We start from the raw sequence: 57,671 nt of genomic DNA on the forward strand, positions 1-57,671 counted from the left end.
CGCGCGGAGCTGTTCCGCTTCCTCGCCGCGCCTCGCGATGTGCCCCCGAAGCTGGAGGACCGGCGCGGCGCCGCGAGGGACCGCTACGGCAGCTTCTACTGGATTGACCGCGACGGTCTCACCGTGAAGGTGATGTCCAGCGGCTCGCGCGCCACCAGCACCTTCTGGCCGGTGGCCCCGTCCGAGGTACCCGCCCCCGCGTTCGGCGGCTTCGGCCCGGCGGTGGCGCCGTCCACTCCGGCGCCCGCGCCGCTCGGCGGGCTGGGCATCACCGGGCACCACTACCTCGTGGTGGGCACGCTGGCGCCATCGCCCGGGCTGCTGGTGTTCGACCTGCACTCGGGCGGCCCGCCGGTGAAGCACGTGTGGCCCGCGGGCGTGCCCTTCGCGCCGTGGGACATCGCGGCCACGCCGGACGGCGGCGCGGTGGTGTTGGACCGGGAGAATCGCCGCCTGTGGCGCCTGGACGCGGAGCTGCGCGTGGTGCGCCTGGACGGTGACTCCGTGCTGTCCGCCGAGGTGGTGGAGGTCTTCCAGCCCGCGACGGGCGGCCCGCAGCGCCGCGTGCCCGCCGTCACCTTCCCGGAGCCGGTGACGCTGGACGCGTCGCTGCCGCTGTCCGCGCAGGACCCCATCTCCGTGGAGGTGCTCACCGACGGCCGCGTGCTGGTGCTGGACCGGGGCGAGGCCAAGAGCTTCCTCGGCGTGTACCGCGACGGCCAGCCCGAGGGTGAGCCGCTGCCGCTGGAGGTGGAGGGCATCCTCCAGGGCTCCGGCCCCGCGTTCAGCTACGCGCTGGTGGCGCACGACATGGCCCTGGTGCCCGGCACGGAGAAGACGCCGCACCGCGTGCTCGTGGTGGGCCGCGACGGCAACCAGGTCTTCGCCTTCGATTTACACGTGGCGGAGGACGGCACGCTCTCCGCGGTGCCGCAGCCGGAGTACCTGCCGCTGCGGCTGTTCGGCGGCAAGGCGCTCATCGGCGCGGGCGGCGGCGCGTTCTACGACTTCGCCGACAGCTTCGTGCCCCTGGTGCCGCAGCGCCGCCCCCGCTACGTGCGCGAGGCCACGCTGCGCACGCCGGTGCTCGACGGCCGCGCGCCAGACTGCGCGTGGCACCGGGTGATGCTGGACGCGTCCATTCCTCCGGGCGCCCGCATCGTCATCCGCACCCGCGCGGCCAACGAGCACGCGGACCTGGAGGCCACGCCCTTCATGGAGGAGCCCACGCCATACAAGCGCGGCGGCGGCTCCGAGCAGCCCTTCGTCACCGAGGCCGAGGGCCCGCATCGCGGCACCTTCGAGGTGCTCTTCCAGCGGGCGAAGGGACGCTACGCGCAGGTGGAGCTCACGCTCGTGGGCGGCGGCGCCACCACGCCGCGCATCCACGCGCTGCGCGCCTGGTACCCGCGCTTCTCGTACCTGGCGCAGTACCTGCCCGGCCTCTACCGGCAGGACGCCGAGTCCGCGAGCTTCCTCGACAGGTTCCTCGCCAACGTGGAGGGGCTGTTCACCTCCATCGAGGACCGCATCGCCGCGGCGCAGGTGCTCTTCGACGCGCGCAGCGCTCCGCCCGAGGCGCTGGACTGGCTGTCCTCCTGGTTCGGCGTGGCCATGGACCCGGCGTGGGACGAGCCCCGGCGGCGGCTCTTCCTGCGCCACACGCTGGACTTCTTCCAGTGGCGGGGCACGCCGCGCGGGCTGCGCATGGCGCTGCGCGTGGCGCTGGATGAGTGCCCGGACGACTCCATCTTCACCGAGGACGAGGACCCCACCCGCTCGCGCTTCCGCATCGTCGAGCGCTTCCGCTCCGCGCGCACCCCGTTCCTCGTCCCGCCGGAGCTGCCCCAGACGGAGGGCATCCACACCGTGGCCACCGCCACCTCCAGTCGCTGGGAGCCGTCGCAGGGGCGCGCGCAGCTGGTGGAGCGCTACCGGACGGCGCTGACGGCGGCGGGCGTGACGGCACTGACGGAGAGCTTCCCCCTCACCGAGCCGGCGGGAGCGACGGTTTCCGCCGTCTGGCGTTCCTTCACCCAGGAGGCGCTGGGCTTCATCCCGGCGGCCACGTCCACGGACGCGCCGGTGTGGCGCGACTTCCTGGCGCGGCGCTACCGGAACATCACCGCGCTCAACGCCGCGCACGTGACGACGCTGACGGACTTCACGCAGGCCGCGCTGCCCACGGTGCTGCCGGCGGACGGCCCGGCGCAGTCGGACTGGTACCACTTCGAGACGGTGGTGCTGCCGGTGCGTGCCGCGGCGCATCGCTTCACGGTGGTGCTGCCGGTGCCGCGGGGAAGCGCCGCGCAGGAGCAGCGCACGAGGCTGGAGCAGGCGATGCGTGTGGTGGCGGTGGAGAAGCCGGCCCACACCGTGTTCGACGTGAAGTTCTACTGGGCCATGTTCCGCGTCGGCGAAGCCCGCCTGGGCGTGGACACCCTGATTGACCTGGGCAGCCGTGCCCCCGAGCTGATGCCCGCCATGCAGCTCGGCCGCGAGTACCTGGCGGAAAGCCATCTGGCACCGAGACCCCCACAGGACGCCAAGGACCGGCAAATCCTGGGGCGGGACGCGCTCGGGCGCCGTGAGTCCCACGGGAGCGACATCCAATGAGCACCTTCACTTCCACGTCAGTACCGCGCGCGGCCGCCGACCCCACGAAGCACGTGAACTACGTGCTGGGCATGGTGCTGGGCGTGGACGACTTCAACCAGGAGTTCGCCTACCTCTCCGAGAGGGACAGGTGGCTGGCGAGAGACCTCCTCGGCTACGGCACCGCCTGGGGCCTCGCCGTCACGCCCGGCCTGGGCGCGCGCGGCCCGGAGGTGCGCGTCTCCCCCGGTGTGGCGCTCACCCCGCGCGGGCACCTGGTGCGCGTGACGCCCGCGCAGTGCGCGTCCATCAACGACTGGCTCAAGGCCAACAAGGACGGCGTGGACACCCACGTGTCCGTGACGAAGCTGCTGCGGCTGTGGGTGGTGCTCTGCTACCGCGAGTGCCTCACGGACATGGTGCCCGTCCCCGGCGAGCCCTGCCGCAGCGAGGACGACTCCATGGCGCCCTCGCGCGTCACGGACGACTTCGGCCTGGAGCTGCGCCTGGCGCGCCCCTCCCAGCCGGAGGAGGACGCCGTCCGCGACTTCGTGCGCTGGCTGCGTGAGCACATCCAGCCCGGCAGCGACCCGTCCACCTCCGTGTCCCTGAAGGACTTCCTCCAGGCCATCCGCGACGCGGCGGTGACGGGCGCCCTGCCCTCTTCGCCGCTGTCTCCGCTGTCGCCGCCCAACAGCCCGCTGGACGTGATGCTCGACGGCTCTCCGCCCGGGCCGCTCATCATCTACACGGAGTACCTGGAGCAGTACCTGCGCGCCGCGATGCGGCTGTGGGTGACGGAGCTGCGCGCGCTGTGGCGGCCCAACTGGCTGGGCGAGGCGCAGGGTTGCTCCGCGCCCGTCACCCCCGAGGCCGCGGGCGACGGCAACTGCGTGATGCTGGCCGAGGTGGAAGTCCCGCTGGTGAAGTCCGGCGTGGCCGGCGACTGGCAGGTGGATGACTCCTCGGGCGACATCCGCATCCTCGAGGAGGAGCGGCCCTTCCTCCTCCACCTGCGCATGCTCCAGGAGTGGCTGCTGGGCGGCGGGCTCGGTGGGGGCTCGGGCTCGGCGGGCCCCGCCGGTCCGGCGGGTCCAGCGGGCCCTGCCGGTCCGGCGGGTCCTCAGGGGCTGCAGGGTTTGACGGGCCAGATGGGGGCCACGGGGCCGGCTGGCGCCACGGGGCCGGCTGGCGCCACGGGGGCGGCTGGCGCCACGGGGCCGGCTGGCGCCACGGGGGCCACAGGCGCGGCGGGAGCCACCGGCGCGACCGGGGCCCAGGGCAGTCAAGGGCCTCAGGGTCCGCAGGGGCCTCAGGGCCCGCAGGGAGAGGCTGGCGGAGACCCGGACATCGTGCGCCGGCCGCCGGATTTGCCCGAGTACTACATCGTCGCGGCGGGCATCCTCTCGGCGGACCCGGGCAACGCTCCCGGCAACACGTACAACAACCTGATCTCCATCGGGTTCGATGACGGGCAGGTGGGCTTCACCTTCGACGGCTACTCGCTGGAGTCGGAGAAGTACCAGTACATCGTCAAGGCGATGCTGAAGCTCAACCCCGAGTTCCCGCACCTGGGCATCGTCACCTTCGTCGGGTTCGAGTCCGACCACTTCCGGTTGAACGTCTTCGACCCCGTCGAGCGGCAGCCCGTCAAGGGAGACATCCTCCAGCAGCTCGAGTTCGTCATCGAGGTGAGCCAGTACTTCTTCAACCGGGAGGGGTGACGCGCCATGCGCATCGACCTGGATACGGCATTCCTCGACGACGGCATCCGCTCGACGAACTTCTTCAACGGCCGGCTCCTGTCGGCCGAGGACCTGACGCGGGAGCAACAGGCCCGGAAGGACGCGCTCAAGCAGTTCGGCGCCGCGCTCGGCGAGGGCGTGGTGAGCGGCCTGGAGGTGGAGGCCATCATCGGTGGCAGCTCCGCGACGGAGCCCGTCGTCACGGTGAAGCAGGGCCTGGCCCTCAACCGCGAGGGCCGCGCGCTGGAGTTGAAGCAGCCGGTGGAGGTGTCGCTCCTGCGCGGCGCCTCCAATGAAGCCAGCTCCGCGGGCGCACAGGCCGGCTTCGGCGCGTGCTCGCCGCCGGGCAGCGTGTACGTGTCCGGCACGGGCGTGTACCTGCTCGTCATCTCCGAGGCGGATGGGCGCGAGGGCCGCGCGGAGACGAGCGGCCTGGGCGGCCAGCCCACCAACGGCTGCGAGGCGAAGCGGCTGGTGGAGGGCGTGCGCTTCCGCCTGCTGCGGCTGGACGTCCCGGACGCGGACCTGCAGAACACCACGGCGAAGCGGCAGCGGCTGCGCAACCGCGTGGCGCACCACTGCTTCGGGACGACGGACACGCAGGCGGTGCCCTTCCGCGACTACCCCTTCTCCGTGCCCGCGACGGGGTACGGCGCCATCGACAAGCTGCGCCCGCAGTTCCTCACCGACTGCGACGTGCCGCTGGCCGTCATCCACTGGCGAGACGGAGAGGGCATCCGCTTCGTGGACGTGTGGTCCGCGCGCCGCCGCCCCACCCGCTCGACGCAGCCCACTCGCTGGGCGCTGGGCGTGGGGGACCGCCGCGCCGCCGAGGGCGAGGCCATGTTCCTCCAGTTCCAGGACCAGCTCGACTCGCTGCGCGCCGTCAGCCCGCAGGCGCTGAAGGCCCGAGAGCACTTCGAGTTCCTGCCCCCCGCGGGCGTGGTGCCGCTGGGCAACACGGCCTTCCCCGGCTTCAACAAGGACGTCTTCTTCGACGGGGTGACGATTCGCGACGTGGTGACGCACGTGGAGGGCGCGCGGATCCAGGCGCTCTTGCGGATGGCCTTCGCCTTCCCGCCCGTCACCTTCCTGCCGACGACGCCCTCCAGCACCGACCCGTTCGTCTGGCTCTTCAAGGTCCGTGAGAACCAGCAGGCGCTGCTCTCGGGGGGCTCCACGCAGGAGTACCTCATCTTCGCCAGCGGCCACATGCCCGACGTGAGCGAGCCGCGCTACGACGCGTCTCACTGGACCTTCGGCAACTACGCACTGCGGTGAACTCACCCTTCGGTTTCCCACCCTGCAAGGCCGCGAGGAGGATGCGATGGCCGACGAACAACTGAATGAAGTCCAACCGGGCGACTTGATTACCGCCCGGCTCATCAACGCAATCATCAGGCTGCTGAAGGAATTGGAGCTGAAGCTGGGCGGCCCCGTCACCGTGCCCAACCTGTACGGGGAGACGCTGGGCAACGCGAGGACCGTCCTCACCAGCGGCACGCCTCCGCTCGGGCTCGGCCCGGTGCTGCTGGACGCCAACGGGCTGTCGGTGAACCCCACGCACCCGGACAACCAGTTCCGCCGGGTGATTGGACAGGTGCCGCCCGCGGGAGCGCGGGTGGTGGGCAACTCGCTGGTGAGCCTGCTCATCGCGGGAGAGCCGTCGACGACCACGCCGACGAACGGGCCGGAAATCACCGGCTTCCTCCCCGGCTCGATTCCCATGGGCGAGGAGGTGCAGATTCTCGGGAAGAACTTCGCGAGCCAGCCCGGCAACAACATCGTCCGCTTCAACGGGGTGCCGATTATCGGGACGCCGTCCGTCCGGAGCACCACCTTCTCGCTCTACGTGATTGTTCCCACCGGCATCCCCAACGTGCCGACCACGCCGGGCGCGACGCCCGTCAACGTCACGGTGACGGTGGTGAACCAGACCACCGGCAAGCAGGTGGAGAGCACGACGCTCAAGGTCGGCCCCTCCACCGGCATCGTGAAGCCGCTCATCACCGGTATCAGCCCCACCAACCCGCGCGTGAACACGCCGATTGTCATCACCGGGACGGGGTTCACCTCGGATGCAAGCCCCGTCCGGGTGTTCTTCTCGGACGAGCCCACCGGCGGCGTGGCGCCCACCCAGTCCTCGGCCACGTCACTGACGCTCACGGTTCCCACGAACCTCTCCGGCACGGGAAGCGTGGACAAGCAGTTCGTCGTTCGTGTGCAGGTCAACGGCCCCACTGGCCCGAAGTCCGATGAGAACACGCAGTCCATCATCACCGTCAGGCCTCCCCTGGTCCTCTGAGGAGAACCCATGTTCCACGTGCTGAAACGAGCAGCCGCCTCCGCCGCGCTCGCCATCCTCACCCTGCTGGCTCCGGCGGCGGTCCGCGCCGAGCGCTTCGTCCTGCCCGCCACCGGTATCAAGCCGCCCATCGCCGAGGTGCGGGGGTACTTCGAGTTCAACGCCGTCATCAACCCCGGCGCGGGGGTGAGCATCACCGTCAACGGCGTCGCGGTCCCGCTGAGTGACATTGGAGCCCCCGTCGAGGTCGACGTCGGCGGCGACAACGTGCTGTTCGTGAAGCGCGAGGGGAACTCGGCCCTGCTCCTGATGGAGACCAAGAGCCAGCTCGCCCCCGGCGGCACCTTCTGCGACAAGTCCGCCAGCGCCGGCGCGAAGAACTACGACATCACGCTCAACGGGCTGCCCGTGGTGGCGCGCTACGGCGTGGTGGGGCTGGCGGCCACGTTCATCGACGACCCGGGCGGCGTGGGGACCATCGCCTTCTGCTCTTGCGCCTCGCGGCGCGTGCCGGGCGTGGTGTTCACCCAGCCGTTCCCCGCGCCGGCCCTGGACATGGGGCGGCTCCCGCTCGACGTCATCATGGTGCTGGACCAGTCCGGCAGCATGGAGCTGTCGGTGGGTCCGGGCTCGACGGTGCGGCGCATCGACGCGATGAAGGCGGCGGTGGACGAGTTCATCAACACCTGGTCCGCGGAGAGCTCCGGGGCGGCGACCCAGGCGGGCATGGGGCTCACGAATGACCGGCTGGGCCTCATCTACTTCTCCAACACGGCCCCCGAGGCCCCCGCCTTCAACGAGCCATTCCTCCGCGAGCGCGGCGTGGCGACCACGGATGGCGGGTCCACCAACTGGAATATCTTCAAGAACGACCTGCCTGGCCGCCAGCCGCTGGGCTCCACCGCCATGGGCCAGGGCCTGCTGAATGCGTACTCGGAGCGGAGCCCGCGCCAGCTGAGCAACACCACCGTGGTGCTGATGACGGACGGCATGCAGAACGTCAACCCGCAGGTGGTCATCGACGCGGACGGCGGCGTGTCCTCGGGGATGCTGGTCATCGGTAGCCCCTCGGGAGAGAAGTTCATGGCCGGCGAGTGCACGCCGGTGCTCGCGGTGTCCGTGGGCACCGTCACGTCGCCCTGGGTGGAGACCATGCAGCGCATCTCCGCGGAGACGTCGGGCGCGCACGTGCTGTCGGTGGACGGCGGCCTGCCGGATGCCTTCGCGGACCAGCTGGTGGCGGCGCTCAAGGGCAACACGCTGTCCGCGCTGCTGAAGTCGTCGGGGACGCTGGCCGCGGGCCAGGCGACGGTTTCCGAGGAGGTCTTCCTGGACGGCACGGTCGAGTTCGCGCTGGTGACGCTCGGCTGGCTGGGCGCGCCGCCCCGCCAGTCGCTGGAGCTGCGCATCACCAACCCTGACGGGGTGGTGGTGACGCCGACGTTCCGCGCCAATGGCATCGCGCACACGGTGCAGCGCGTGGACCTGCCGAAGAGCGGCAAGCCGGGCAAGTGGAAGCTGGAGGCGGTGCGCAAGGGCACGGACGTCGCCATGCCCTTCCGCTTCCGCGTGGTGGCCGAGGAGAAGCACCTCGACTTCCGCTTCAACATACCGGGCGTGAAGCATGCCGCGGGCACGGCGCTGGACCTGCTGGCGGATGTGACGTGGGACGGCGAGCCGGTGAAGGACATGAACGGAGGAGAGCTGCGGGTGCGGGTGGAGCAGCCGGTGGCGGCGCTCGGCACGCTCTTGCACAAGGCACCGATGCCCGGAGTGGAGCAGCCGGGGACGAAGGAGCCGCTGCCCGGGTACCAGCTCAAGGTGGACGGCCTGCAGAAGGACCCGAAATACCGCGATCAGATGGGGCAGAAGCTCGATGGGACCGTCCTGAAGCTGAAGGACCAGGGCGACGGGCGGTATGCGCTCAAGTACACCGACACGAAGACGCCGGGCCTCTACCGCTTCTACGTGGAGCTGGAGATGAAGAGCCCGGAGGGTGAGCCCATCCTCCGCACGGAGACGGTGGAGACCACCATTGACGTGGTGCCGGACGGCAACCTGTCCGAGGTGAAGAGCGAGCAGACGGGAGCAGGCGACTTCGTGCTGCGCTTCACCCCGGTGGACGGCGCGGGCAACTTCATGGGCCCGGGCTACGACGACCAGATCACCGTGCGGCTGGACGGCAAGGGAATGGTGAAGAGCGTCGGCACGCCGGACGTGAATGGCACCTACCAGGTGCAGCTGACCGGCGTGGACAAGAACACGCCCATCCACGTCATCGTCGCGGGGACGCCCATTGCCGAGGGTACCGTGGGTGAGCCGAAGCCGGTGACGGCCAGGCAGCCGCCCAAGCCCGGAGCCGACGGAGGGACGGAGCCGGGGCCGGGGCCGAACCCCGGACCGTGCGGCTGCCGGCGCACGTCCTCGGCCGGGACGATGGGGCTGATGTTGCTCGGAGTGCTGGGGCTCGTCTCCCGACGGAGGAACCGCCGGAACGATGAGTGAGGGGGCGCGGGTGGGACGGACGGTCATCGGGAAGCTGCGGCTGCGCGGAGCGGACTTGGAGCCGCTCTCCGCGCGGCTGCGGCTGGAGTCCCTGTTGAGCGGCGCCCACCTCGTGCCCGTAGGACTGCCGCCCTCGGCCACCGTGTGCATCCGCCGGTTGATGGACCCGAAGCCGGGGGTGCTGCCGGTGAGGCAACACGCGCTGCGCCCTCCGGCGGCGTGGGATGAGGCGGTGGTCTCCCTGCTGGAGGCCCAGGTGGCGAGGGCGGCACGGCCCGCGTTGGGAGCCGTGCCGCCCGGCGCGGAGGCCGTGCTGTTCGCGGACCCCTCGGAGCTGCTGGCGTGCCTGGCCAGTGACGTCAGCCGGGGCAGCGCGCTGGCGCACTGGTGGTGGCGCGGGCTGTTCCCCAGCGTGGACCTGGCGCGCACGTTGGTCGCCGAGTGGCTGCGCCAACCCGAGTACGTGCCCGCCGCGCTGGAGACCGCCGTGCGCCGGCGCGAAGCGAGGCCCGTGCTGGCGCTGTTCACCGAGGACGAAGCGCGCACCGTGCTGGCGCAGGTGGCCCGGGTCCACGGGCTGACGGAGCTGGCGCGGGTGCGGACGGTGGAGGAGGAGCCCACGCGGAAGGCGGAGGCCTCCGGTGCGGGGCGGGAGGTGCAAGCGGAAGAGGCGCCAGGAGTCGTGGCCGCCGAGGCTCCGTGGACGCCGTGGGTTCCGGAGGTCCGCACGCTGGGGCTCGGTGAAGCCCGGGAGGCGCTGCTGGGCGTGGCGATGATGCTGCGCCGGGCTCCCGAGGAGACGCGGCGACCGTCGTTCGCTCCGGCCGTGGTGGCGTGGCGGAAGGGTCAGACGCGGCCGGCGGAGGCTTCGGACCTTCGACCGCGTCCTGCTCCGGCCACCTCAACCCTGGAGGTCCAGGCTGTTGCCATGGACCTTCGAATCCCTGGGGCGGAGCAGAGCGTCGTCACGGGAGATTCTTCAGGACCAGTGGGCGCGGCAGATGGGGGGATTCAGGTGGGTGACGGCGGCGTGGCTCAGGGCTCCGCGGGTGCTGACCTCGAGATGGCCGGGGGTGAGGTCCCGGTGGTCGTGGTGGAGGATGCGTCCCCTGCTCCCTCTTCGACGGAGGCACCGGCCGCGGTGCGCGATGAGCGGCACGAGCCGGTGGGCCTGGCGGTGGCGGATGAAACGCCGGTGGTCGCCGCGCCTCCCGCGCCTCCGCACGTGGCTTCCGCGCCGCCCCGGGTCTTCGAGCCGCCTCCCGGACGTGCGTGGGGTCTGCCCATCCCCACCGGACTGGGCGGTCTGTTCTACCTCGTCAACCTGGCTCTCTTCCTGGAACTGTACGGGGACTTCTCGCGGCCCGCGCACCCCCACCTGCCGCTGTCCCTCTGGGACTTCGTCACGCTGCTGGGGCGCAGACTGCTCGTGGACCCGCGCCCCGGTGACCCGGTGTGGAAGGTGCTGGCCCTGCTCTCCGGCCGCAAGCCAGGGGACGCTCCCGGTCACGCCTTCGAGCCGCCGGATGCGTGGCGCGTGCCCGAGGAGTGGCTGCACGCATTCCGCACCGAGGAGACGCAGGTGTGGACGTGGTCGGCCCAGGGTGGCCGACTGCGCGTGCTGCACCCGGCGGGCTTCGTCGTGGTGGATGTGCCCCGCGAAGACGACGACGCGGAGGCGCAGGTCCAGCGAGAGGTGGAGCCCTACCTTCCGCGTCCCCCTGCTCCACTGAGCCGCGGCATGGCGGCGACCTCCGCGCGAGAGCACGCGCCGGGTGGGTCGGCAACCGCTGCCGCCGAGCCGCGCTTCACGCTGGCCTCCGGCGAGGTGCCACCTCCGGGCGGAGCGGAGGCCGCGCCCCTGGAGCGGTGGCTCGCGTGGCTGGTGCCCTACTCCCGCGCCCGGCTGGTCCGCGCGCTGGGCCTGACTTCGGACGATGCGCTCGAGCTGGAGGGAACGCTGTTTTCACACGATGCCCGGCTCCACGTCTCAGAGAGTCATGTGGACGTGGTCCTTGCCCTGTCCCAGCTCCCGCTGGCGGTGCGCATCGCGGGGCTGGACCGCGACATCGGGTGGCTCCCGTCCGCCGGGCGCCATCTCACCTTCCACTTCGAGTGAGCCCGACACGCGCCATGTCCGACATCCCGAACGGCTCCGAACCCGTCGAACACTTCAAGCTCTACTTCTTCGCCGCGGCCACGCGGGTGCTGGCCCACGGCGCGCGCACCTTCGGAAGCGAGAGCGCCCTGCTGTCGCGCTTCCCCTTCCTGGAGTCGTACCGCGAGGAGCTCACCGGGCTGGGCATCGGCGCGCTCGAGAGCGAGGACGGCCCCGGCCACTGGCCCGGTGCGCTGGCCGCGTGGGAGTCCGACGTGTCCGGCCACCTGCCCATGCGCGCGCTGCGCCAGGCGGCCGGGCTGGACCATGAGGCGCTGACACTGCTGCTCGCGGTGGGCATGGTGGAAGAGGACGCGCGCTTCGGCACCTTCTTCGCGGCGCTCCAGGGCACGCCCACGCTGCACCGCCCCACCCTGGGCCTGCTCAACGCGGCCTGGCGCGGCGAGGACGACCGGGGCGAGGTGCGCGCGCACCTGCGCCGGCTGATGGACCTGGGCCTCGTCGAGGTGTCGGACCGCGACGCCCCCCGCTCCGAGTGGGCCCTCCACGTCCCCGGCGCCGTCTGGGACGCGCTGCGAGGCGAGGCCCCCGAGCGCCCCACCCCCTGGATGAAGCACCACGCGCTCGCAAAGCTGGAGCGCGACGAGCCGCTCATCATCCCGGAGCCGCTGCGCGACGCACTGGAGCGGCTGCCGGCACTGCTAGGCTCGACGGAGGTCCGCGCGCTGGTAGTCAGGGGCCCCCGCCACAACGGGCGGCGCACGCTGCTGCGCTCGGTGGCCCGCGCCATGGGCCGGGGCGTGCTGGAGGTGGAGGGACCGCAGAAGGGAGACGACGCGCGGTGGCGCATGGTGGGCCCGCTGGCCACGCTGCTGCACGCGCTGCCGGTGGCGGTGCTGGAGCCCGCCCCCGGTGAAGCCGCCGAGGTGCCGGAGCTGACGGGCCTGGACGGGCCGCTAGGCGTGGTGCTCGGGCGGCTGGGCGGCGTCTCCGGCGACGGCGTGGACCGCGCGCTCACCCTCGCGGTGGACATGCCTGGCCCGGAGGAGCGGGCCCTGCACTGGAGGCGGGGACTGGCGGGCCGGCCCTGCGCCTGTGTGAATGAGCTGAGCACCTCCTTCCGCCTCACCCGGGGCCACGTGCGCCGCGCGGCGCGGCTGGCGCAGGCCCACGCGGCGCTCGCCGGCCGCGCGGAGGTGGAGCCCAACGACGTGCGCGAGGCCACGCGCGCGCTCAACCGGCAGGCCCTGGACACGCTGGCCGTGCGGCTCACCACGCAGGGCGACTGGGGCCAGCTCTCCGTGGCCAGCGAGACGATGCGCGAGCTGCGCCTGTTGGAGACGCGCTGCCGGGGCCGCGAGCGCATGGGCGAGGCCGTGGGCGGCGCGCTGGCGAAGCAGCTCACTCCGGGCGTGCGCGCCCTCTTCCAGGGCCCCAGCGGCACCGGGAAGACGCTGGCCGCGCGCCTCGTCGCCGCGGCGCTGGGGCTGGACGTGTACCGGGTGGAGCTGTCCTCGGTGGTGAACAAGTACATCGGCGAGACGGAGAAGAACCTCGCCCGCATCTTCGCGCTCGCAGAGGAGCTGGACGTGGTGCTGCTCTTCGACGAGGGCGACGCGCTCTTCGCGAAGCGCACCGGCGTGGGCTCGTCCACGGACCGGTACGCGAACCTGGAGACGAACTACCTCCTGCAGCGCATCGAGTCCTACGAGGGCATCCTCATCGTCACCACCAACGCGGCGGACGCCATCGACACCGCCTTCCAGCGACGCATGGACGTGGTGGTGGACTTCCGCGCGCCGGACCCGTCCGAGCGCTGGACGCTGTGGCAGCTCCACCTGCCCGCCGCGCACGGGGTGGACGCGGGACTCTTGCGCGAGGTCGCCGCGCGCTGCCAGCTCAGCGGCGGGCAGATTCGCAACGCGGTGCTGCACGCGTCGCTGCTGGCGATGGAGGACGGCGGGACACTGGGCTCGTCACACCTGGAGGCCGGCGTCCTGCGCGAGTACCGCAAGGCCGGCGATGTCTGTCCCCTGCGCCGGCCCGGCGCCACCTCCCTGCGGGGCTGAGAGCCGCCACCCATGCCTGCCGCCCGAGCCGCCGCACGAGGTCCCTCCCGCGCTCCCGCGCGCGGTGGGGCCGGTGCGCGTGCCGGGGGCGGCGCCACCACGGCCGCGGCACCGGGCGGCGCGGCGGTGAAGGTGGGCGGCGACGCGGAGAAGGACCCGCGCTTCCGCAAGGTCATCGAGCAGCTGGAGAAGAGCTCGAAGAAGACGAAGCAGCACCCGCCCGCCGCGCAGAAGGCCTCCGAGGCCCAGGCCGCCGCCGTGTCCCCGCCCTCCGAGCGGACCGCCGGCGCCAAGGCCAATCAAGTGGACGCCATGAAGTCGGCGGAGGCGCCCAAGGCAGAGCCCAGCGGTTTCCTCGCGTTGCTGCGCGAGGAAATCGAAAAGGTGATGCCGAAGAACCTGGATGACGCCGACAAGTTCATGGAGGGCAACGAGACGGCCCAGGTGAAGGGCGCCGTCTCCGGAGGCGTGAAGGAGCAGAAGGACACGGCGGCGGGCCCCACCGAGCAGGCCTCCGCCGCGCCCCCGGACACGGGCTCCGTCCCCGCCCGCCAGTCCGCGCCACTGCCCGAGGAGCCCGCCGTGGCGCCTCCGCCCGTCAACGGCGCGGACGCCATGCCCGCGCCGAAGCCCGCCGCCGAGGTGCAGGCGCTGGGCAAGCCCAAGCAGGACGCCGACCAGCAGATGAAGGAGGCGGAGCTGACGCCGGAGCGGCTCAAGAAGGCGAACGACCCACGCTTCTCCGCCGTGATGTCGCAGAAGACGAACGTGGACAAGGTCGCCACCGTGGCGCCCGGGAAGTACGTGTCCAGCGAGACGGCCACGCTGGGGCAGGCCAAGGGCAAGGCGTCCGGAGACGCGAAGTCCGGCGTGGCGCAGATGGGCGGCGTGAAGGTCTCCGGCAACACCAAGGTCAAGGCGCGGCAGTTGCTGGCCAAGCAGCGCGACGAGGCGCGCCGCAAGGAGGTCAGCGACCACATCGAGAAGCTGTACCAGACGACGAAGCAGCGGGTGGACACGAAGCTGTCCACGCTCGAAGCGGACGTGATGCGCCTGTTCGACCTGGGCGCGGAGGCGGCCCTGGCGGACATGAAGTCGTACGCCAACCGCGAGATCGACAAGTTCAAGGACGACCGCTACAGCGGCCTCCGCGGCAAGGCGCGCTGGCTCGCGGACCTGTTCCGCCCCGTGCCCGAGGGCATCAAGGTCATCCTCGGTCAGGCGCGCACGCGCTTCGCCGCGAAGATGGACGCGCTGGCCGTGCGCATCTCCACCATGGTGGACACGCGGCTCGCGGACGCGAAGGCGGAGGTCGACAAGGGCCAGGGCGCCATCAAGGCGTACGTGGACAGCCTGCCCAAGGACCTGCAGGCGGTGGGGCGCGAAGCGCAGCAGGCGATGAGCGACCGCTTCGAGGAGCTGCGCAGCGGCATCGACTCGAAGAAGAACGACCTCGCCCAGAAGCTGGCGCAGAAATACAAGGAGGCGCACGACAAGGCGGACTCGGCGCTCAAGAAGCTGGAGGAGGAGAACGCCGGCGCGCTGAAGAAGCTGGCGGACGCCATCGGCGAGGTCATCAAGATCCTCACCGAGTTCAAGGACAAGCTGATGGCCGTGCTCCGCAAGGGGCTGGAGACCATCAAGCTCATCCTCGCGGACCCCATCGGCTTCCTGGGCAACCTGCTCGCGGCAATCAAGCAGGGCTTCACCCAGTTCGTCGGCAACATCTGGACGCACCTGAAGAAGGGCTTCATGACGTGGCTGTTCGGCTCGCTGGCCGAGGCCGGCATCCAGGTGCCGAGCGACCTCAACGTCTGGTCCATCCTCAAGCTCGTCCTCGACGTGCTCGGGCTGACCTACGCGTGGATGCGCAGCGAGGCCGTGAAGCTGATGGGCGAGCGCAACGTGGCGCTCCTCGAGAAGCTCGTCGAGTACATCACCATCACCATCAAGGGCGGCCCGCAGGCGCTCTGGGAGAAGCTGAAGGAGGACCTCTCCAACCTGAAGGAGATGGTCATCGACGCCATCCAGAACTGGCTCATCGAGACCATCGTCAAGCAGGCCGTCACGAAGATCCTTTCGATGTTCAACCCGGCCGGCGCCATCGTCCAGGCCATCATCGCCATCTACAACGTGGTGATGTGGGTCATCGAGAACGCCTCGCGCATCGTCGCGCTCATCGAGGCGGTGGTGAACTCGGTGCACGCCATCGCCACGGGCGCCATCGGCGGCGCGGCGAATTGGATCGAGAACGCGCTGGCGAACCTGATTCCCATCGTCATCGCGTTCCTCGCGCGGCTCATCGGCCTGGGCGGCATCTCCAAGAAGATTCGCGACTTCATCACCAAGGTGCAGACGAAGGTCCGCGCCGCCGTCATTGGCTGGCTGAAGAAGGCGTGGGCGTACGTCAAGAAGCTGTTCGGCGGCGGTGGCAAGGGCAAGCCGGACGACAAGCGGACGGCCGCGGAGAAGCAGCGCGACCTGGACGCGGCGGTGCGCGAGGCCAAGGAACTGGGGACGGCCAAGCGCCTGCGGCGGCAGATGGGCGCGCTGAAGACGAAGTACCGGCTCACCTCGCTGGAGGGCACGGAGAAGGAGGGCGTCCTCTCCGTCAAGGCCAGCATCAACCCGGAGTCCACCTTCGAGGTCGCGGACGACCACTGGGTGGTGAAGATGGTGCGCACGCAGATCGAGGCGGATGTGCGCGCCCTGCCCGGCTCCGCGAAGGAGGCACAGGTCAGGACGATCATCGACAATGCCGTGAAGGTCATCAAGACGAAGGCCCCCAAGGCCTACGTCGAGGACGGGCCGACCGGCGAGTTCGGGGAGATTCCCGTCCTCGTCGTCCTGCCCGGCGAGAAGGTGCCACTCGGAGCGGTGTGGAACCCGACGAAGCTCTACGAGGAGATTGGGAACCCGAGCGGCGGCTCGCAGAAGCTCTTCAGGGCGCGGTCCAACAAGCAGCTGTACGTCCACGACGCGAAGAAGCAGTTCGTCCCGCGCTACATCATCCGCAACATCACGGAGGAGGACCTGAAGGCGATGAATCTCTCCTCCACGGGCGAGGTGCGCGGCCCCATCACTCCGACGGGTCCGAAGGCGAGGACGACGCCCGTCGAGCACGTCATGGGCAAGAAGCCCTCGCCATTCATCTCCGCCACCCGCGCGCCTGGCGGTGACATCACCAACCCCCAGGGTGAGACCTTCGTCTCCCCGTCGGGCAAGGTGAGAATCGACCTGACGTTCATCGACCCGAAGGCCATCCTCGACCTGAGCACCCGCGTGGGTCAGGACGAGTGGAACTTCACCAACCAGAAGACGGACATCGGCAAGCAGGCCCTCGCCGACGTCAAGAGGACCCAGGAAGTGTTGATCAAGGGCACCATTCCCGCGAAGGCCCTCACCCGGATCTGACCCATGAGCGCCTCCCTCTCCCTCTACTGGCAGCCTCCGTTCCCGGACATGTCGCCCGAGCTCACCCGGGCCATGAGTTCCCTCACGGGCGCGGGCGTCCCCACCGCCGAGCAGCAGCGAGCCTTCGCGCTCCTGCTGGCGAGCGAGCTTCCGGCGGCCCAGGGCATCGCCTTCGACCAGTTCTTCCTGGCCGAGGCGCAGACCCGCTTCGGCACGCCCAACCCCTTCAAGGCCTGGGCGGAGGAGCTGCGCCGTAAGGCGCGCGCACAGCTTTCGGCCCCGCCCGTTCCCGGCATCACCGCGTCTGGAAGCCCCATCACCGCGGCCAACCACGCCAGCGCGCTCGGCGTGCTGATGCACCTGGGCGGCGCGGAGGACCTGGAGACCCTCCAGGCCGCGCTCGACACTTCCACGGATGCCAACGTCCTCATGGGCGCGGTGCTCGCCGCGGGGAGCTGCGCGGAGCGCGCGTCCGAGGTCTCCCCGAGACTCCTGAAGCGGCTGGCGGAGCTCGTGCTGGACGCGGCGCTGCCGGAGGACGTGCGCAGCGCCGCCGTGGGCGCGGTGGACGGTGTTCCGGGGCCGGCGGCGGAGGAAGCGCTGGTGACGCTGGCTTCGCGTGCACCCCTGCCCTTCTCCGCGGATGCGGCCCTCCGGCTGGGCGGACGAGACCTGCGCAGGCACCGGCCCCTGCTCGCGCGCCTGGGGGCGGAGTGGCCCGAGGACGCCGGCTATCCCGTCACCGACGTGCGCGAGTTGCTGGAGGAGCCAGAGGAGGAGTCACCGTGAGAAACATCCATGCCTGCCTCGTCCATGAGAACCGGGACTGCGTCATCGACCTGGTGCGCAACCTCCATCACCTGGACCCGGACTCGCGCATCCTGCTCTACAACGGCGGCCGCGACGCGGACCTGCTCCAGGGCTTCCCGTTCGAGAAGTACAACGCCGTCGTCCACCCCACTCCGAAGCCGATGAAGTGGGGCTGGCTGCACGACTTCGCGCTCGACTGCTTCCGCTACGCGCTGGCGAATGAGCCCTTCGACGCGATGACCATCGTCGACTCGGACCAGCTCGGGCTGCGGCCGGGCTACTCCGCGTTCCTCGGTGACTTCCTCGCGGCGAACCCCGGCGCGGGCCTGCTGGGCAACGTGCAGACGCCCCGCAGCCCGAGCAACCGCGCCGCCCCCGCCGTCAACGCCCGCCGCGAGCTGGACCTGTGGCGGCCCTTCCTGCGCAAGTTCCCCCAGGGCGAGGCCCAGTTCGTCCACTGGACCTTCTGGCCCTCCACCGTCTTCACCGCGGACGCCGCGAGAGACCTGGTGAAGCTGTGGGACGGGGACTCGCAGCTGCACGACATCCTCCGGCGCTCGCGCATCTGGGCCACGGAGGAGGTGCTCTTCCCCACCCTCGTCGCGCTCATGGGCCACAAGCTCCTCACCAGCCCGTGCAACTACGAGCTGGTGCGCTACCGCGTGCGGTACACGCCCGCGCAGCTCGACTCGACGATGGCCCACCCGGGCGGCTTCTGGGCGCACCCCATCCCCCGCCGCTTCGACGACCCGCTGCGCGCCCACGTGCGCTCGCGGTACCTGGACTACGAGGGCACGTCGCGGGTGGCGCGGAGCGTGGCCCCGGTGGAGGCCCCGGCGTTGGCGGCCGAGGTGCCCGCGAATGGCGACAGCGACGCGCCGAAGCTGCTCCTCACGTGGCCCATCCTCTCTGAGATGCGCAAGGTGGAGGGCTGGCTGACCGACGAAGAGGCGGACCTGCTCATCGCCGCGTCGTCCCGCGCGCTGTCGTCGCAGCCGGAGCCCTACGCCGTGGTGGAGGTGGGCAGCTTCTGCGGGAAGGCCACCGTCATCCTGGGCCGCGTGGCCGAGTCGCTCGGCTCTCCCGCGCCCATCCACGCCATCGACCCGGGGGACGGCGTGGTGGGCTCGCGCGACGGCGGGCTCCAGCACCTGGGCCCGACGCGCGACAAGCTCCAGAAGACGCTGCAACAGTCCGGGCTCGCGTCGCGCGTGCACGTCCACTTCGGGTCCGCGCCTGGCGTGCCATGGAGCAAGCCCATCGGATTCCTCCTCGTGGACGGACTGCACGACTACGCCAGCGTCTCCGCCGACTTCCGGCACCTGGAGCCGTGGCTCGCCGCCGGAGGGCTCGCCGCGTTCCACGACTGCGCGGACTACTTCCCGGGCGTGAAGCGCTTCGTGCAGGAGCTGCTGCGCAGCGGCAGGTTCCGGCGCGTGCACATGGCGGGCTCCCTCGTCGTGCTGGAGAAGGTGGCCACGGCGGAGCAGGCGGATGCGGCGGCCGCGCCTCCGCCCACGCACGACGACGGGGCCACGACGGATGCGGTGGCCGTCCGCCCCACCGTGGAGGCGGTGACGGCACCGCCGGGTGACAGCGGGGCCTCCGCGGGCGAAGTCTCCGCACCGCCCGTTGAGGGGCCTCCGTCGGGCGATGGCCTGGCCGCCGCGGACGAAGCCTCCGCACCGTCTGTCGCGGAGCCACCGACTCCTCCCCCACCGGGCGACCGCGTTGACGCCGTGAGCGTCAGCGCCAACGAGACTCCCGCGCCCGCCCTCCCGGTCCGCGCTCGCGTCGTGCCGCCTCCAGGGAAGGAGGGCACGCAGGTCTCCTGCATCATGCCCACGTTCAACCGGCGCCGCTTCGTGCCGCTCGCCGTGCGCTGGTTCCTCGCACAGGACTGGGAGCACCGGGAGCTCATCGTCGTGGACGACGGCACCGAGCCCGTGCGCGACCTGCTGCCCGACGATTCGCGCATCCGCTACGTGCGACTGGACCGTCGCCACTCGCTGGGCGCCAAGCGCAACCTCGCGTGCCAGGCGGCGCGCGGTGACATCATCGTCCACTGGGACGACGACGACTGGTCCGCGCCGACGCGCCTCACCTACCAGGTGTCGTCCCTGCTCCGGGCGAGCGCGAGCGCATGCGGGCTCACCCGCGTCTACTATCACCAGCCCACGACAGGCCGCTCCTGGCAGTACGTGTACCCCGCCGGCCAGCGCCCCTGGGTGTCCGGCAACACGCTCTGCTACACGCGGGACTCCTGGCGCCGCAATCCGTTCCCCGACATCAACGTCGGCGAGGACGCGCGCTTCCTCTGGAGCGACCCGTCCCGGAAGCTCCTCGTGCTGGACGACCCGTCCTTCTTCGTCGCCTGCGTGCACGACGCCAACATCGACCCGAAGCGCGTCCACCACCGCTTCTGGCATGCACACCCCACCGACGCCATCCGCGCGCTCATGGGGGACGACGCCTTCTCCACCCTCCGAAACGCCGCCCTCCCCGCTGAACCGCGCCCGCTCGCCGCGGGAGCGCCCTGAGGCCCGCCATGACTCCCGCCCTCACCTTCATCTTCCACGACCACATCATCCGTCCCAGCCTGGTCGCCGCCGTGCGCTCGGCCATTGCCCACAACAAGAGCGCCGTCGTCCGCGTCTACTGCAACCCGGAGAGCATCCCCCGCTACCAGCCGCTGCTGCCCAAGGTCCACTTCGAGGACCTGACGCAGTACTTCGGCGCGCTGCAGACCACGCGGATGGACGTGGCCGCACGTCGCATGCGCGCCCTCGCGCTGCACCAGCATGGCGGTTGGTACCTGGACTCCTTCGACACGCTCACCCTGCGCACGCTGCCAGCGGTGGAGCGCTTCACCATCGGTGAAGAGTGCTGGGACGCGCACCGCCGCTGCGCCGGCGTCTGTGCCAGCCCTCCGGGAGACCCGTTCGCCGAGGCCTGGCTCACCGCGATGAAGGCCATCCCCGACGCGCAGTGGGACCACTGGACGGACCAGAACATCGCCAACCGCGTCATCGACTCGCGCCGCTTCCGCGTGGACCAGTTGTTCACCGGCCTCCTCAACTGGGCCTCAGAAACAGGCTTCGAGGGCGAGCTCAAGCTCTCCGAGGACCAGGTGGAATGGCTCGTCGACCATGCCTGGGTCGTCCACTACTACGGCCGCGGCGCTCGGGGCGTTCCGTACCGGGAGATGGACCTCACCGCACTGCGTCGAGCCCGCAACCTCGACGGGTGGATTCCCCGGCTCATCCTCCACTACAGCAAGGGCGTGCCCGAGGCGTCCCAGCAGCCCGCGTGAGCCGGCCGTCAACCGTTGGACGCCCTCGTACAGGGGGGTGGGATTTCTGTTGTGGGGTGGATTGCTCGGTTTCTCGGACGATGTGAGGATGGAGTTCCCCTCCGAGGAGCCGACCGTGAGCTGTCCCCCCGTCGTTTCCACGCCGAATGCTCCCGCTGTCCACCCCGCCGCTGAAGTAGGGCATTGCCCATGAGGACGCGCGCGCTGGCGGTCTCCGTCGCGGGCGGTGTTCCCTCCGTCCTTCCCTCGCAAGCGCTGGAGGTCGACGCGGGCGTGGCCCTGCCCGTGGCCTTCGGTGGGGTGCGGAAGGTGTTGCGCGCCTGTGAGGAAGCGGCGCCGGAAGTGGTGGGCGCCCTCGCACGGGCGCACCCGTCGGAGTGGAACCGCCTCTTCCCCGGCTCCATCCTCGGCGTGCCCGACTTGAGCGACCTGGCGCTGACGCCCTCCGAGCGCCGGCTGCATCGCGAGTCCGAGCAGATGTTCTGGGTGCTCAACGTGGCGGCGAAGGCCATCGTCGAGACGCTTCGCGCGAGCGGCCGCCCGCTGGTGTTGCACGGCGCGGGCGAGTGCGACCTGGTCAGCCTGCGCGCGGTGATGCGCGCCGCCGAGTGGAGCCGCCTGGAGGGACTGGACGGGACGCTGCTGCTCACCGGGTGGAGCGTGCGCCGGCCGCACGGCGCGGTGGGCTTCGAGTCCCGCCGCCAGGCCTACCTGGATTCGCTGTGTGACCGCATGCGCGCCCCGCGCGCCACGGGGCCGGGGCTGGTGTCCTCGCGCGTGATTGAGCCCGCGGTGGACCTGGAGGGGCGCTACCTCCAGCTCGTGGTGGACGGCTCGCAGTCGCGCGAGGTCCGCGTGGCCGCGGCCATCCTCGCCATCCGCAGCTGCTTCTTCACCACCAACTACGAAGGCGCGATGCTGGCCGCGGAGCTGGGGCTGGCGCTGCTGGACGACGGCCCGGACGCGTCGCTGCCCGGACGCGTCGCCGACGCGTGGGACTCGCTGGACACGGGCTTCACCACGCCGGCCATCGAGATTGACCGGAGCAGCCTGGGCGACGTGGAGGAGCTGCGCGCGCTGCTCTTGCGCTGCATGGGCGTGGTGCACGTGTTCACCGGCTCGCACGACGCGGCCATGGAGGCCTTCGGCCGCGGGCTGGAGTGCCGCATTCCGCCGGAGCTGGTGTCGCGGCTGCACATGTTCCGCGCGCTCACCCTCACCAAGCGCTTCGGGCAGCTGCCCAACGCGCGCGTCGAGGTGGAGGCGGGCCTGGCCGCGCTGGAGCGGAGCACGGCGCCGGACCGCGCGCTGCAGGAGGGCTGGCTGCGCAACGTGTGCGCGCTCACCTGGTTCCAGGAGCGCAAGCTGGACAAGGCGGTGGTGGAGGAGAAGCTCGCCATGCGCTGCGTGGGGGACTTGCACGACGCCAGCGCCACGCACCTGAAAATCAACCTCATCTCCAACGCCAGCTACCTGCAGGAGACGGCGCGGCAGTTCGGGGATGCCATCGCCACGTGGCGGCGCTTCGAGAAGATCAGCGAGCGCTGGGGCGCCAACTTCGCCAAGCACCACCGCTACCGGCTAGCCGGGCTGGAGCTGGGCGCGGGCGAGCGCGACGCCGCAGTGGCCCACTTCACCGAGGCGTACGCCAATGCGGACGAGCTCGGGGACTCCTTCCACCGGCAGGTCATCGCCGCGGAGCTGGGGCGGCTGTTCCTGGACGAGCAGCAGCCCGCCGCGGCCGTGGAGTGGTTCGCCCGCGCGGAGGAGCACGCCCGCGCCGTGGGAGACCCGCTGAAGGTGGCGGAGAGCCTCGCGGGCCTCGCGGTGGCCGGCGGCCACACCGACTGGACGGAGGCCCTGCGCTGCGCCCAGGCCAGCACCACGTGGCCGAAGCAGACGGAAGTGCTCGTGGAGGCGCTCACGCGCGGGGACGCGAAGTCCGTGCAGGCCGCGTTGCCCCGCGCGCGGACGAAGCTCAACCGCCCGTTCGATGCGGTGCAGTTGTACTGAATCGTCCCGGACTCACGGGGGCTGCTCGAGGCCCCCGGAGTCAGGGCTTCGCGGCGGTGGCGCGAGCCGGGTCGAACGAAGCCACGGCGTCACAGCGGCCGTGCTCCATCAGCTCCGCGATGGAGGCCCCGGTGAACGCGCCGGTGAGGATGCCCTGCCCTCCCAGTCCGGTGGCGACGTAGGTGTGGCGCAGGCCCGGGTAGCGGCCGATGTACGGGCGGCCGTCCGGCGTCACCGCGCGCAGCCCCGCCCAGGCGCGGACGAAGCGCGCGTCCCTCAGGCGCGGCGCCAGCTTCGCCACCGTGGCGCTCAGGTGCAGCAGGCCCGCGGGCGTCACCTGCTCCACGAAGCCCGCGTCCTCCTCCGTGGCACCGACGACGATTTCCCCCGCGCGCCAGGGCGCCAGGTACGAGGGACCGGAGACCACCCGCGAGAGCTGGAGCCCCGGCTGGTGCACCACCAGCATCTGCCCGCGCACCGGCTTCAGCGAAAGGGCGGGCAGTCCCTGCACGCCCGTGGACCATGGCCCCGCGCTGACGAGGAGCTGGTCCGCGCGCAGCGTCTCGCCCTCCAGGTGGACCTCGACGCCGTCGGACGTCTCTGTGATTGAGCGGGCGGCGGTGCCCGTCCGCACGCGCACGCCCTCGCGAAGCGCGGCGTCCCGGAGCGCGTTGACGTAGCCGTCCGTGTCCACCATGTGGCCGTGCGTGCTCTCGAAGGCGCCGAAGAGGGGCGTGCCTTCCAGCGCGGGCTCCAGCTCCACGAGCTTCGCCGCGTCCACCCAGAGGCCCGGCCCCTCCGCGTCCTTCGCGGCCTTCTCCGCGAGCGAGTCCCGCGCCTTCGCGTCCGGCATGACGCGCAGGATGCCCTGCCCGCGCCGCAGCTGGTCTCCCCCGGGAAGTGACTCGAGGTCCCCGGCCAGGGTGGCCCGGCCCGCGCGAGCGAAGGCGAGCAGGTCCAGGTCGTCGAACAGCCGCACGGAAGGAATGGCGACACCTGCGGCGGCACGCGAGCCCCGGCCTCCGGGGTCCACGGCGTCCAGCACGGTGACGGAGGCTCCACGCGCGACGAGCCGGCGCGCGGCCGAAAGGCCCACGACGCCGGCTCCGAGAATCACGAGGTCGGCGCGAGGCCGCACAGCGCTCTTCAAGTCCCGGTTCCCTTGGCCGCGTTGAGCGGCAGGGCCACCAGGTGGAAGTTACTACCGATGTGCGCGAAGCCGAAGCGCTCGGCGCGCTTCACCACCGCGTCCAGCTGCGTGTAGCCGAGGAGGATCTTGAAGCCGAGCCGCTCCGCCTCCGCGCAGATGGCGGCGACGATGGCGTCGACGTACGTGGAGCGCTCCTCGCGAGACATCCCCGGCGCGGCGACGAGGTTCTCGATGAGCGCCACCGAGCTGTCCGTACGATACAGAAACCCCGCCGCACGGCCCGGGATGATGTACCCGGTCTGCGGCAGGGCGTCGTGTGTCATCGACTCGTTCCAGAGCTGCAACCAGCCCTTGATCTGCTCGAAGTGCAGCTCCGGAACGTAGGGGATGGGGGTCATCGATTACTGGGTCAGGAACTGGGACATGCGCTGGGCGGCCAGCTCGGCGGTGTTGCCCATGCCCTGGGCCGTGAAGGCCTTCGTGGCGCTGCTCTTGAGGAAGTCGCCGACGATGTCGGTGACCTTGCTCTTGCCGGTCGCCAGGTTCAGCGCGCCGCTCAGCAGGCTGTTGCCGCCCATGCCGTCCATGAGCGCCTTCCCGCCAAACTTGCCGAGCACGTTGCCCATCACGCCGCCCATGCCGCCAGGGATGAGGTCGGTGGCCGCGCCGATCAGCGACTGCAGGGGGTTCTTGCCCTGCATCAGGCCGCTGGCGAAGCCCATCGCCGCGCCCAGGAGCGGGTTGACCATCGACACGAACGGCTTGACGACGTCCATCACCTTGCCGAGAGCCTTGCCAATTCCACCCATGGTCGAGTCCTTTTGGTAGTGGCCGCCGTGCGGCCATCAAGTGTTCCTGTTGAAATGATTGTCGGGGACTCGGACTGATTGTTTCCGTGTTACCCGAAAAAACTGTCTGCCTGGGTGGAACCCCTGAAAATCCAGGGGGTTGGCATTCAACTGGGCGTGAAATTCCGAGGAAATTACCCGGCCCCGAAGGGTGGCTCAGTTCTTCGGGGTGGACGGCTTCTTCGGATCAGCCTGGAGGGACGTGGGCGACGCGCCCTTGCGGGCCTCGGGAGCACCCTTCTGGGCGGCGTCGGAGGCGAGCGCCGTCTTGTAGCGGGCGTCCGCGTCCTTGTCGTTGAAGCCGTCCAGCTGCTGCGCGCGGCTGATCATCACCTCGCCGTTGATGATCTTCTCCAGGTGCGTCTGGAGCTCCTCGACGGTGGGGACGCTGGGGTCCTGGGCCTTCAGCTCCTCGTCCGGGGTGATGACGAGCTGGGGCGGCTTCTCGGGGTTCTGGGCGTAGTCGAGGATCTTCTCCACGTACTCGGCCAGGTCGACCTTCAGCATGCGGGCCTGCTCGATCACGTCCTTGTCAACGAGCAGCTCCGCGCGAAGCTCCGCCACTGGCTTCTTCAGCTTCTTCGGTGGGGGGACGACCTGGTTCTCTCCAGACATGGGCTCTCTCCAGAAAAAGGGCCCGTCATCCCAGCAGGGGCGGAAAGCCCCGCCAGGCCCGGGCATGGGGGCATTCTGGCCGCTGATACACCCCGGATGTCAAAGGGCGTACGACGCGTTTTGCCGCTTCGTCACCCCTGCCCGCCGGTCCACCGGGTGAACTGCATCCGCAGCTCACACGTGTAGCGGCCGCGAGCGTCCTTCAGCCAGAGCTGCTCCGGCGCGGGGTACATCTCCTCCACGGACAGCCGCTCCGCCTCGCGGGCGAGGTGGGAGAGCAAATCCAGCGCGAAGGGGCTCGCGGTGTCGATGAGGTACGGCTTGCGCTCCTTCGAGCTGCGCATGAAGACGAAGCGGGGCCACCCGCCCGCGCGCCGCTCGCGCTGCACGGCGAGGAACATCTCGAAGCCCGTGGGCTTCGCCAGGCGCTCCGCGGACAGGTCCCACCGCTCGCGCTGATACACCGCGCCGCCCACGCTCAGCCGAGGCAGGTGGCTGCCCTTCGTGCGCAGCGGCGCGTGCAACACCTGGGTGTGCGCGAGCGCCGCGAAGGGCGGGTACGAGGAGAAGTCATCCAGCGGCAGGTACAGGCTCAACCGCTCACCCTTCCCGTCCACCAGCACCGGCCCCTGGGGCGTGGGGAGCACCTTCACGTCGGACGGCGTCAGCGCGCCGTCCTCCACGTCCAGCACGTCCGACACCGAGTACACCAGTCGCCGGCCCGGGAAGACATAGAAGCCCTTGTTGCGGCGGCGGATGGAGAGCCCCACCAGCCCGCGCGCGGCCGGGTCCGCGTCCAGCCAGCGCGAGGCCACCGACGCATACCGCTCGCGCTCCGGCTGGAAGGCGCTCAGCCAGCTCCACAGCAGCAGGTGGTGGTGGACGCGCGCGAGCATGACTTCGAAGCCACCGCCGTCCGGCTTCGCCGCGAGACACACGTCCGGCAGCGCGTAGCGTCCGCCCGGCGTGGAGGTGCCGAGGAAGTCCGTGGGCAGCGCGCGCGTGCGGGCGCCGTCCTCCTCCAGCAACACCGGCGGCACCGGGGAGAAGCGGCTTCCCGACACGTTGTCCGGGCGCAGCCGCACCGCGTACTCGAGGAGGTCCACCGGCGTCTCGTCCGGGCCGAGCGCGTCGCGCACCTGCTCCTTGAAGCCGCGCTGCACCTTCTCGCCGTACGCGGCCGACAGCTCCAGCGCGCCCGTGAGCGCCGCCTCCAGTTCCTGGGTGAAGCGCGCGCCGAAGCGCAGGCGGAACGGGGAGCTGGCCTCCTCGTAGATGATGAGCCGGTCCGCGTACACCTGGCCCTCGCCGCGCCTGGCGGGCCGGGTGGTGGCCTCGGTGAAGGCGGCCTCCAGGCGCGGGAGCAGCTCTCGGCGGCGGGTGAGGTCCACCGTCTCGAAGTCGGCGCGCATGCGCGCGAGCGTGTCCAGCCGCTCCAGCCAACGGGCGCGGGCGTCGGACTCGGGCAGTGCGGCCACGGAGTCGCGCAGGCTCTCGAAGGTGCCGAAGTCGTTCGGCCGGAAGGGCAGGCCCCACAGGAGCAGCGCGGCCTTCACCAGCGGCAGGGCCTGCCGCTCCACGTCTTCCGTCGCGACGCCGAGCACCCGGGCCGCCGCCACCGGCGTGGAGTGCTCGCGCAGCACGGACAGGAGCTGCTCCGCCTGGAGGGACAGGGGCACGTCCAGCTTCAGCGGAGCGCACGCGGCCCGGCCGGGCGTCACGGTGAAGAGCGGGTTGAGGCGCAGCGGCAGATGCGGGCGCAGCGTGCGCTCGCGCCCCACGGCGCGCGCCAGCTCCGTCACCGCCCAGAAGGAGAAGAACGTGCGACGGCGCGTGTTGCCGCTGGGCACCGTGCGCACGTCGTAGCCGTCGTCGGCGGTGCGCTCACCGTAGGAGATGGGGCCGAAGAAGCTCGTCGTCTCGTTCTTGGCGCAGAAGCGCTGGAGGTACGTGTAGACCTGCCGCTCCACCCGGCGCGCGTCGGAGGTGTCCGACCGCTCTCCGCCCTTCAGGTAGCGCGCCCAGACGTTGTCGAACATGGCCGGGCTGGAGAGGAACACCGCCTCCTGGATGGCTGGGTCCGCGGCCCGCTCGCGCAATTGCCGGCGCAGGTTCGTGCGCTCCTCGGCGTAGCGGGCCTGGAGCGACTGGCGGCTCGCGAGGTAGCGGGTCAGCGCGTCCCGGAGCGCGGGGCCGTGGCGGGGCTTGAGCGCGGGCTCGCGCCCTTGGGCGAGTGACTCCTGGAGCGCGCGCACGTCGGCGTCACCGCCGTCGGCCCGTACCGCCGCGAGCAGTGCGTCCTCGTCCGCGAGGAGCTGGGAGGTCTGTTCCAGCAGCTCCGCCGACAGCCCGAGCGACTCCAGCCAGTCGAATGGGAAGCCCGCGTGCCGCAGCACGAAGACCTCGCCCAGCGTCCAGGTCTCGCTCATTCGTACACCCTCGTCAGGACTGTCTTTCCCACCAACGTGTCCACCAGCTTCCGCCGTTGTGTCTCGGGGACTGCGCCCAGTGCGTCTGCCGCGGGCACCGGATGGTCCAGGCCCGCGAGCTTCGGCGCGAGGCGCGCATCCATCGCGAGCACCGTGCCCGTGCGCAGGTTCGCCGCGTACCACGTGGGCTTCGGCGCACCGTCGAGGGACGCCGGCAACTGGACCAGCGCGCAGTCGTCGTCGAGGCGGATGGACGCGCGCTCGGAAGCGTCTTCCCTCACGGGAGGCGGAGCCGTGGGCCCTCGGAGACAGGCGGCCGCGACACGCCCTGGATTCAGCGGGGCTCGCTGCATCAGTCGCGTGCTCAGCGCCGCGAGCACCTCGGGGAGCCGTGACGTCGGAATCGTGTTCGGAGCCTCGAAGGGCTGGCTCCGGGCGAGGTCCCGGTCCGGCGGAGGACGCCGCGGTTCCATGGAGTGACGTTCGAACGGGCGGTCGATGCCCCGATGTTCCAGGGCCCAATGGAAGGGGCGCGCCCCGGCCACGTGGTCGAAGAGCGGCTCCGCATCGAGCGCGGTCAGCGTCTCCTCCAGCACCGACTCATCCACTCCCGGCGCCCCCACCCACCACTCCGCGACGAGCCGCACGCCCGCATCTCTCAGCCGCCGTGCGCCGCGCGCCACGTCCCGCACGTTCAACTGCGTGCCGTTCGGGTCCACCACGAAGCCTTCGTGCACGGCGCAGAACCCCACCACCGCCACGCGGCAGCCACTCTCGATGAGGGCCTCCGCGTGCAGGAGCGAGGCAAGCAGCACATGACCACCCCAGGGAGCGCCGCCGGTGAAGACCTTCAATTCCTCCGGCGTGCAGGCCCCGAGCACCTGCTTCGTCGTCAGTGTCCCCAGGTCCGTGGGCTCAGCGGGTGCGTCGTCGAAAAGCAGCGCGTCGCCTTCGTTGAGCGGCTGCACGGGCGTGCGCACCAGCAGGTCGAGCGACTCGGGAATCCAGACGAGCGACTCCGGTCCCGGCTCACCGGTCAGCGGAGCCACGCGCCAGCGCAGGGGCGCGGCGTCCTCGACGAACTCCGCCCGATGAAACATGGGCATCCGCGCCAGCACCTTCCGGTGCGCCACCGCGAAGGGCCCCGCGACTTCGAGCGGCACTTCGGGCGGACACGCTCGCGCGAGCCACGCCGCCGCCGGGAGTTGCTGGTCCCGCTCCAGCCAGAGGCGCACGCGCTCCGCCTGCGTGAAGCGCTCGGCGGCCCGGGCCAGGTCCTCCGCGTAGGGCGCGGGCTGTCCCACGGCGCGCAGCACGTCCGTGCTCCGCTCGGTGGTGCCCTCTTCCAGCTCCACGTCATCGAGCCGCAGACGCACACCGCTCGGAGGCCCCGAGAGCGCAGTGAGCACCGCGCCCAGGGCCCGGAGGCGGGTGTGGCCCTGGCGGTCCTCGCGACCCGACAGCACCTGGCCCGCGCGCAGCAGGAGCAGCTCCCTCATGGACTGCGGCGTCGCGGGTGCCGTCACACGCGTCTCGACGGCGGCTGTCATTGCCGCATCGGAGATGACACGGCGGCAGAAGTCCCGGGCCACGTCCAGGACGTGCCAGCCCTCGGGAGCTTCCGGAGCGAGCGTCACGTCCCGGTGCGGTGGCAGCACCAGCAGCTTCAAGCGCCCTCCTCCACGTCGGACGGCGGCGGCGCGCCCCACAGCAGCGTGCAGCGCAGCTCCACGGTGTGGCGGCCTCCGGGGCCTCGCAGCCAGAGCTGGTCCGGCGCGGGACGCATCTCCGACAGGATGACCTCTTCCTTCTGCTCCAGCAGGTTGAGGAAGACGCGCAGCAGCGGCGGGCTGCGCACGTCCACCAGCACGGGCTTCCGCTCGTCCTTGAACTTCGCGAAGACGCAGTCGGGCATCCCACGCGCTTCCCATACGCCCACCGCCGCCCGCAGTCGCGCGCGGTCGTCCCTGCCCGCGAGCAGGGCCTCCCGCTCCTCCGCGCCCAGCCGCCACTGCTCGCGCTGCACCACCACCCCGCCCAGCGTCAGCCGCGGCGTATGCGCCCCCAGCGACACCCGCAGCGGGCGGATGCGCGGCAGGGCGAAGGCGGTGTGCACCAGGCTCTCCAGCTCGCCGTTGTAGAGGCACACCTCGGAGCCCAGCCGCTTCGACACCAGCCGCGCGCTCTTCCCGTCGCTCTCCACGAACAGGTCATCCAGCGGCATCCGCCACGCCGAGGCCCGCGCGCTCACCCCGCCCAGCTCCACCACCGGGCCCGGGAACTCCGAGGGCAACAGCCCCGTGCGTCGCGACGCCAGCACCGTCAGCAGCGGCATCGGCCGGCGCAGTGCGCCCAGCGCCCGCACCATGCCGCTCTCCACCTTCCCCCGCGCCTCGTGGAACTGGAGCGCCCAGCCCCACACCAGCGCGGTGTCGTGGATGTCGCCCATCACCAGCTCGTACTCGCCCCGGCCCCACGCCTCCACGTCCCGCGCGCCGACCAGCAGGTCCACCGAGGTCACCAGCGGCAGTGCCCGCGCATCCTCCGGCATCGACGGCGCCGCCACGCCTCCCAGCTCCACGTGCTGCACGGACGCGTCGGTGATGGCTCCCGCGAGCAGGTCCGCCACCGACGTGTCCGAAGGCACGGGCCGGTCCGAGTACGCCGCCACGACCTTCCAGAAGGGCACCGTGCGCGCGCCCACCAGCCCCGCCACCGCGGCACGTGCCGCCTCGCGCGTGAGCCGGGCCGCCTCACCCATCCACGCAAGCGCGGGCTCCAGCCGCGTCGCCAGCTCGCGAGCACGCTCGCCGCCGACCTCCACGCGCAGGTCCCCGCCGCACTCCTCCCGGAGCGGCAGCCGGTCCTGGTAGAAGTTGTGCGACTCGGACGCGGGGCCTCGCTCGGACGGCGGCACCACGCCCCAGGTCGCCCGGGCGCGCTCCGCGAAGGACTCCTGCAGGGCCATCTTCGCCGCCGCGTCCGCCGCGCCGTAGCGGCCCATCAGCTCCACGAGCTCGCTCAGCGCTTCGACGTGGCGCCGGGCCGCGGGACAGGGCAGGCCCGCCACGCGCTCGGCCAGGTCGTCCACCGGGTGGTGCACGGCGGCGGGGACCTCCAGTTGGTGCGTGAGCAGTCCCTTGTCACAGCCGAGCCGCGCCGCCTCGCGCGCCAGCCCCGGCGCCACGCCCAGCGACGAGGCCAGCCCCGCCAGCGTGCGCGTCCCGTCCGCCACCTCCACCAGCCGGGGAAGCAATTCCTCCGCGCTCTCCGGCGTGGGCGCCGTCTTGCGCGCGGGCACCTCCGCGAAGGCCTTGCGGCGCAGCACCAGCCACGCGGCGACCTCCGGGTCGAAGGCGATGGCCCGTACCAACCCCTGCACCAGCCACGAGGCCGCGAAGGTGTTGCGGCCCACCAGCACCTCCGGCCCTGACCAGCGCAGCGTCACCCCCGTGGGGGCCGCCGCATCCGCCCGGCCGTAGTTGATGGGGCCGAAGAAGCCCATCGTCTCGTTCTTCGCGCACAGCCGTTGCAGGTAGCTGGCCACCTGCCGCCGCAGCCGCGCACCGTCGCGGCCCTTCAGCAGGTCCCCCGCCACGGGCGGACTGGAGCTGGCCACCGCCTCCAGGAAGCGCGGCTCGCGGCGCAGCGCGACCATGGCCGCTTCCACATTCGCGCTCTCGCGCTCCAGCGCCGCGGTGAAGGCGTCCTCCGCCTCCTGTGCCGCGCGGGCGCGCGCGTTCCACGCGGTGAAGACCTCCGGAGACTCCAACCCTTCCGTGTCCACGGGCCGCCCGGCCTTCAGTGCCGCCAGCACCGCGCGCGGTGGGCGCTTCACGCGGGGGCCTTCGGCACGCAGGGCGTCCAGCGCGCGTTGCTCCGCCGCCAGGCGCCGGGCTCCCGCGGCGGACTCCGGGCACCCCAGACGCTCCAGCCAGTCGAAGGGGAAGCCTGTGGTGCGCACCACGAGGTGTGGGAAGAGGCTCCAGCCCTTCATGCGTTACGCACCCTTCGTCTTGGAGCATGGGGCGCGTGCGGCGCCCGGAGGTGTGACGCGCCGCTGCCTGGTGCTGCTATCGCGCCTTCACTTCGATTTCCTGCCCCGGCACGGCCATCACCCACAGCTTGCTCACGCCGCCCGGGCAGCTCACCAGCACCTCCAGCTCGCGGCCCGCTTCAATCGGAGACTTCACCAGCGGCGTCACGCCCTGAAGCATCGACCCGCCCACCTGGACCTGGCAGCCCTGCGAGACGCCCGTCACGCTCAGCAGGCCCTTCGTGCCGGGCTGCTGCTGGGCGTCCGCCAGCGTGCGCACGTCGATGCCCTCGCGCTGCAGCGTCGTCCCGAAGCGGCGCAGCTTCCCGCCCACCGCCGTGGAGACGAGCAGCGGGCCCTGCGGCGCGAGCGGAGCCGAGTCCTGCTCCAGGCGAAGGCCGCCCACGTAGACGTGCTCGCCTTCTTCCACGTTGATGAACTCGGAGCCCGAGCTCCGCATCATCACCAACGCCACCGCGGCCACCACCATCAGCCCGCCCACGCCCAGCGCCATCCACTTCCAGGGTGCGCCCTTCGGGGCCTCGGGTTCCGCGGCCTCCGGAGGGGGGCGTGGAGCCGGGGCCGCACCGTGCGGGGCCGGCCGGGCCGGAGCCGCCGGAGCCGCGTGCGCGCCAGCGGGAGGCCGGGCGTGTCCGGCCGGATGCGCGGGCTGCCGCGTCTGGGTTCCACCCGTTGCGTGCGGCGCGGGAGCCACGGACTGCATGGACGCGGAGGGACGCTGCGGGTGCGGCATGGCGGGCTGCGGCTGCGACGGCCGCACCGGCGAGGCGGGACGCGCAGCCATGGCTGCCATGTTCGGCGGCGGCTGACCCTTCGCCAGGGGGACGACCTCGGTGCGCTCCTCCATCTCCAGCTCGGGAAGCTCCGGCAGCGGAGGCTGCGGAGGCGTCACGGGCGGAGGAGGCGGCTGCGCCACGCGCGGCGCGCTCCCAGTGGGACGCGCGGGCGTGGCAACCGGAGGCGGAGTCACGGGCCGGGGGCCACTGCCGCTGCCCGTGGCCCGGGGCGCACTGCCGCTACCGGTGCCCGCCGGGTGCGAGCCGCTCCCGCGGTTCGCGGCGCGTCCGTCCGCCGGGGCGACCATGTCCCCCGTGTTCACGTTGCCGCTGCCACTGCCGGTGCCGGTGGGCATGGGCCGCGGGTGGCTGCCGGTGCCGGGGGTGGTCGACGGCGCGAACTCCGTCAGCCGGTCTCCCAGCGTGTCCTTGAAGAACTGCGCCACCGCCGCCGGCGACGAGTTGAGCCGGTGGTGCGCCATCACCGCCTCGATTTCCTCGCGCATCGCCGCGGCCGACGGCGTGCGCCGCGCCGGGTCCTTCACCAGCGCGCGGAGGATGAGGTCGGAGACGTCCTGCGGGATGTTCGGCTTGAGCTGCGACGGCACCGGCGCGGGCTCGCGGACGATGGCGTTGAGCGTGGCCGCGTCGTGGTCCCTCTTGAACGGGAGCTGGCCCGTGAGGATTTCGAAGAGCACCACGCCCAGCGCGAACACGTCGTTGCGCGCGTCCAGCGAGCGCCCGGACGCGGCCTCCGGGGAGATGTACGAAATCTTCCCCTTCAGCACGCCCGCCTGCGTGTGCTCCTCGCCCGCCACCTTGGCGATGCCGAAGTCGCTCAGCTTGACGGCGCCATCCAGCGAGATGAGCACGTTGTGCGGGCTGACGTCTCGGTGCACCACCGGGTGCGGCGTGCCCGCCGGGTCCACGTACGCATGCGCGTAGTGCAGGCCCGCGGCCACCTCCGCGACGATGCGCAGCGCGTGCTCCATCGGGAGCGCCAGTCCCTTGCGCCGCAGTTCGTTGACCAGCTTCTTGAGGTCCGGCCCGCGCACGTACTCCATCAGGATGTACGCCACGCCGTCGGATACGCCCACGTCGAACGTCTGCACCACGTTCGGGTGCGTCAGCCGCGCGTTGGCGCGGGCCTCCGCGAAGAGCATGTCGACGAACTCGGGGTTCTCCGCGAACTGCGGGAGAATCTTCTTCATCACCACGAACTTCTCGAAGCCCTTCACGCCCACCTGCTTGGCGAGGAAGACTTCGGCCATACCGCCCTGCCCCAGCCGCCGGATGATGTTCAGCTTGGTGCTGCCCAGCGAGTTGGAGATGTCGGTGGAGTTCCCCGTCTTGGCCTGGGGGTCCACGTTCGTGGAGCCGAAGAGGTACTGACTGAGGGCGCGCGGCTCCAGCGCCTCCATGTCCTCCAGCGGCCGGTCCGTGAGCTGCACGCGCGCCAGCAGCCCCTGGAGCTGCGGCATGTGCGGCACCTTGGCGCTGCCGCCGCAGATGGGGCACGCGCTCTCCACGTTGGACTGCTGCGCCCGCAGCTGCGCCAGGTAGTCCGCAGCGAGGATGCGCTGGTGGCTCACCTGCCCGCAGTTGCGGCACTCGCACGGCAGCCACAGCGAGGCGATGCGCGCGGGAGGCTGCCGCTGCGAGCGCGCCAGCACGGCCAGCGCCGGCGGAGGCAGCCGGCACAGCACCACCTGCGCGCCCTGGGCCGCCGTCTCCATCACCTGCTCCAGCTTCGGCAGCGCCTCCGGCTCCACCTTGCTGACGTGGCTGAAGTCGAAGGCGACGCGCCCCTCCAGGCCGGACGCCAGCCGGCGCACGTTGAGGTCGCCCTTCAGCGCGCTCGCCAGGGTGATGTACGTGATGTCGTCCTGGACGATCTTCAGGTGCTGCGCCAGGTCCGGCTGCTCCGAGGGCATGCTCGCCCGCAGGTAGCGCATGACGACCGGGTCCACCGTGCCGAACTGCTGGCGCCGCGCGTAGTCGAAGAACTCGCCGGGCTGGTCCGCGAACTCCAGCGGGCTGGAGCACACCGGGCAGGTGTGCTCGGGCGCGCGCTCTTCCTCGAGCACCTTCGCCTCGTCCTGCAGATTCACGACCCGCAGCCGGTCCTCGTTGCAGGTGCGGCAGGTGTAGGGCGCCAGCACGGAGAGCACCCGCGCGACGCCCGCGAAGCCCTCCACCATGTTGAGCTGGTCCACCATGACGGGCGGCGCGTGGACGACGTACAGCCCCAGCGCTCCGGCAGGCAGCTTGCCGGCAAACTCAATCCACCGGCGCACGCCGAAGGAGCTGATGCGCTCCACCCGTCCCAGGTCGACCACCAACAGCCCGTTGAGCTCCGGGCTGCTGGCCGTCAGCGGAAAGGTTTCGTCGATGACGCCGGAGATCCGGACGTGGGAAATCGTACCCACGCGGAGCCGGCTGATGATGGCGTTGGAACCCTGGCTATCCACCGGCCCTGACCTCATTGCAGACAAAACAGCAGAGACTTCGGCTGGGTGGCGCGGCGTCGCGCCTCTCCCAGGTCCACCACGCACAGGACGCGTGACTCACGTCCCACGGACACACGGACCGCCACCGTGGCGCAGTGCTCCAGGATGCGCCGCAGTCCCAGGCCCGCTCCCCCGCCGGACGCATCCACCCGGACGCGCCCGCCCCATCCCTCCAGGGCCCGGGCGAACGGCCCCGGACGCAGCCCACCGAAGTGGTCCACCACCTCCAGCCACATGCGGCCGTCCTCCACCGCGTGCGACAGCTCGCAGGCATCCTCCGCGGCGACTTCCGTCACCTCGGTGCGCCGGTGCGCGTAGCGCTGTTGGCCCTGCGCATCCACCGGAGCATCCAGCAGCGCGTTGACGGCCAGCTCGTGCACCACGTCCGCCACCAGGCCCGCCGCCACGCGGGAGCCTCGCGCCTGCCCCACCGCCGCCGACGCCGCGTCCGCCACGGTGTTGATGTCAGCCACGCGCTGCATCCGGTGCCGCGTCACCGCCGCACCGTCCGGCAGCAGCGGCCCGCCACGCAGCAGCGCGCCCAGCAGGCGCACGTCCCACGCGGCGGGACGGCCTTCCTCACCGCGCGTGGCCAGCAGCAGCGCGGGCGGCTCGCGGCGCAGCAGCTCCGCATGGGACGGAGCGAGCCGGCCGTCGAAGAGCACCAGCCGGCGTGGGCCGGCGGCGGGCACCGGCCCCCGGTGGAGGGCCACGCCCCCCTGCGCGAGGGCTGGAGCCGCCTGCTCCAGCTGTGCGGCGGAGAGCGACTCGTCGGCGATCAGCAGGAGGCCGCCGGCCTCCAGGTAGGGTGCGGTACTCAAGGCCTAGTAGCGAACCTTGACTTCACTGAAGAAGGACTGGGGCGGTGCCGGGAAGCCGTGCGACTCCTCGTACTGCGCGTTGAAGAGGTTGGAGCCGAGGAAGGACACGGAGATGCCGTCGTAGACGTTGAAGCCCACGCGCGCGCCGGCCGTGAGGTAGCTGGGCAGCTGCACGCGGGTGGTGGCCAGGCCCGTCGCCTCGTCGACGAGGAAGCCCGGGTCGAAGCGCTGGCCCACGTAGAGGGCGTACAGCTCCGCGAAGGCCACCTTGCCGATGTTGGTGCGCCCGCGCGCGTAGATGCGGTGGCTGGGCGCGTAGTCCAGCGGCGTCTCCGGACCGTCGCCGTACGGCACCGACTTGGCGTCCAGGAACTGGTAGGCCACGTCGAAGGACGAGTTGATGGTCGGAATCTGCGCGGCCGCCTCCAGCTCGAAGCCCGCCACGCGCGCGTCGCCCAGGTTCTTGAACTGGGACACGGAGCCGAACACCAGCTCCTGGTTGATGAAGTTCTTCGCCAGGTTGTAGAAGCCCGTGCCCGTCAGGCGCACCCGCCGGTCGAAGGGCCAGAAGTCCACCGAGGCCTCGAAGGTGTCCAGCGTCTCGGCGGCCAGGTTCGGGTTGCCGATGAGCGTGGACGCGTACATCTGCTGGTTGATGCCCAGCTCCGCCAGCGTGGGCGCGCGGAAGGCGCGGCCGTAGTTGGTGCGCAGCGTGAGCAGCTCCGGCACGGCGTGGAACACCACGCTGGCGCGCGGAGAAATCTGGTCGGTGCGCTGGCTCCAGACGCGCTCGGGAATCTGGTAGCGGTCGTAGCGGGCGCCCGCGCCGAACACCAGCCGGTTGGAGAGGCGGTACTCCGCGTCCACGAAGCCACCGAGAATGGTCTGCTTCGTGTCGTCCAGCGTCAGCTCGGGCAGGACGTTGGGCACGTTGACGTTGTCCAGCTTCACGTCGCCGCCGAAGGTGACGTTGAGGTCGCCGACCGACAGGAGCGCGCGCGCCTCACCGCCCAGCCGGCGGCGCTTGCCCAGCGCGCGCACCGGGTCGCCGCCGAAGGCGTTCTCCAGCAGCACGTCGCGCCTCTTGAAGAGGCCGTACGCCTGGCCGAAGAGGCGCAGGTTCTCCGTCACCTGCTGGTCCACCTGGGCGGAGGCGTTGAGGTTCTGCACCTGCTCCTTGTCGTTGGGCGTGTAGTGGCAGCGGCCGCAGTTGCCCACGGTGGAGATGTGCGTGCCGCCCGGGCGGCCAATCTCCGCGTCCGTGAAGTCCGCGTCCAGCGCCAGGGGGCCCACGCGAACCTTGCCGCTCACCTGGTGCACCAGCGAGTCCTCGTTGGTGTCCACGCGGCCCACGCTCGGGTCGTTGAAGAGCTGCGGCCCGTCCGAGCCGTAGCCGTAGTAGCCGAGCAGCGCCTCCACCGGGCCGCCGCGTCCGGCCACCGTGCCGTGCAGGCGCCACGTCTGGTCCTGGCCCGCCAGCACGCGTGCCTCCGCGCCCACGTTCTTGCCCTTCTCGATGAGGTCCGCGGGCTGGCGCTCGATGATGTTGATGACGCCGCTGAAGGCGTTGGAGCCGTAAAGCGAGGAGCCCGGGCCCCGGATGACCTCCACCTGCTTGAGGTTCACGAGCGGCGTCGTCTCGTCCGCGTAGAACTGGCCCGTCCACGGGTCCGTCAGCGGCCGGCCGTCCTTGAGGAGCAGCAGGCGGTTGGACAGGTAGTTGGAGCCCAGGCCGCGCGCGCTCACCGCCGCCTTGCGCATGGAACCGCGGCGGCACTCCATGCCGGGGAAGTACTGAATCGCCTCGCACAGCGAGAACTGGCCGGTGCCCTCCAGCTCCTCGGCCGGAATCCAGGACACCGTGAGGGGCACGTCCGCGATGCGCTGTTTGCGCTTGGACGCCGTCGTGACGACGGCCTCGCTCAGCACGCGGTTGACGGACTCCTCGAGCGGATCACCGCCGGCCAGCGGATCTCCGGGCAGCCCGGCCAGCCCGGACGGGGGCGGCAGCGGCCGGTCCATGGTGGGCTCGGCGAAGGGCGCGCTGATGGGCACGTTGTCGGAGGGCCGCGCAGGCGACGGGGCCGGGGCCGCCACCGGGGACGGCGCGGGCTGCGTGCTGCTGGCGGGCGCCGTGGCGCCCAGGGGGGTGTCCGACTTCCCCGGCGCCGGCGAGCCCGGCGAGGCCACCGGCAGCGGCTCGGCCACGTGCGGCGTCGGGCTCAGGGGCGTGGGTGGCTCGGCCGCCGCGGGCTCGGCCAGTGGATCATCCGTGGCCGGCCCACCGCTGCCCAGCACCGGAATCTCCTCGTCGGCGGGCGGGGTGACGGGCTTCGTGGCCTTGCGGGACTTCGCCTTCGTCCGGGTGGCCCGCGGCGTCGTGGCGCTCTTGGGCGCCGCGCGCTTCTTCTTCTTCACCTTGGGCGTCGCCTCCGAGGCGGCGGCCTGGGCCTGGGCCTCGGTGCTCCCGAGGCCGGCGGTGGCCAGCGCGCACATCATGAGGGACAGCCAGAGGGCGCGAAGACCGCGTCGCCCTGGAAGAGCCTTCACCGCGCCTTGCCGCGGCCCACCGTACACAGTTGTGTGCATCGTTCTCACATCCGTGAGTGAGGGGGAAACACCCACGGTCCTGTACGTACGCCCGGTTGGCGGTCCGGCGGCAGGGGCCTCGTCGTCCTCGCGGACCACTTCCCCCCTGCTCGCGCACCGTCGGGCTGGAAACTACCTCAGAGCCACCGCCGGGCCAAGTCAGCGGCTCTCATTCCCTGAAACTCAAGAAGACTTCGAGGACCCACCCTCCCCGGTTGCGTCGTCAGTCATCGGGCTGCTCGGCGGAGACGGCGAGGTCTCCGGCGAAGGAGGGCAGCGCGGGCCCGAGCTCTTCGGAGCGGACCAGGACCGCGGTGTCCACGTGGAGCTCGCTTGCTTCCGCGAGGACGGGCTGGCGGCGCGGCGGCCCCTGCGTGACGAGCCGGCGGAAGTCCTCGAAGTCACGGCCCTGGACGCGGGCGAAGGTGTCGAAGGGGGCCACGGCGCCCACGGCCCCGAGCACCCCGGCGAGGGCGTCCGCGTTGCCGCGCAGGTCCACGAGCACCGCGCCCGGCACGCGGCCGCTGCGGAAGAGGACGCGCACGTCCTTGTCCTTGGGGACGTGCGCCAGCGGGACGAGCGCGGCCTCCGCGCCCTTGGCCTCCAGCATCTTCAGGGCGGACTCCACGTTGGGCACCGGCGTCACCTTGAAGTGGCGCTGCGCGTCCAGGTCTCCACCGAGCACCACGTGGGTGACGAACTTCGGGTCGGCGGGGCCGGCGCCCTTCACCAGCGCCAGGCGCTTGCCGGCGAGGTCCTTCACGGCGCCCTTCTGGGTGGAGACGATGGCCCAGCGCTGCTGCGTCTCGCCGGAGCGCGACGCCCAGGCCACGGGCGTGGCGCGCGAGCCGAGCTGCACGGCGGCCCACGCGTCCACCACCGCGAAGTCCACCAGCCCGTCGGAGACGGCGCGGGAGAAGTCCTCGTAGCGGCCGAAGCTCTTGGCGGCCACGGGGCGATCCAACGACTCGCCCAGCTTCGCGGCCAGGGCCTCCGCGTACTGGAAGCGCTCCTGGCCGTCCGTGAGGGTGGTGGCGAGGAAGACGCCGACGGTGGCCTTCTTCGCGGCCGCGCCCGCGGGGGCGGCGGCCAGGGTGCAGGCCAGCACGAGGCCGGCCAGGAGGAAGCGGTGTGCCTTCATCATGGAGTCTCCTCCGCCGTGGCGGCGGCCGGCGTGGCGGAGCCCGCGGGCTCGGCGAGGCCATTCAAGCTCTGCAGGCGCTCCTTCCACTCGCGCACCTGGGCCAGGCGCGGGCCGGAGCCGACGGCGAGGTAGCGGCGCCAGGCGTCCACGGCCTCGGCGGGCTCATGGCGGCGCTCCTGCGCGTCGATGCCGAGGTTGAGGGCGGCCACGGGCACGGCGGGCTCCAGCCGGCGCCACGTGGCCAGCGCGTCCGCCGTCTTCCCCTTGCGCCAGTCGACGCAGGCCAGGTTGTGCTGCACCAGCGCGTCCTCCGCGTCCAGGGCGAGCGCGGCCTTGAGGGCCTTCTCCGCCAGCTTCATGTTGCCGGAGGCGTACGCCAGCGAGGCCTCGCGGCGGTGGAGGGCGCCCGTCATCGCGGACAGCCACTTCGGCTGCCCGGGCATGGGCTTCTTCGAGGCGGCGGCGAGCTGCTTGCGCGCGGCGCCCACCTGCCCCTTCTTGTAGAGGACGAAGGCGTCCGCCAGGGCGCGCGTGTTGGGCCACGCCCACTTCTGCGCGGGCGTGAGGGCCTTCTTGAGGGCCGCGCTCGCCTCCGCGTGACGGCCTGCTTCCGCGCGCGCGAGCCCCCGGGTGAAGAGGGCCAGCTTCGCCAGGTCCGGGCGCTTGCCCACGCCCAGCCGGTCCACCGCCTCCAGGTCCTTCTCCGCGGCGTCGGCGTCGCCGGACTCCAGCCGGGCCAGCGCGCGGCGCACCAGCACGCGCGGCAGGTTGGCCGCGGCCACGCCCTCGGCGGCCTTGGACGGGCCCACCTCGGTGAGCCGCTGCACGGCGGCGTCCACCTGCCCCAGTTCCACCTCGGCCAGGGCGGCGCCCACGGAGGCCTCGGCCTGCGCGTCCGGCTCCTCCGTCTGCTTGCCCGCGCGCGTGAAGGCCTCCAGCGCCGCCTGCGCGTCACCCGAGGCCAGCCGCGCGTAGCCCAGCAGCAGCGCCTCGCGCCAGGTGGCGCCGGGCAGCGTGGCGCCCTGCTCCATCACCTTGCGCGCCTCCGGGAAGGCGCGCGTCTCCAGCAGCGCGGCGCCCAGCCGGCGGGCCATGAGCGCGGTGCGGTCCAAGTCGTAGGCGCGGCGGAGGTCGCGCACGGAGTCATCCATGCGCCCCGCCCCGGCCCTGTCTCGGGCGCGGTGAGCCAGCGCGCGGGCCAGCCACTGCTTCGCGCCGGCGTGGTCCGGCTCCACCTGCAAGGCGCTGGCGTAGTCCTCGATGGCCTGGTCCCACTGGCCGGTGGCGAAGTGGTCCGCGCCGAGCAGCACCCAGCCCAGGGCCAGGCGGGGCGCCATCTCCTGCACGCGCCGGTGGACCTCCACCGCGCGCTGGAAGCGGCCCGCGCGCCGGTTGACGGAGCCGAGGTTGGCCCACAGCTCCAGGCTGTTGCCGCCCGAGCGCACCGCGCCCTCCAGGAACTGGATGGCCTCCTCGTGCCGACCCTGCGCCTGGAGGGCCTTGCCCACCGCCATCTGCCCCAACACGAGTCCCGGCTGGAGTTGGAGCACCTTGCGGTACTCCCCTTCGGCGGCGGCCGCGTTCTTCTGCGCCAGCCGCACGTCACCCAGGAGCAGGTGCGCGGCGGGCGTGGCGCCCAGCTTCACCAGCGCCAGCGCCTGAGCTTCCGCGCGCGGCACCTCGCCCGCGGCCAGGTAGATTCGCGCCAGCTTCTCCTTCGGCTCGGCGGCCTGCGGGAAGCGCGTGGTGACGCCCTCCAGCAGCGTGCGCGCCTCGGGCACCCGGCCCTCCAGCTCCAGCACGCTGGCGAGGCCCAGCTGCACGGAGGGCGACTCCGGCCGCCCCGCCTGCGCCTGCTGGAAGGATGCGCGCGCCGAGGCCACGTCCTGGCGCAGCACATGCGCGCGGCCCAGCAGCTCGTGAATCTGGAAGTCGTTGGTGGCCAGCTTCTCGGGGCGCAGCGCGAGGTAGCGCTGCAGGCGCTTCGCCGCCGCGTCGCCCTGCTGGGCGTAGAGGTAGTAGCTGGCGAGGTAGTAGTGGACGATGAGGTAGTCCGGCGAGTCCGAGGCCGCCGCCTGCTCCATCAGCGGCACCGCCTCCGGGAAGCGGCGCAGCTTGTAGAGGGCCACGCCCAGCGGATACGCCAGCGACAGCTCGCCCGGGTGGGCCGCGATGACGGGCTGCACCCGGTCCACCGTGCGCTGCCAGTCCTGCAGGCCGTTGGCGGTGGCGCCCACGCCCGCGGCGGCGGCGACGGAGCCCGGCTCCGCGACGAGCGCCTGCTCATAGAGGGCCAGGGCCTTGCGGTACTTCTCCTCGGCCTCCTTCTTGTCACCGGAGGCGCTGGCGGCGCTGGCGGCCACCTGGGCCGTCTCGCCCTCCTTCACCAGTCGCTGTGACTCGGACATGGGCGGAGGGCGGTACTGCGCGAGCGCGGGAGGGCCGGCCAGGGTGGCCAGCAGCGCGAGCGCCGAGGCGAGTCGGCGCGGCGACGGGGTGTGGGGTATGCGGCGCATGCGAGTGGTTTTTCCGGGGGAAGTCAGGCGACGGGGCTGTACTCGGCCACGACGACGGTGATGTCGTCGCGCTGCGGCTGGCCGGCGCTGTAGGCGCGTGCGTCCGCGAGCAGCGCGTCACGCAGCTGCTCCGCGGACAGGTGGGCATTGGCCTGCACGGCGGCGGCGAGGCGCTGGTTTCCGTAGAGCCGGCCCGTGGCGTCGCGCGCCTCGGTGAGGCCGTCCGTGTACCAGACCACGATGTCGCCGGGGCGCAGCTGCGCCTGCCGCGAGGTGAACTGCGACGTCACGGACGCGCCCAGCAGCGGCCCGCGCGCCGGCAGCGACGCCACCTGTCCGCTGTTCCGGTTGAACACCAGGGGGCTGGGGTGCGCGCCGGCCGCGTAGTCGATGAAGCCGTTGGACACGTCGATGACGGCCAGGGCGCTGGACATCTGGTGCTCGCCGCGCCCCACGTTGGCCAGCGTCACGTTGAGGGCCGTAATCAACATCTGCGCGTTGATCTGCGAGGGCTCGCGCAGCGTCATCGCGGAGGCGAAGCCGCTGGTGGCGCTGGTGGCCACCAGCGAGGTCGACAGGCCGTGGCCCGTCACGTCGCCGATGCCGATGACCACCCGCCGCTCATCCAGGCCCGCGCGGAACCACCAGTCACCACCGCATGCGTCCGCGGTGACGACGAGGCCGGCGATGCGCACCGGGCCCACCTGCACGGCGTCACGGCCGGGCAAGAGCGTCTCCTGCACGGTGCGCGCGAGCGACACGTCGCGCTCCAGCTGCGCCTTGGCGCGCACGTCGTCGAGGAGGATCTTGATGCGCTCGGCCATGTGGTTGAACACCACGCCCAGCGCCACCACCTCGCGGCCCGCGCCCCGGGCGGTGCCGGCGCGGGCACCCAAATCACCAGCGGCCAGCTGCATCACCTTGCCGGTGAGCATGCCCAGCGGCCGGGTGATGCGCCGGCTCTGGTACGCGACGAGCACGCCCGCGAGGACGACGAAGCCCAGTCCCAGGCCGAGCATGCGCAACGTGTTGGCGCGCACCGTGGCGCGCTTGTCCTGCTCCAGCGTCTCCAGCTGCTTCTGCAGACCGCCCAGCGAGTAGCTGATGACGACCAGCCCCTTGCCGCTGCTGGAGCCGTAGTCGATGGGCTCCTGGATTTCGGAGATGGGCTGCCCCCGGTAGAAGGCGCTCACCAGCCGCCGCTCCGCGGTGCGCCCGCTGTTGCTGCCTCCGGCGGCCTCCTCCCGCTCCGTGCCCTTCTCGCTGTCGGCCATCCGCACGCCGTCCGGGTCGAAGATCTGGACGCGGAGGATGTTGGGGTTGGTCTTGGTGATGGAGCCCGCCACCTCTTCCAGGAAGGCGTAGTTGTTGTCGCGCAGGTTGGTGGTCGACGTGAGGGCGATGGTCTGCCCCACCGTCTGGCCCAGCTCGCGGGCCTGGTCCTGGATGCGGTCCTTGGAGCGCAGCGCCGTCTCCTCGAACTGGGACTGCGTGGAGGCAACGGACAGCGCCGCCAGCAGGCCGACGATGAGCACCACCAGCACGCCGGTGGTGAGCAGCAGCACCTGGTCCAGCCGGAGCCCCTTGATGGCGGCGACGTTGGGCAGCTCGCCCGCCTCCAATGGGGCGATGAGGGTGCTGGTGGCCTCCACGTGTCCCACGGGGCCCGTCAGCCGCGTGGCGGTGGACTCGCGGGTGCCGGTACCGGTACCGGTGCCGGTGACTTCCCGGGTGCCCGTGCCGGTCCGCTCGGAGGGCGGAGGCGCGGAGTCCGGGCCGTCATCGGACGGGGGCGTGGGTTTCAGACGCGTGTTCGTGCTGGACAAGGGCACACCCAGAGGGTCGCGCCGGAGCGCGAGGAGGGAGCGGGGGAGTGCCGACTCTATCGCACTTCTCCTACTTCGCGAGACCCCGGCCCCCATCCGGGTGGCTGGGCCGGCAGGCGAGCGATGTGACGTGGGAAGGAGGCCGGAGCGGAGCACCGCGACGTCCCTTCACGCACGGTATGGAGAGTGGCCCGGGCCTTCACCGGGCGTCTCCGGGAAGCGCCGGTTAGCATTCACGGCCCATGCGGCCCCACTTCCACGTGGCCGGCGTCCCGGTCCGCGTCCACCTGCTCTTCTTCGCCATCACGTTCGCCTCGGGCTGGCACCTGCTCGACTCGCCCGCGCGGCTGGCGCTGTGGATGGCTGTGGTCTTCGTCTCCGTGCTGCTCCACGAGCTGGGGCACGCGCTGGCCTACCGACGCTACGGCAGCCCCGCGTCCATCGAGCTGCACGGCATGGGCGGCACCACCACGGGCCATGACGCAGAGCAGCTCACGCACCGTCAGTCCGCGTGGGTGAGCTTCGCGGGGCCCGGCATGGGCTTCCTGCTCGGAGGGCTCGTCTGGGCGCTGTCGCGCTTCACGCCGCTGGGACAGCAGGGCGGACTCGCGGGCGATGCGGTACGCGACCTGCTGTGGGTCAACGTCGGCTGGGGCCTGTTCAACCTGCTGCCCCTGCAGCCTTTGGACGGGGGACACCTGCTCGCGTCAGCGGTGCGGGCCCGGAGCGGCTACCGGTACGAACGGACGCTGCTCGGCATCGGCATCGCCACGGCGGTGGGCGTGATTGCGCTGGCGGTCTGGTGGCGCCAGCCGTGGATGGGTCTGCTGGCGCTGATGTTCGGGGTGATGAACGTCGAGCAGTTCCTCCGAACGCCGACGGAGGTCCGCTTCGAGCGCAGCGCCGCCCTGCCCCGCCGCCGTGGAGTCCGGGCCGCGCGGCGCGAGACGGAGGCCGGCGCCGTCTCGGTGGAAAAGTTGATGAAGGAGCTGCGGAGCGCCCCACGGGCCACGCCGACAGATGAGCTGCCCGCGCCCCGCCGCGCGCCCGCGTCCCTGCCGGCGCCGGAGGCGGAGGAGCCCGAGGGGCCGCATGACCCGGCGCTCGTGGGGGAGATGCTGCTGGAGAGCGGCCTCCCCGCGATGGCGGTGCGCCCGCTCCAGACCGCCTTCACCGCGTCACCCTCGCCCCGCACCGGCCATGCGCTCGTCGTGGCCCTGCTGGACACGAAGCGCTTCACAGAGCTGGAGGCGCTGCTGGGCAGCCCCCGCGCCTCGCACCTGTCGGACGACACGCTGGCCCTCATCTCCGAGCGCGCGGGCGCCGCGGGACAGGGCACGCTCGTGCAGCGTGCGGGCGAGCTGCGCCGGCACAATTTCTAACTGGAATGAGCGGCACTGATTGCCGCGTCGCATCACAGGGCGTCTTTCGCCTGACGGGTCGACAGGAGACCTATCAGCAGCCTTGAGCGGAGGGGGCGCATCCGGGTTATAGGGGCGTCCCCTCCAGCCAGAGGAAGGCCGCGCGTGTCCCGTCCCCGTCTCATCAAAGAAGCGTCCGCGCCGCTCCAGCTCGACAAGGAGCTGCTGCTTCGCATCCACGACCTGATGGTCAAAACGCGCGCCCTCGAGGAGCGCCTCATCCAGATGTACAAGCAGGGCCATGGCTACTTCTGGATTGGCGGCCCCGGCGAGGAGGCGTTCAACGTCCCCCTGGGCATGCTGATGAAGAAGGGCCAGGGCCCCGCGTACGACTACCTGCACGCGCACTACCGCCAGTCGGGCACCATCCTCGCGCTCGGCGAGGAGCCCATTGGCGCCCTGCGGCAGATGAAGAACACGGCCACGGACCCCTACTCCGGCGGCCGCAACTTCGCGGGCCACTTCTCGCTCAAGAAGTACAACGTGGCGCCGGTGTCCTCGCCCATCGAGGTGCAGTACGCCGTCGCTCCGGGCACGGCCATGGTGCAGAAGCGCGTCGGTGGTGACGGCATCACCATCGTCACCGGCGGCGACGCCGGCACGGCCGAGGGCGATTTCGCGTCGTGCCTCGTGTGGAGCAGCCGCCCCGTCAACCCGCTGCCCATCCTCATCATCGTCACCAACAACAAGTGGGGCATCTCCACCTCGGGTGACGGCCAGCACGGCGAGGCGCGCATCAGCGACCGCGCCAAGGCCTTCGGCATCCAGGCGAAGACCATCAACGGCAATGACCCCGTCGAGGCCTACAACGAGCTGAAGGAGGCCATGGAGTACGTGCGCAAGGAGCGCAAGCCGTACTTCATCGAGGCCCTGGTGTCGCGCCTGTACGGACACTCCTCCGCCTCCGGCGCCAACTATGTGGGCGACGAGGTGGACTGCCTCAAGCAGTTCGAGGCGCGGCTGGAGCAGGAGGGTTTCATGACCCGCCAGCAGATGGACGACCTGCGCAACCGCTACACCGAGGAGCTGGCCGCCGCCGCCCGCCAGGTGCGCGACGAGCCCCAGCCGGACCCCGACTCCATCTGGAAGCACATCTACGCGGAGGACAAGTAACCCATGGCCAACATGGCACAGGCCATCCGGATGGCCCTCCACTACGCCGAGGAGAACCTCGGCGTGACGGACATCTTCGGCGAGGACGTGGGCATGCCGCTGGGCGGCGTGTTCACCTGCACCCAGGGTCTGAAGACGACGTGGAACACCCCCCTCGACGAGCGCGGCATCATCGGCGCCGCCATGGGCATCGCCATGGGCGGTGGCCGGCCCGTCGCGGAGATCCAGTTCTGCGACTACGTCTACAACACCATCGACCTGCTCAAGCTGGCGGGCAACACCTGCTGGTCCACCAACGGCGACTGGAACATGCCCATGGTGGTGCGCACGCCGGTGGGCAGCGGCATCCGCGGGTCCATCTACCACTCGCATTCCTTCGACGCGACGATGACCCACATTCCCGGCTGGAAGGTGGTCATGCCCTCCACGCCGCTGGACGCGTACGGGCTGCTCATCACCGCGTGCAAGGAGCAGAACCCGGTGATGTTCCTCGAGCCCAAGGCGCTGTTGCGCGTGAAGGGCGAGGAGCGCATCCCCGGCGAGCCGGACGATGACCGCCAGCTGTCGAAGATGATTGACGCGCCGCTGGGAGACCGCACCCAGTGGAAGCCGCAGTGGCCCACGCTGGAGGCCTACGCGGTGCCCTTCGGCAAGGGCAAGAAGGTGCGCGAGGGCTCGCAGCTGACGGTGGTCAGCTACGGCCGCACCCTGCCCCTGTGCGCGAAGGCCGCCGCGGCGCTCGCGGACGAGGGCATCAGCGCCGAGGTCATCGACCTGCGCTCGCTGTGGCCCTACGACTGGGAGCTCATCAAGGAGTCCGTCCAGAAGACGGGCCGCGTCCTCTTCGTCAACGAGGACACCGAGGTGACGAACTTCGGCGAGCACCTGATGCGCCGCACCGTGGAGGAGCTGTTCTACTCGCTGCTGGCGCCGCCTCGGCTGCTGGCCGGCAAGTTCCTCCCCGGCATCGGCCTGGCGGACAGCCTGGAGATGGCCTCGGTGCCCCAGCAGGGCGACATCACCGCCGCCATGCGCTCGCTCGCCTCCGAGCAGCCGTAAGCGCCGCACCCACAACCACCCCGCCCCTTGGGCACTCGGGCCGCCGTTCCTCTTTGAAGGTACGGCGGCCCTTTCGTTAGACTGCCAACTGCCTTGTCCCAACCAATCGTCCGCACCGTCAGCCCCGCCGCTGGCGCCGAAGCGCCCGCCTTCCGCATCCGCCGAGCCCGCCGTGGCGACGCCGAGGCCATGGCCTTGCTCCTGCGCGAGCTGGGCTATCCCCAGGGAACGGACCAGCAGACGGTCCACTGGGTCGTCAGCCATCCGGAGATTGAAATCTTCGTCGCTGGAGACCCGCAGGACCGGCCCGTGGGGATGATTTCCTTCTCGCACCGGCCGCAGCTGCGCCTGCGCGGCCGCGTGGCCACCGTGGACGAGCTGGTGGTGACGGAGACGTGGCGCCGGCGCGGCGTGGGCCGGGCGCTCATCAAGCAGATTCTGGAGCGCTGCAAGGTGCTCAGCGTCCGGCAGCTGCAGCTCGTCTCGCCCATGGCCAGCACGCCCGAGACGCGCAGCTTCTACGCCGCCTGTGGCTTCTCGGAAATCGACTCGGGCGTGTTCCGCCACCTGGAGACCGAAGGCGGCCGCTGACGGTAGGGGGCCCGGGCGCCAGAAGCGCCGGGCCACCCCCAGCGGGGGCTGCGTTCCGCACTACCGCTTGAAGCTGTCCACCACGCGCTGGAGCCGGACGCGGTCATCGTCGGGCATGTCCGTGAAGCGCACGCCGATGGCCTCGGCCTCGTCGCGCACCCAGGCGATGATGCCGTTGAGGTGGAACTCCTCGCCTTCAATCACCATGGACAGGCGCACCTGCGCGCCCACGTCGTAGGCCTTGCGCGTGCGCAGGCACAGGCCCCCGGCGGAGATGTTGAGCGAATAGGCACGCAGCGCGCGCGCGGCGTCCTGCACCTGCTCGAAGCGGACCTCGAACCGCGCGGCGACGCGCTCGTCGGAGCGCCGGTTCGCGAATGCGCTCATGTCCCCGCCTGCCATGTCATCCGCCACCTTGCTAGTCATGCGCACCCGCGACCCCCAAGTTCGACGCGACTGGCGATAACAACGAATGCCCACCCAATCCCTTGAAGGTGACGCGCCGGGCCAACCCCCCGGGAGTCGGGCTTCCGCCAAGTGTCCGCTGCTTTCCAGGCCCGATTCAAGGGGGGCCCCTCTATCGGATTCTGTCAGCTAAGTCCCTGTGTACTTCGATTCGGGAGCTTGGGATGCGTGCGCACCTCGTGATGTTGACTGGAACCCTGGCCCTGGCGCTCTGGGCGGTGGGGTGTAGTGACGACAAGGGCCCCGGGCCCAACCCCGCGGATGACTCCGGGGTACATATGGACCCGGACGGTGGAGGTGGCACCGACGCGGGGGTGGACGGCGGAGGGACGGGCTCGGAATTCGCCTGCAACGTGGCGCGGCAGGAGGGCTGCGGGACGGGAGAGAGCTGCCACTTCGCGGACCTGGCGGACGGAGGCACGGGGAGCCGGTGCTTCGCGGCCGAGTGCGATGTCGTGGCCCAGGACTGCGCGCAGGGGCAGCGGTGCACATACGTCACCGAGGCCGGCGCCACGCGGCGCCGGTGCGTGGAGCCGGGCACGACGGCGGAAGACCAGCCGTGCACGCTGGCGCCCACGGACGGCGGGCTCTCCTACGACACGTGCGAGCAGGGCCTGTTCTGCAAGGACGCGCGACTGGAGGACGGCGGCACCGTCTTCAACTGCCGGCGGCTGTGCCACGCCACGCCTCAGTGCGGGACGTCCGGTGAGTGCAACACGGTGCTGCGGCTGGAGGGCACGACGGAGCTGCCGCTGGTGTGCGGGCCGCCGTCGGCGAAGTGCGACCCCTTCGGGACGGACTGCACGTCGCCGCTTGGTTGCTACCCGTCCACGTCCGGCCCGGTGTGCGCGGGCAGCGGCACGCGCCTCGAGGGCGAGTCGTGCAGCTTCAGCAACCAGTGCGCCCCCGGGAGCACCTGTGTGAATGCGGGCGGCGGCCTTGCCTGTCGTCCGCTGTGCAAGCCCGGCGGGACGCCCGCGTGCACCACCGGGACGTGCCGCGCGCTGGATGGCAATCCCGGCGTGGGTGCCTGCGCGCCGTGAGCCGGGCTGCCCCCGTGTCGCGAGGAGGACTCGCGCTCGCGGGGGCTCGGCACATCGCGTGAGTTGCACCGACCTCCCCGGATTCCAGGGGAGGGCCGCGCGGCCCGGGGCACATGTCGCTTGACCGTCGGAGGCACCTCCGCTTTTTGAACAGGTGCATGCATCCCGCTCGAGCACTCCTCCTCGCGACGCTGCTGGTCGCGGGGCTCTCCTCCGCAGCCCCCGTCATCCAGGTCCCCGAAGGAAGCAGGCCGGTGGCCGTCGTGGAGAAGGGCGTCATCTGCGGCCCGCTGCGCGGAGGCTGGTCGCTGGAGTCGGATGGCCGCTCGGTCCAGCCTCCCGCGAAGGCGGACGAGGACGAGCGGACGCAGGTACTGAAGGTCGCCGAGCGCGCCGACCAGTGCGCCACGAGCCAGACCACCGTCACGGTGATTGCCACTGGCCCCCTGCCCCGCATCGAGGCCTCGGCCATCACCTTCTACCCGGATGACGGACGCCTCGAGCTCCGGGGCACCGGGCTCCTCAACGTGGCCATCGCCTGGAGCGGGACGCCGCGCGGCGATGCGCGGGGCACGCCCATCGAGGGACAGGACGTGTGCCTCACGCCCTCCACGGGACGGGGGCCCGCCGACTGCGCGGTGCCGGTGGCGCAGGGCCTGCCGACGGACGCGGCGCTGTACTGGATTCCACCCCATGGCCGGCGCGGACCGGACGTCACGACCTACGACGCCCAGGGGCGCGTGGTGGACCCCGAGTCCATGCGGCTGCGCCCCGGCCGCGTCATCCTCACCCAGCCGCTCGTCCTCTCCAGCGGCATCGACGTGTCGAAGGGCCCCGGCGCCGTGGGTGTCAGCCACTCCGAGGCGATTGCCACCGTCGACTGCGGGCTGGTGCGCTGCGAGGTGGGCGAAGGCGCCATCTCCGTGCGCAACGTGCCTGGCGTGGACGCCACCGTGACGCTGCGCCTGCGCCTCACGCCCCGGGTGCTCTTTGCTCGCGGCGAGGCGCTCGAGCAGGTGCTGTCCGCGACGCTGCCCGTCCTGGCCTGCCCGCTCACGGCCGTGCAGGGCACGGTGCTGCGGGACGCGGAGGACTCGGCCCTGGTGGCGCGGCTCGACGCGTCCTGCGCGCACGACCCGCGCACGCTGGTGTGGACGGTGAACAACCAGCGCGCCCGCGTGGAGCGCGTGGTGAAGGCGGCGGACGGCACGTATGTGCTGCTGCGCACGGGCGGCACGGCGGACCAGCAGGCCGTCATCACCGCGCTGACGTCGCGGCAGGACGGCACGGTGGTGGCGTCGGAGACGGTGAAGACGGTGCCCCTGCCCGCCCCCCGAACCACGCTCGAATTGCCCGGCCACGGCCCCATCGACTTCATCCCCACCAACCGTCCCGCCCAGGTGCACGTGGCGACCGCGACGGAGCAGGGACGCTTCGCGCTGCACCCACTGTCGGGCGCCTACGCCGTCACCGCGCGCGACGGCGACACGCGCGTCCAGGGCGAGGCGAGCGCCGGAGGCTTCGTGGCGCTGCGCTTCGGCTACCAGGTGCCGACGCTTCCGGCGGAGCTCGCCACCACGGACCTGGCGCTCGTCAGCGAGCGCGTCCAGCGGCTCGTGCGCGAGGCCAGCGTGCCCGCCCGAATCGAAAACCTCTTCGACTTCGTCTGCGCGGGCCAGGACGGGAAGGACCAGCCCCTGGAGCCGAGCCGGCCCCACCGCATTCCCTACGACATGCGCAACACCTGCCGCGTCCTCATCCACCGCGAGCGGCTGAAGCCCGAGGAGGGCAACCAGGAGGTTGTCCTCCGCATCGACGTCACCCGGCCGGACGGCTCCGCGCGCGGAGAGAGCCATGTCGAGCAGCGCATGTTCCTGCGCCCCGGCGGAGACGAGCGCGTCATCCCCGTGCCGGGCAACCTGGGGCAGTACGACCGCATCCTCGTCCAGGTGGCCCATGTCGCGGACGAGTCCCGCTACGCGCTCAGCGCGACGGACCGCACGGGCCTGCCCTCCGCGCAGTGGACGACCATCGTCAGCGGCGGCCTCTTCCGGCTCTACACGACGGCGACCATCCCCGCGGGCCTCTACCGCGCCACCGAGCCCAGCGGCCAGCTCACCCTCAACTTCGGCCTGGTCTCCCGCCTGGCGCTGCTGAACGACGAGGGCAAGGAGCGGCTGCTCGGCATCGAATTGGGGCTGATGGGCCTGGGGCTCGTGCCCCAGTCGGGTGACATCCAGTTCCCTCCCACGCTGGCCGTCGTCGGGGGCGTGGGGCTGCGCGTGCCCATCGGCCCGGGAGCGGCCGTCGGCGCCCAGGCGTGGGTGGCGCGCGAGTTCCGGGGCGACATCAAGCGGCGGACGAGCGGAGACCCGAACACCGTCACTGTCGTCCCCTCCAGCAAGTGGTCCTTCATCTTCGGGCCGAGCATCTCCGTCGGAAACGTGGGCTTCAACCTCTGAGCAACCCCCGCGCGCCACCCGCGCTGTCTTCCGGTGAACGCCGCGCGTCCATCCCCTGAGCGGCAAGCGAGTGGGCAGGCGTCACGGGCAGGTGTCGCGTCCACATCAACCCGCTCGTCACGGCGGTGATGTGTGCGCATCCTCTAGCGCCGGGAGGGAGCGTGGATGCGAGTGTGGCGGGCGTGGCTCGGGGTCCTGGTGTGCGCGGGGAGTGCGCTGCTGGCGTGTGCGGACAGCACCGGCGGGGAGCTCTCAGGGGAGGCCCCCCCGGGAGACGTCAGCGTGCCCTCGGCGGTGGAATCCGTACCGCAGGAGCCGCTGGAGGTGGCCCCCGCGCTGGTGTTGAACGATGAACGCCGCGTGAGCGAGACGCCGCCTCCGGCGCCTCCGCCCGCGCCGGCCAGTTCCTTCCAGCCCGGCTTCCACCAGGCGCTGCGCTGGTCCGAGAGCGTGGGCGGCCTGATGACGTTCCGCCTGCGCGTGCCGGTGGGCCGCGAGGGCGGACGCATCCGCGTGACGTTCCGCTCCGGCGACGGGAGCCTCACGCTGCAGCGGGCCATGGTGGCGAAGGCGGGGCTCGACGGCGCGCTGGCGTCCACGCCGGTGTCGCTCACCTTCGGCGGGAAGGCGGGCTTCACCACGGCCGCGCGCACGCTGGTGACGTCGGACCCGGTGGACTTCCCGGTGGCGTTCCGCGACGACCTGGCCATCAGCTTCGAGGTGCGGGGCGCGCTGGCCGCGAGCGCCATCGACTCCTTCCCGGGCAGCTTCGCGCGTCCCGGGGCCTTCTCGACGACGCCCACGGCCCTGGGAGGTCAGCCCTTCGAGCGCTCCGTGGGCGTGGCGACGGTGGACGTGGAGGGCCCCACGGGCCGGGCCTTCGTGGCCATCGGGGACAGCATCACCGAGGGCTACATGGACATGAAGAACGACACCCGCAACGCGTGGCCCGCGCTGGTGGAGGCGGAGCTGGGCGTGCCGGTGGTGAACGCGGGCGTGAGCGGCCAGGGCTTCTACGACGCGCTGGAGTTGCTGGACGCCGAGGTGCTCGCATTGGAGGGCATCACCGACTGCCTCGTGCTGCTGGGCACCAACGACCTGGGCGCGGACGGCGCCCTGCCCCAGGCCGAGTCCCGGATGCTGCGGATGGTGGAGCGGCTCAAGCCCTTCTGCCGGGTGTGGGTGAGCACGCTGCTGCCCAAGGAGAAGTCGAACTACAGCTCCTACGCGGCGGTGAAGGTGCAGCGCGTGGGCTTCAACGACTGGCTGCGCAAGGGCTCCACCGGCACGGACCTCATCGACCTGGAAGCGGTGACGCGCCGGCCGGACAACGTGCACCTCTTCCTCGACGGGCTCGTCGCCGACGGAATCCACCCCAACGCCGCGGGCCACAAGGTCATGGCCACCGAGGTGGTGCGCGTCCTGCGCGAGCAGGGCGGGCTGTAGCCCCCGCCCTCACGGCCTCACGCCTTCACGGCGGACGCGGGCCAATCACGCCGTGCAGCACCAGCAGCTCGGCGAGCCCCGGAGGCGAGAGCAGCCAGTCCTCCTCCGTGGGCACCCAGCGCACCGGGGCGCCCGCGTCCTCCAGCAGCGCATTCACCCGCATCAGCAGGGGCGCGAAGGTGGTGCCGGGGGCCTCGCGGCTCCCCTCGCCCGCGTCCACCTCGAGGTTGCCGGGCTGCAGGCGGAAGGCGGCGCGTCCCTGGAGCGGCTGCACCTGGAAGCCCGGGAGGTACGGCTGCATCGCCGCCTCCAGCCTCTCGAGCAGCGAGGCGTCCTCGTACGGGTGGACCAGCTCCAGGTCGAAGAAGGTGGGCAACTGCGCGAGCAGCTCCAGGTGCAGCGGGTCTTCCTTGCTCTCGCGCCAGTGGTGCTCGGCCAGGTCGAAGGCGGTGGAGGGAATTCGCACCTCCCAGCGCTCCAGCTTCGCGAGCAGCTCGCCCATCCGCTCCACCAGTTCGTAGGGCGGCTCGGCGCGCGTCACCCACTCCACCGCGGCCACGGACTGGCCTCGCCTGAGGCCAGACACACGGTCGCCCTCGCGCAGCTGCATCTTGGGCGCCGGGGAGTCCTCGTCCGGATAGAGCGGCGCATTCAGGAGCCCCTCGCCCTTTTCCGGGCGCAGCCGTGCGAAGCCGTGCTTGCGGTTGACCTCCACCACGCTGAACGTGTCCTTCGGCATCCCGTCCTCCTCTCTTCCTACCCCGTGTTCCTCATGCCGGCGGCGATGCCGTTGAGCGTGAGCAGCAGGGGCCTGTCGCACTCTGCCTGGCCCTGGCGCTTGCGCTTGAGCAGCTCCACCTGGAGGAAGGACATGGGGTCCACGTAGGGGTTGCGCAGGGAGATGCTGCGCTGGAGCGGCGGGTTGTTGTCCAGCAGCTTCAGCTCTCCTGTCAGCCGCTTCACCTGCTTGCGCGTGCGCCGGTGCTCCTGCTGGATGCGCCGCCACAGCGCCTTCGTGGACGCGGGCGCCAGCTTCGCGTAGCGCCCGGCAATCGCCATGTCCGTCTTCGCCAGCACCATGGTGACGTTGTCGATGACGGCGCGGAAGAAGGGCCACTCGCGGTACATGCGCTTGAGCATCGCCGTCCCGCCCTCCTCCTTCGCGTACGCCTCCAGCGCCGAGCCCACCCCGTACCAGCCGGGAAGAATCGCGCGGTTCTGCGTCCAGGCGAAGACCCATGGAATCGCGCGCAGCGTCTCCAGGCCCCCCGCCTTGCGCTTGCTCGGGCGCGAGCCGATGGGCAGCGACGCAATCTCCTCCACCGGCGTGGCCGCGGTGAAGAGGTCCAGGAAGGCCGGGTCCTCCCAGACGAGCGCGCGGTACTCGCGCCGGCCCGTCTCCGCCAGCGTGTCGAACACGGTGCGGAAGGTGCCCTCGTCCTCCGGTGACGGGCGCGGCTGCGCATCCAGTGTGTGCAGCAGCACGCCGCCCAGGACGAGCTCCAGCGTGCGGCGAGCCAATTCCGGACGCGCGTACTTGTGGTCCAGCGCCTCGCCCTGCTCCGTCGCCTTGTAGCCACCCGCCACCGCGCCCGGGGGCAGCGCGAGGATGGCCTCCTGCGCCGGGCCTCCGCCGCGCGCCACCGACTCACCGCGCCCGTGGAACAGGCGCAGCCGCACGCCGGCCGCGCGCGCCGTCTCCGTGAGCGCTACCTGCGCACGCTGGAGCGCCGCGCTCGCCGCCAGCAGGCCCACCTCCTTGCCGGAGTCGCTGTAGCCCACCATGACCTCCTGCACGCCGCGCGCGTCCAGGTGCCGGCGGTACTCGGCATGGGCGAAGAGGGCGCGCAGCACGTCCGGCCCCGCGTCCAGCGCGCCGAGCTGCTCGAACAGGGGCACCACGTCCACCGTGGCGCAGCCGCGCTTCTCGTCCCAGAGCCCCGCGTGCTTCACGCAGCGAAAGGCCGCGAGCACGTCTTCCGCCGTGCTGGCCATGCTGAGGATGAGCGTGCGGCAGGCCGGCTCGCCCGACTCGGTCTGGGCCTCGCGCAGGCGCGCCAGCACCGCGAGCAGCCGCGTGCCGCCCTCCGTGGGAGCCGGGCCTCCGTCCAGCGAGGCCGCCGCGCTCACCGCGTCCTCGGCCGGCACGCGGGCCTCCAGCTCCGCCAGGGACAGGCCCAGCGCGCACACCCGCTCGCGCACCCGCCGCACCAGCCGCAGCCCCGCGTGCTCACCTTTCGCCTCCTCGAGTGAGCGCGCCACCAGGTCCAGGTCCGACAGCAGCGCCTCGGGGGTGCGGTAGGCGCCCTCGGGCATGGCCGTGGCCTCTCCCGCTCGCTGTGCCGTCACGTAGCGCAGCGCGCGCTGCAGCCGCTCCTCCATGAAGCGCAGCTTGTGACGCCACGGCTCCCCGGTGGTGCGCGGGCCCTGGCGGCGCTCCGCCTCGGGTAGCTCCGCCGCGTCGCGCGCCAGCGAGGCCTCCATTTCCTGGGACGGCTTCGCGTGTCGCGAGGACTGGGACAGGCGGCCGCCCAGCGCCTCCAGGTCGCGCAGGAGCAGGCGCAGGCCGCGAGCGCGGTGGGCGCGCAGCGTGTCGGCGAACACCTCCGGCGTCACCAGCGGGTTGCCGTCCATGTCCCCGCCCACCCACGAATGCACGCGCACGGGCGTGCCCGCCGACCCGAGCGGCTCGCCGTAGGCGCGCTCGAAGGCCCAGTCCATCACCTCGGGGACGACAGCGAGCTGCTCGGCGAGCACCTCCTCCACGTACCAGAGGACGTTCTTCACCTCGTCGCCCACGGTGGGACGCTCGCGGCGCAATTCATCCGTCTGCCACAGGGTGGTGATTTCCTCGCGCAGGGACTCCAGGTTGTCGGCGGACTCGCGCGGCGTCAGCTCGCACCGGTCGCGCTCCTCCAGGAGGCCGGCCATCCGGTAGAGCTTCTCCAACAGCGTGCGGCGCACGGCCTGGGTGGGGTGCGCGGTGAGCGTGAGCGTCACGCGCATGGAGCGGATGGCCTCGCGCACGCGCTCCGCCGGCACGCCGGACGCCTTGAGTGTCAGCAGCGTGGCCTCCAGCGAGCCGCGCTGGGGCCGCGAGTCCGCCGCGCTCGCGTGCTCGCGCGAGCGGCGGATGCGGTGGTGCTGCTCCGCGAGGTTGACGAGCTGGAAGTAGATGGAGAAGGCGCGCACCACCGGCTCGGCGCGCTCCACCGGCAGGCGCTCCAGCACCTGCGCCAGTTCCGCCGCCGCGGCCCTCCGGCCCGCCACGGGGCCGCGTCGGCGCTGAATCGCCAGGCGCCGCACGTGTTCCTCCAGGTCGAAGAGCGCCTGGCCCTCCTGTTCGACGAGCACCTCGCCCAGGAGCCTGCCGAGCAGGCGAACGTCACGACGGAGGGGCGGATCCAGAGCGCGCAGTCGGGCCATACGGCCTGAACCGTAACGCCGCACTGCGTCTTCGGCCCGGGTATTCACCGACAATCGCCCTGCAGCCGACGATGGGCGCGGCCCGGTCCAGACGCGGCAAGCCTCCGCACGGTGGCCGTCTCCTCCGGGGCAGAGACTTCGCGGAACGAACATTCCTTCCACTGCTGCCGCCGGCCGGACCGGCCCGGGTCGGCTCATGCTGTTCAGGTCACTCAGCCTCGCTGCCGGCCGACTCGGAGCAGGTGGCGCTTCAGCGCCCCAATCACGTTGCCGCCCCAGCCGCGAAGCGGGTCTCCTCCGAGAGTCCGGCTGGACGGCTCCCACCACAGCGTCAGGCGCTCCCCCTCCGAGCTGATGACCTCCAGGTCCCAGCTCACCGAATGGGTTCCCTCGAGGAGCTCACCGGTGGCGGGGTCCGTCAGGGGGCCCTCGTAGATGCCCGTGAGCCACACCTCCCAGCGGACGCCGGAGATGTC

Annotated in this window: 36 protein-coding genes (2 of these 36 cut by a window edge); 19 read left to right on the forward strand and 17 right to left on the reverse strand. The window is 71.7% G+C overall.

The window, feature by feature from the left end:
- The 12 genes from G4D86_RS33730 to G4D86_RS33785 form a co-directional block, all read left to right on the forward strand.
- Nucleotides 1-2,616, forward strand: the 3' portion of a protein-coding gene (locus G4D86_RS33730; RefSeq protein ID WP_163998222.1) for a phage tail protein. It extends 156 nt beyond the left edge of the window; only the last 2,616 of its 2,772 coding nucleotides appear in the window; the start codon falls outside the window, past its left edge; its stop codon occupies nt 2,614-2,616.
- Nucleotides 2,613-4,319 (forward strand): hypothetical protein, encoded by a 1,707-nt coding sequence (locus tag G4D86_RS53205; RefSeq protein WP_240360615.1) that lies wholly within the window; start codon nt 2,613-2,615, stop codon nt 4,317-4,319. Before G4D86_RS33730 ends, G4D86_RS53205 begins: the two co-directional genes overlap by 4 nt.
- Nucleotides 4,320-4,325: 6 nt before the next feature.
- Nucleotides 4,326-5,621, forward strand: a complete 1,296-nt coding sequence (locus G4D86_RS33740; RefSeq protein ID WP_163998223.1) for a hypothetical protein — start codon at nt 4,326-4,328, stop codon at nt 5,619-5,621.
- Nucleotides 5,622-5,667: 46 nt separating this feature from the next.
- Nucleotides 5,668-6,645, forward strand: coding sequence for an IPT/TIG domain-containing protein (locus G4D86_RS33745; RefSeq protein ID WP_163998224.1), 978 nt, complete (start codon nt 5,668-5,670; stop codon nt 6,643-6,645).
- Between the two features lie 9 nt (nt 6,646-6,654).
- Complete coding sequence (locus tag G4D86_RS33750) at nt 6,655-9,150, forward strand: vWA domain-containing protein (protein WP_163998225.1); 2,496 nt, start codon at nt 6,655-6,657, stop codon at nt 9,148-9,150.
- Entirely contained in the window at nt 9,143-11,269 is a 2,127-nt protein-coding gene (locus G4D86_RS33755) for a hypothetical protein (RefSeq protein WP_163998226.1), read from the forward strand. The genes G4D86_RS33750 and G4D86_RS33755 overlap by 8 nt, the downstream gene beginning before the upstream one ends.
- Nucleotides 11,270-11,283: 14 nt before the next feature.
- On the forward strand, nt 11,284-13,338 hold the full coding sequence (locus G4D86_RS33760; protein ID WP_163998227.1) for an ATP-binding protein: 2,055 nt from the start codon (nt 11,284-11,286) through the stop codon (nt 13,336-13,338).
- A 12-nt stretch (nt 13,339-13,350) separates the two neighbouring features.
- The gene (locus tag G4D86_RS33765) at nt 13,351-16,752 is read left to right on the forward strand and encodes a phage tail protein (protein WP_163998228.1); all 3,402 of its coding nucleotides are present in this window, start codon (nt 13,351-13,353) and stop codon (nt 16,750-16,752) included.
- Between the two features lie 3 nt (nt 16,753-16,755).
- Nucleotides 16,756-17,541: a hypothetical protein gene (locus G4D86_RS33770; RefSeq protein WP_163998229.1), complete on the forward strand. Its 786-nt coding sequence runs from the start codon at nt 16,756-16,758 to the stop codon at nt 17,539-17,541.
- On the forward strand, nt 17,538-20,102 hold the full coding sequence (locus tag G4D86_RS33775) for a glycosyltransferase (RefSeq protein WP_163998230.1): 2,565 nt from the start codon (nt 17,538-17,540) through the stop codon (nt 20,100-20,102). The genes G4D86_RS33770 and G4D86_RS33775 overlap by 4 nt, the downstream gene beginning before the upstream one ends.
- An 8-nt stretch (nt 20,103-20,110) precedes the next feature.
- Nucleotides 20,111-20,875: a glycosyltransferase family 32 protein gene (locus tag G4D86_RS33780; RefSeq protein ID WP_163998231.1), complete on the forward strand. Its 765-nt coding sequence runs from the start codon at nt 20,111-20,113 to the stop codon at nt 20,873-20,875.
- A 189-nt stretch (nt 20,876-21,064) separates the two neighbouring features.
- A complete protein-coding gene (locus G4D86_RS33785; protein WP_163998232.1) occupies nt 21,065-22,888 on the forward strand; it encodes a tetratricopeptide repeat protein in 1,824 nt (607 codons plus the stop codon).
- 40 nt (nt 22,889-22,928) lie between these two features.
- On the opposite strand, the gene G4D86_RS33790 is transcribed toward G4D86_RS33785, so the two are convergent.
- From G4D86_RS33790 to G4D86_RS33850, 13 genes are all read right to left on the reverse strand, one after another.
- Entirely contained in the window at nt 22,929-24,038 is a 1,110-nt protein-coding gene (locus G4D86_RS33790; RefSeq protein WP_240360616.1) for an NAD(P)/FAD-dependent oxidoreductase, read from the reverse strand.
- Nucleotides 24,035-24,436, reverse strand: a complete 402-nt coding sequence (locus G4D86_RS33795) for a hypothetical protein (protein WP_163998233.1) — start codon at nt 24,434-24,436, stop codon at nt 24,035-24,037. The genes G4D86_RS33790 and G4D86_RS33795 overlap by 4 nt, the downstream gene beginning before the upstream one ends.
- 3 nt (nt 24,437-24,439) lie before the next feature.
- Entirely contained in the window at nt 24,440-24,847 is a 408-nt protein-coding gene (locus G4D86_RS33800) for a hypothetical protein (protein WP_163998234.1), read from the reverse strand.
- Between the two features lie 195 nt (nt 24,848-25,042).
- Nucleotides 25,043-25,501 (reverse strand): hypothetical protein, encoded by a 459-nt coding sequence (locus tag G4D86_RS33805; protein WP_163998235.1) that lies wholly within the window; start codon nt 25,499-25,501, stop codon nt 25,043-25,045.
- Nucleotides 25,502-25,632: 131 nt separating this feature from the next.
- Complete coding sequence (locus tag G4D86_RS33810; protein WP_163998236.1) at nt 25,633-27,930, reverse strand: lantibiotic dehydratase; 2,298 nt, start codon at nt 27,928-27,930, stop codon at nt 25,633-25,635.
- The gene (locus tag G4D86_RS33815) at nt 27,927-29,600 is read right to left on the reverse strand and encodes a hypothetical protein (protein WP_163998237.1); all 1,674 of its coding nucleotides are present in this window, start codon (nt 29,598-29,600) and stop codon (nt 27,927-27,929) included. The genes G4D86_RS33810 and G4D86_RS33815 overlap by 4 nt, the downstream gene beginning before the upstream one ends.
- Nucleotides 29,597-31,927, reverse strand: a complete 2,331-nt coding sequence (locus G4D86_RS33820) for a lantibiotic dehydratase (RefSeq protein WP_163998238.1) — start codon at nt 31,925-31,927, stop codon at nt 29,597-29,599. Before G4D86_RS33820 ends, G4D86_RS33815 begins: the two co-directional genes overlap by 4 nt.
- Before the next feature lie 76 nt (nt 31,928-32,003).
- Nucleotides 32,004-35,234 (reverse strand): serine/threonine-protein kinase, encoded by a 3,231-nt coding sequence (locus tag G4D86_RS33825; protein WP_205519949.1) that lies wholly within the window; start codon nt 35,232-35,234, stop codon nt 32,004-32,006.
- 11 nt (nt 35,235-35,245) lie between these two features.
- Nucleotides 35,246-36,094 (reverse strand): hypothetical protein, encoded by an 849-nt coding sequence (locus G4D86_RS33830; RefSeq protein WP_163998240.1) that lies wholly within the window; start codon nt 36,092-36,094, stop codon nt 35,246-35,248.
- A gap of 3 nt (nt 36,095-36,097) precedes the next feature.
- Nucleotides 36,098-38,683, reverse strand: a complete 2,586-nt coding sequence (locus G4D86_RS33835; RefSeq protein WP_163998241.1) for a TonB-dependent receptor plug domain-containing protein — start codon at nt 38,681-38,683, stop codon at nt 36,098-36,100.
- Between the two features lie 223 nt (nt 38,684-38,906).
- Nucleotides 38,907-39,827 carry a PhnD/SsuA/transferrin family substrate-binding protein gene (locus G4D86_RS33840; RefSeq protein WP_163998242.1) on the reverse strand — a complete coding sequence of 307 codons (921 nt, stop codon included), beginning with the start codon at nt 39,825-39,827 and terminating at the stop codon, nt 38,907-38,909.
- On the reverse strand, nt 39,824-42,343 hold the full coding sequence (locus G4D86_RS33845; protein WP_163998243.1) for a tetratricopeptide repeat protein: 2,520 nt from the start codon (nt 42,341-42,343) through the stop codon (nt 39,824-39,826). The genes G4D86_RS33840 and G4D86_RS33845 overlap by 4 nt, the downstream gene beginning before the upstream one ends.
- A gap of 23 nt (nt 42,344-42,366) precedes the next feature.
- Nucleotides 42,367-44,169: a PP2C family protein-serine/threonine phosphatase gene (locus G4D86_RS33850; protein WP_163998244.1), complete on the reverse strand. Its 1,803-nt coding sequence runs from the start codon at nt 44,167-44,169 to the stop codon at nt 42,367-42,369.
- A gap of 242 nt (nt 44,170-44,411) precedes the next feature.
- Between G4D86_RS33850 and G4D86_RS33855 the strand changes: the two genes are divergently transcribed.
- The 4 genes from G4D86_RS33855 to G4D86_RS33870 all read left to right on the forward strand — a co-directional run bounded on the left by G4D86_RS33855 (nt 44,412) and on the right by G4D86_RS33870 (nt 48,353).
- The gene (locus tag G4D86_RS33855) at nt 44,412-45,551 is read left to right on the forward strand and encodes a M50 family metallopeptidase (protein WP_163998245.1); all 1,140 of its coding nucleotides are present in this window, start codon (nt 44,412-44,414) and stop codon (nt 45,549-45,551) included.
- A gap of 144 nt (nt 45,552-45,695) precedes the next feature.
- Nucleotides 45,696-46,703 (forward strand): thiamine pyrophosphate-dependent dehydrogenase E1 component subunit alpha, encoded by a 1,008-nt coding sequence (locus G4D86_RS33860; RefSeq protein ID WP_163998246.1) that lies wholly within the window; start codon nt 45,696-45,698, stop codon nt 46,701-46,703.
- Nucleotides 46,704-46,706: 3 nt separating this feature from the next.
- Nucleotides 46,707-47,762, forward strand: coding sequence for an alpha-ketoacid dehydrogenase subunit beta (locus G4D86_RS33865; protein WP_163998247.1), 1,056 nt, complete (start codon nt 46,707-46,709; stop codon nt 47,760-47,762).
- 93 nt (nt 47,763-47,855) lie between these two features.
- Nucleotides 47,856-48,353 (forward strand): GNAT family N-acetyltransferase, encoded by a 498-nt coding sequence (locus G4D86_RS33870; protein WP_163998248.1) that lies wholly within the window; start codon nt 47,856-47,858, stop codon nt 48,351-48,353.
- Between the two features lie 60 nt (nt 48,354-48,413).
- Here the strand turns inward: G4D86_RS33870 and G4D86_RS33875 are convergent, their stop codons facing one another.
- Nucleotides 48,414-48,740, reverse strand: a complete 327-nt coding sequence (locus G4D86_RS33875) for a TIGR02266 family protein (protein ID WP_240360617.1) — start codon at nt 48,738-48,740, stop codon at nt 48,414-48,416.
- 242 nt (nt 48,741-48,982) lie between these two features.
- On the opposite strand from G4D86_RS33875, the gene G4D86_RS33880 reads away from it, so the two are divergent.
- The 3 genes from G4D86_RS33880 to G4D86_RS33890 all read left to right on the forward strand — a co-directional run bounded on the left by G4D86_RS33880 (nt 48,983) and on the right by G4D86_RS33890 (nt 53,769).
- Complete coding sequence (locus tag G4D86_RS33880) at nt 48,983-49,861, forward strand: hypothetical protein (protein ID WP_163998250.1); 879 nt, start codon at nt 48,983-48,985, stop codon at nt 49,859-49,861.
- 158 nt (nt 49,862-50,019) lie between these two features.
- Nucleotides 50,020-52,323, forward strand: coding sequence for a hypothetical protein (locus G4D86_RS33885; protein ID WP_205519951.1), 2,304 nt, complete (start codon nt 50,020-50,022; stop codon nt 52,321-52,323).
- Between the two features lie 165 nt (nt 52,324-52,488).
- Nucleotides 52,489-53,769, forward strand: a complete 1,281-nt coding sequence (locus G4D86_RS33890; protein ID WP_163998251.1) for an SGNH/GDSL hydrolase family protein — start codon at nt 52,489-52,491, stop codon at nt 53,767-53,769.
- 25 nt (nt 53,770-53,794) lie between these two features.
- Here G4D86_RS33890 and G4D86_RS33895 read toward each other — a convergent pair whose 3' ends face one another.
- From G4D86_RS33895 to G4D86_RS33905, 3 genes are all read right to left on the reverse strand, one after another.
- On the reverse strand, nt 53,795-54,508 hold the full coding sequence (locus G4D86_RS33895) for a hypothetical protein (protein ID WP_163998252.1): 714 nt from the start codon (nt 54,506-54,508) through the stop codon (nt 53,795-53,797).
- A gap of 17 nt (nt 54,509-54,525) precedes the next feature.
- Complete coding sequence (locus G4D86_RS33900) at nt 54,526-57,195, reverse strand: phosphoenolpyruvate carboxylase (RefSeq protein WP_163998253.1); 2,670 nt, start codon at nt 57,193-57,195, stop codon at nt 54,526-54,528.
- A 212-nt stretch (nt 57,196-57,407) separates the two neighbouring features.
- A protein-coding gene (locus G4D86_RS33905) for a hypothetical protein (protein WP_163998254.1) crosses the window boundary here: on the reverse strand, nt 57,408-57,671 show its 3' portion. 63 nt of this gene lie beyond the right edge of the window; only the last 264 of its 327 coding nucleotides appear in the window; the start codon falls outside the window, past its right edge — the gene reads right to left on this strand; it ends in the stop codon at nt 57,408-57,410.

Source organism: Pyxidicoccus caerfyrddinensis (genome assembly GCF_010894405.1).
GTDB classification, from domain to species: domain Bacteria; phylum Myxococcota; class Myxococcia; order Myxococcales; family Myxococcaceae; genus Myxococcus; species Myxococcus caerfyrddinensis.

Coding starts and splice junctions, on each gene's coding strand:
- G4D86_RS53205 (WP_240360615.1), top strand. CDS start 2,613: ATGAGCACCTTCACTTCCACGTCAGTACCGCGCGCGGCCGCCGACCCC.
- G4D86_RS33740 (WP_163998223.1), top strand. CDS start 4,326: ATGCGCATCGACCTGGATACGGCATTCCTCGACGACGGCATCCGCTCG.
- G4D86_RS33745 (WP_163998224.1), top strand. CDS start 5,668: ATGGCCGACGAACAACTGAATGAAGTCCAACCGGGCGACTTGATTACC.
- G4D86_RS33750 (WP_163998225.1), top strand. CDS start 6,655: ATGTTCCACGTGCTGAAACGAGCAGCCGCCTCCGCCGCGCTCGCCATC.
- G4D86_RS33755 (WP_163998226.1), top strand. CDS start 9,143: ATGAGTGAGGGGGCGCGGGTGGGACGGACGGTCATCGGGAAGCTGCGG.
- G4D86_RS33760 (WP_163998227.1), top strand. CDS start 11,284: ATGTCCGACATCCCGAACGGCTCCGAACCCGTCGAACACTTCAAGCTC.
- G4D86_RS33765 (WP_163998228.1), top strand. CDS start 13,351: ATGCCTGCCGCCCGAGCCGCCGCACGAGGTCCCTCCCGCGCTCCCGCG.
- G4D86_RS33770 (WP_163998229.1), top strand. CDS start 16,756: ATGAGCGCCTCCCTCTCCCTCTACTGGCAGCCTCCGTTCCCGGACATG.
- G4D86_RS33780 (WP_163998231.1), top strand. CDS start 20,111: ATGACTCCCGCCCTCACCTTCATCTTCCACGACCACATCATCCGTCCC.
- G4D86_RS33785 (WP_163998232.1), top strand. CDS start 21,065: ATGAGGACGCGCGCGCTGGCGGTCTCCGTCGCGGGCGGTGTTCCCTCC.
- G4D86_RS33795 (WP_163998233.1), bottom strand. CDS start 24,436: ATGACCCCCATCCCCTACGTTCCGGAGCTGCACTTCGAGCAGATCAAG.
- G4D86_RS33800 (WP_163998234.1), bottom strand. CDS start 24,847: ATGGGTGGAATTGGCAAGGCTCTCGGCAAGGTGATGGACGTCGTCAAG.
- G4D86_RS33805 (WP_163998235.1), bottom strand. CDS start 25,501: ATGTCTGGAGAGAACCAGGTCGTCCCCCCACCGAAGAAGCTGAAGAAG.
- G4D86_RS33810 (WP_163998236.1), bottom strand. CDS start 27,930: ATGAGCGAGACCTGGACGCTGGGCGAGGTCTTCGTGCTGCGGCACGCG.
- G4D86_RS33820 (WP_163998238.1), bottom strand. CDS start 31,927: ATGAAGGGCTGGAGCCTCTTCCCACACCTCGTGGTGCGCACCACAGGC.
- G4D86_RS33835 (WP_163998241.1), bottom strand. CDS start 38,683: ATGCACACAACTGTGTACGGTGGGCCGCGGCAAGGCGCGGTGAAGGCT.
- G4D86_RS33840 (WP_163998242.1), bottom strand. CDS start 39,827: ATGATGAAGGCACACCGCTTCCTCCTGGCCGGCCTCGTGCTGGCCTGC.
- G4D86_RS33845 (WP_163998243.1), bottom strand. CDS start 42,343: ATGCGCCGCATACCCCACACCCCGTCGCCGCGCCGACTCGCCTCGGCG.
- G4D86_RS33855 (WP_163998245.1), top strand. CDS start 44,412: ATGCGGCCCCACTTCCACGTGGCCGGCGTCCCGGTCCGCGTCCACCTG.
- G4D86_RS33865 (WP_163998247.1), top strand. CDS start 46,707: ATGGCCAACATGGCACAGGCCATCCGGATGGCCCTCCACTACGCCGAG.
- G4D86_RS33875 (WP_240360617.1), bottom strand. CDS start 48,740: ATGAGCGCATTCGCGAACCGGCGCTCCGACGAGCGCGTCGCCGCGCGG.
- G4D86_RS33880 (WP_163998250.1), top strand. CDS start 48,983: ATGCGTGCGCACCTCGTGATGTTGACTGGAACCCTGGCCCTGGCGCTC.
- G4D86_RS33885 (WP_205519951.1), top strand. CDS start 50,020: ATGCATCCCGCTCGAGCACTCCTCCTCGCGACGCTGCTGGTCGCGGGG.
- G4D86_RS33890 (WP_163998251.1), top strand. CDS start 52,489: ATGCGAGTGTGGCGGGCGTGGCTCGGGGTCCTGGTGTGCGCGGGGAGT.
- G4D86_RS33895 (WP_163998252.1), bottom strand. CDS start 54,508: ATGCCGAAGGACACGTTCAGCGTGGTGGAGGTCAACCGCAAGCACGGC.
- G4D86_RS33900 (WP_163998253.1), bottom strand. CDS start 57,195: ATGGCCCGACTGCGCGCTCTGGATCCGCCCCTCCGTCGTGACGTTCGC.